30 protein-coding genes and 2 pseudogenes are annotated in these 54,810 nt (G+C 60.3%); 11 read left to right on the top strand and 21 right to left on the bottom strand.

Annotation, left to right across the window (positions count from 1 at the left end):
* Together HU767_RS22090 and HU767_RS22085 are read right to left on the bottom strand one after the other, a co-directional pair.
* Positions 1 to 4,598: filamentous hemagglutinin N-terminal domain-containing protein (locus HU767_RS22090; protein WP_186730469.1), on the bottom strand; the 4,598-nt coding region annotated here is incomplete at its 3' end.
* 24 nt (positions 4,599 to 4,622) lie between these two features.
* Positions 4,623 to 6,329: a ShlB/FhaC/HecB family hemolysin secretion/activation protein gene (locus HU767_RS22085; protein WP_186730468.1), complete on the bottom strand. Its 1,707-nt coding sequence runs from the start codon at positions 6,327 to 6,329 to the stop codon at positions 4,623 to 4,625.
* A 712-nt stretch (positions 6,330 to 7,041) separates the two neighbouring features.
* Here HU767_RS22085 and katG point away from each other — a divergent pair.
* Positions 7,042 to 9,306: a catalase/peroxidase HPI gene (gene katG, locus HU767_RS22080; protein WP_186730467.1), complete on the top strand. Its 2,265-nt coding sequence runs from the start codon at positions 7,042 to 7,044 to the stop codon at positions 9,304 to 9,306.
* Between the two features lie 97 nt (positions 9,307 to 9,403).
* On the opposite strand, the gene HU767_RS22075 is transcribed toward katG, so the two are convergent.
* A complete protein-coding gene (locus HU767_RS22075; RefSeq protein WP_186730466.1) occupies positions 9,404 to 10,264 on the bottom strand; it encodes a phosphatase PAP2 family protein in 861 nt (286 codons plus the stop codon).
* A gap of 25 nt (positions 10,265 to 10,289) precedes the next feature.
* Positions 10,290 to 10,982 carry a histidine phosphatase family protein gene (locus tag HU767_RS22070; RefSeq protein ID WP_186730465.1) on the bottom strand — a complete coding sequence of 231 codons (693 nt, stop codon included), beginning with the start codon at positions 10,980 to 10,982 and terminating at the stop codon, positions 10,290 to 10,292.
* Positions 10,983 to 11,218: 236 nt separating this feature from the next.
* Here HU767_RS22070 and HU767_RS22065 point away from each other — a divergent pair, with 236 nt between their 5' ends.
* The 5 genes from HU767_RS22065 to HU767_RS22045 all read left to right on the top strand — a co-directional run bounded on the left by HU767_RS22065 (position 11,219) and on the right by HU767_RS22045 (position 27,819).
* Positions 11,219 to 13,138 carry a methyl-accepting chemotaxis protein gene (locus HU767_RS22065; protein WP_186705947.1) on the top strand — a complete coding sequence of 640 codons (1,920 nt, stop codon included), beginning with the start codon at positions 11,219 to 11,221 and terminating at the stop codon, positions 13,136 to 13,138.
* A 239-nt stretch (positions 13,139 to 13,377) separates the two neighbouring features.
* On the top strand, positions 13,378 to 15,912 hold the full coding sequence (locus HU767_RS22060; protein WP_186730464.1) for a Tc toxin subunit A: 2,535 nt from the start codon (positions 13,378 to 13,380) through the stop codon (positions 15,910 to 15,912).
* A 29-nt stretch (positions 15,913 to 15,941) separates the two neighbouring features.
* Positions 15,942 to 20,525: a neuraminidase-like domain-containing protein gene (locus HU767_RS22055; protein WP_186730463.1), complete on the top strand. Its 4,584-nt coding sequence runs from the start codon at positions 15,942 to 15,944 to the stop codon at positions 20,523 to 20,525.
* Positions 20,522 to 24,988, top strand: coding sequence for a SpvB/TcaC N-terminal domain-containing protein (locus tag HU767_RS22050; RefSeq protein ID WP_186730462.1), 4,467 nt, complete (start codon positions 20,522 to 20,524; stop codon positions 24,986 to 24,988). The genes HU767_RS22055 and HU767_RS22050 overlap by 4 nt, the downstream gene beginning before the upstream one ends.
* Positions 24,985 to 27,819: an RHS repeat-associated core domain-containing protein gene (locus HU767_RS22045; RefSeq protein ID WP_186730461.1), complete on the top strand. Its 2,835-nt coding sequence runs from the start codon at positions 24,985 to 24,987 to the stop codon at positions 27,817 to 27,819. The genes HU767_RS22050 and HU767_RS22045 overlap by 4 nt, the downstream gene beginning before the upstream one ends.
* Positions 27,820 to 27,825: 6 nt before the next feature.
* Here HU767_RS22045 and HU767_RS22040 read toward each other — a convergent pair.
* From HU767_RS22040 to HU767_RS22015, 6 genes and pseudogenes are all read right to left on the bottom strand, one after another.
* Positions 27,826 to 27,912: pseudogene (locus HU767_RS22040) on the bottom strand (VOC family protein); the annotation flags it as partial.
* Between the two features lie 23 nt (positions 27,913 to 27,935).
* Positions 27,936 to 28,177, bottom strand: a pseudogene (locus tag HU767_RS22035) (VapC toxin family PIN domain ribonuclease); the annotation flags it as partial.
* 143 nt (positions 28,178 to 28,320) lie between these two features.
* A complete protein-coding gene (locus HU767_RS22030; protein WP_186730460.1) occupies positions 28,321 to 28,689 on the bottom strand; it encodes a glyoxalase superfamily protein in 369 nt (122 codons plus the stop codon).
* Positions 28,690 to 28,813: 124 nt separating this feature from the next.
* Positions 28,814 to 30,286 (bottom strand): D-aminoacylase, encoded by a 1,473-nt coding sequence (locus HU767_RS22025; RefSeq protein ID WP_186730459.1) that lies wholly within the window; start codon positions 30,284 to 30,286, stop codon positions 28,814 to 28,816.
* A gap of 1 nt (position 30,287) precedes the next feature.
* Positions 30,288 to 31,148: a MurR/RpiR family transcriptional regulator gene (locus HU767_RS22020; RefSeq protein ID WP_186730458.1), complete on the bottom strand. Its 861-nt coding sequence runs from the start codon at positions 31,146 to 31,148 to the stop codon at positions 30,288 to 30,290.
* Between the two features lie 21 nt (positions 31,149 to 31,169).
* Positions 31,170 to 32,519: a gluconate:H+ symporter gene (locus HU767_RS22015; RefSeq protein ID WP_186705939.1), complete on the bottom strand. Its 1,350-nt coding sequence runs from the start codon at positions 32,517 to 32,519 to the stop codon at positions 31,170 to 31,172.
* Positions 32,520 to 32,921: 402 nt separating this feature from the next.
* Between HU767_RS22015 and HU767_RS22010 the strand changes: the two genes are divergently transcribed.
* The gene (locus HU767_RS22010; RefSeq protein ID WP_186705938.1) at positions 32,922 to 34,367 is read left to right on the top strand and encodes a SulP family inorganic anion transporter; all 1,446 of its coding nucleotides are present in this window, start codon (positions 32,922 to 32,924) and stop codon (positions 34,365 to 34,367) included.
* Between the two features lie 296 nt (positions 34,368 to 34,663).
* Here HU767_RS22010 and HU767_RS22005 read toward each other — a convergent pair whose 3' ends face one another.
* Together HU767_RS22005 and HU767_RS22000 are read right to left on the bottom strand one after the other, a co-directional pair.
* Complete coding sequence (locus HU767_RS22005) at positions 34,664 to 35,575, bottom strand: LysR family transcriptional regulator (RefSeq protein WP_186705937.1); 912 nt, start codon at positions 35,573 to 35,575, stop codon at positions 34,664 to 34,666.
* Positions 35,576 to 35,805: 230 nt separating this feature from the next.
* A complete protein-coding gene (locus tag HU767_RS22000; protein ID WP_186705936.1) occupies positions 35,806 to 36,396 on the bottom strand; it encodes an NAD(P)H-dependent oxidoreductase in 591 nt (196 codons plus the stop codon).
* A 201-nt stretch (positions 36,397 to 36,597) separates the two neighbouring features.
* Here HU767_RS22000 and HU767_RS21995 point away from each other — a divergent pair, with 201 nt between their 5' ends.
* Positions 36,598 to 36,912: a putative quinol monooxygenase gene (locus HU767_RS21995; RefSeq protein ID WP_186705935.1), complete on the top strand. Its 315-nt coding sequence runs from the start codon at positions 36,598 to 36,600 to the stop codon at positions 36,910 to 36,912.
* On the opposite strand, the gene HU767_RS21990 is transcribed toward HU767_RS21995, so the two are convergent.
* Positions 36,902 to 37,666: a sulfite exporter TauE/SafE family protein gene (locus HU767_RS21990; protein ID WP_186730457.1), complete on the bottom strand. Its 765-nt coding sequence runs from the start codon at positions 37,664 to 37,666 to the stop codon at positions 36,902 to 36,904. The genes HU767_RS21995 and HU767_RS21990 overlap by 11 nt on opposite strands.
* Positions 37,667 to 37,882: 216 nt before the next feature.
* Between HU767_RS21990 and HU767_RS21985 the strand changes: the two genes are divergently transcribed.
* Both HU767_RS21985 and HU767_RS21980 read left to right on the top strand, forming a co-directional pair.
* Complete coding sequence (locus HU767_RS21985; RefSeq protein ID WP_186730456.1) at positions 37,883 to 38,764, top strand: LysR substrate-binding domain-containing protein; 882 nt, start codon at positions 37,883 to 37,885, stop codon at positions 38,762 to 38,764.
* A gap of 97 nt (positions 38,765 to 38,861) precedes the next feature.
* Positions 38,862 to 39,206 carry a cupin domain-containing protein gene (locus tag HU767_RS21980; protein ID WP_060739285.1) on the top strand — a complete coding sequence of 115 codons (345 nt, stop codon included), beginning with the start codon at positions 38,862 to 38,864 and terminating at the stop codon, positions 39,204 to 39,206.
* A 191-nt stretch (positions 39,207 to 39,397) separates the two neighbouring features.
* On the opposite strand, the gene mmsB is transcribed toward HU767_RS21980, so the two are convergent.
* Together mmsB and HU767_RS21970 are read right to left on the bottom strand one after the other, a co-directional pair.
* On the bottom strand, positions 39,398 to 40,285 hold the full coding sequence (mmsB, locus tag HU767_RS21975) for a 3-hydroxyisobutyrate dehydrogenase (protein ID WP_053118202.1): 888 nt from the start codon (positions 40,283 to 40,285) through the stop codon (positions 39,398 to 39,400).
* 10 nt (positions 40,286 to 40,295) lie between these two features.
* Positions 40,296 to 41,822 (bottom strand): CoA-acylating methylmalonate-semialdehyde dehydrogenase, encoded by a 1,527-nt coding sequence (locus HU767_RS21970; RefSeq protein WP_186705932.1) that lies wholly within the window; start codon positions 41,820 to 41,822, stop codon positions 40,296 to 40,298.
* Between the two features lie 140 nt (positions 41,823 to 41,962).
* On the opposite strand from HU767_RS21970, the gene HU767_RS21965 reads away from it, so the two are divergent.
* A complete protein-coding gene (locus tag HU767_RS21965) occupies positions 41,963 to 42,910 on the top strand; it encodes a LysR family transcriptional regulator (RefSeq protein ID WP_186730455.1) in 948 nt (315 codons plus the stop codon).
* Here HU767_RS21965 and HU767_RS21960 read toward each other — a convergent pair.
* From HU767_RS21960 to recC, 6 genes are all read right to left on the bottom strand, one after another.
* The gene (locus HU767_RS21960) at positions 42,907 to 43,410 is read right to left on the bottom strand and encodes an OmpA family protein (protein ID WP_186705930.1); all 504 of its coding nucleotides are present in this window, start codon (positions 43,408 to 43,410) and stop codon (positions 42,907 to 42,909) included. The genes HU767_RS21965 and HU767_RS21960 overlap by 4 nt on opposite strands.
* Before the next feature lie 3 nt (positions 43,411 to 43,413).
* Positions 43,414 to 44,682 carry a diguanylate cyclase gene (locus tag HU767_RS21955; RefSeq protein WP_186730454.1) on the bottom strand — a complete coding sequence of 423 codons (1,269 nt, stop codon included), beginning with the start codon at positions 44,680 to 44,682 and terminating at the stop codon, positions 43,414 to 43,416.
* Entirely contained in the window at positions 44,679 to 45,254 is a 576-nt protein-coding gene (locus HU767_RS21950) for a YfiR family protein (RefSeq protein ID WP_186730453.1), read from the bottom strand. Before HU767_RS21950 ends, HU767_RS21955 begins: the two co-directional genes overlap by 4 nt.
* Before the next feature lie 138 nt (positions 45,255 to 45,392).
* Entirely contained in the window at positions 45,393 to 47,483 is a 2,091-nt protein-coding gene (recD, locus tag HU767_RS21945; RefSeq protein WP_186730452.1) for an exodeoxyribonuclease V subunit alpha, read from the bottom strand.
* Positions 47,480 to 51,169, bottom strand: coding sequence for an exodeoxyribonuclease V subunit beta (gene recB / locus HU767_RS21940; RefSeq protein ID WP_186730451.1), 3,690 nt, complete (start codon positions 51,167 to 51,169; stop codon positions 47,480 to 47,482). Before recB ends, recD begins: the two co-directional genes overlap by 4 nt.
* Positions 51,166 to 54,618 (bottom strand): exodeoxyribonuclease V subunit gamma, encoded by a 3,453-nt coding sequence (gene recC / locus HU767_RS21935; protein WP_186730450.1) that lies wholly within the window; start codon positions 54,616 to 54,618, stop codon positions 51,166 to 51,168. Before recC ends, recB begins: the two co-directional genes overlap by 4 nt.
* Between the last annotated feature and the right edge of the window lie 192 nt (positions 54,619 to 54,810).

The raw sequence follows: 54,810 nt of genomic DNA, 5'->3' as shown, positions 1-54,810 counted from the left end.
GCAATAACCCCACCCGCCCTGTTAGTCAGATTATTACTCGCCAACGCATCCAGCCGACCACCCGCTTCCATCAACCCACTGTTGACCAAGCTGTCGCCCGCCGTCGCCCTCAGGTTGCTGGACGCACGCAAGGTGCCCGCATTGTTCAGGTTCTTACCCGCAATCAGGCTGACGTCTGAGCCCTGAATCAGCGCACCATTCGGCGCCAGACGATGGTTGGCCTGGGCCAGATAAAGCACCGGCACCAGCACCTGTTGATTATTCACCGTCCGGTTTTCCATCCAGACGATGTCATGGGTCAGGGCCGCAACCTGTTCGGCGGTCAGGCTGACGCCCAGGGACAGGTTGAGACTGTCCTTGCTGGCGATGGCGTTGTTCATCAGGTACTTGAACATGCCGTCGTCGGAGTTCTGGCCGTCGAGGAAGCGTTGGCCGGTGCGGGCGATCACCGCCTGTTGGATCAAGCGTTGTTCGTAGAAGCCGTCGCCCAGGCGCTTGGCGGCGGTGTCCGGCTCGTAGCCCAGGTTTGTCAGCAGGTAATCGGAGCTCATGAACCGGCGCATGTCGGTCAGCGCCGGGTTGGTCTCGATCAGGTATTTTTGCGGGTTGGCCTGGAACGAACGGTCCGGCAGGCCACGCACTTGCGTCAGGCCCGTGCTCTGGGTCGGCGTGGTGGAGCCGTCGCCGCTCATGCGGAACAGACCGTTTTGCCCGGTGGGCAAGTCAAAACCCGGCAAGGTCAGCGGATCGACTTGTTGCTGGGTCAGGTTCGGGGGTAGCTGTCGATTGACGCTGATGCGGGTCGAGAAGGCGTTGTCAGCCTGGGTGTCGGTGCGCGGGCCAGCGCCAACGTAGTTGTAGCCGCCACGCACGACGCCGCTGTTGAGGTCGCCCTGGGTTGGAATGTCGAGGGCACCACCGGCCTGGATAATCGCGGCATAGGTTTGGCTGTCGGTGGTGGCTGTCTGAGTACGGAACCGCGTCAGCTCACGTTCGGTTCTGCCGATAAAATGGCTCATCGCCGCTTCAAGACCGCTCAGGTCATTGGCGTTGTAGCCTGGGCTCTGCAACCAGTATTTGTTGGTGAAGTCATTGGCCTCTGCGCGCCAGCTACCCGGGCGGCGCGTGCGTTGGGACCTGAAGGTGCGCGAGGTTTCAATCTCGCCGGTCTCGATGCCGATGTTGTTCAGGCTGACGAGGTTGGCGGTCAATGCACCGCCGACGCCGATGCTGCTGCTCCGGTTGGTCAGAGTGTCGCCCTGGATATTCAGGTTGCCGCCGGTGGTGATGCTGGAGGCGGCGCTGGCCGCGGTGACTTCGAACTTATCGCGCTGGACGATCTGCCAGACGTGGTTTTGCTTGGGGCCGTCGCAATCACCTGGTACGCAGGCCACTTCCCTGATCGAGGCGGTGTAGATGCCAGAATCGTTGGTGGCCAAGACCTCACGGACGTTGTCGATGGTGCTGGCCGCCAAGCGCATGTTGCCGTCGCTTTGCAGCGTGCCGGAGCTGTTGAGAATGCGGTTGGCACGGGTGCCGAGGCCGTCGCGATCGATGCTCAGATCACCCAGGCTGTAGATGTCGGCATAGCGGTTGGTCAGGTTGTTTACGCGCAGGCTGGTGTTGCCGCCGCTGAAGATCAATCCGTGTTCGTTGAGCAGGTCGCCGGTCGATACGCCAAGCGCTGCGGCACTGCCCAGCGTGCCGTAGTTGTTGAGCGTGGCGGCCGTGACGCTCAGGTCCGCCGCCGAGGTCAGGCGACCGTAACTGTTGAGGACGCCATCGACCACGACGGTTGTGTTGCCACCGCCAGCGATGCTGCCGTTTTGCTCCAGATTGATCAGCGCGGCCTTGAGGCCCAGGGTACCGAGACTGCTCAAGCGACCGTTGCCGGTATAGGCGCCGGTCAGTTGCAGGTCGATGGCTCCATCACTGCCGATCAGGCCGTCGACGCGCCAGTTGCTGCCTCGGCCCACCATACTATTGGTGCTGAGCAACTGGCCGGTGGCGGTCTGGGTCAACTGGTCGACATCCACGACCAGGTGCCCGGCCTGGATCGCCGTGTTGTTGGTCCAGCGATCAGCCGTCACCGTCAGGTTGCCGTAGGTCACCAGCTGACCGCCTGCCTGCCCCAGGTTGGCTTGGCTGATGCCGAACAATCCCAGGCCAGTGTGCAGCAGCTTGCCGCCCACGTTCTGGACGCTGCCGGTGTTGAAGCCCACATCATTACTGGCGGTTTCCAGGGTGCCGTCGTTGTTATCGAACAGACCACCGATCTTGAACACCGTGGTGCTGTTCTGGCCCAGGGTGCGCAGTTGGCCTTTCTGGTTGCTCAGGCTGGCGGCCAGAATATCCAGGCTGTCCTGGCTTTCGATGATGCCGGCGTTGTTGTTCAGCGCCCCCGAAAGATCGAAGTCGATGCGATTGGCGCTGACCTGCCCGCCGCCGCTGTTGTCCATGCCCCGGCCAGTGACCCAGACCTTGCCCGTGGCGTATATCCCGCCGTTGCGATTGTTGATATTCGCCGCTGCGTTGGTGACCACGACATCGCCGGCTTGCGCAGCGATGCGTCCGCCGTCGTTGAACAGCCCAGCCAAGGCTTGGATGCTGAGTCCTTGGGCCTGGATCGTGCCGCCCTGGCGGTTCACGTCATAGCCGTTTTTCAGCACGCCGGTGGTGCGTGCCTCCAGCGCGGCCTTGACGCTGGACAGCACGCCGCCACGGTTGTCCAGGTTGGCCGCTTCGATGTTCAGGTCGGCGTCTTGAGCGATGATCGTGCCGCCCTGGTTATCAATATCGCCCGTCACAACCACGGTCACCGGGCCCGTGCCTTGCAGCATGCCCTTGGCGTTGTCCAGGCGGGCGGCCTTGAGCTCGACGCCGGCACTGCGGCTGGCGATCAGGCCTTGATCAGCGTTGTTGACCTTGCCGGTCGCCGTGACCAGCAGCTTGCCATCGGCGGCGACGGTGCCTTTATTGCGGTTGTCCAGGCTGGCGGTGCGCACGGTCACGCTGCCTTGGCTGGACAACTCGCCGCCCTGGTTGTTGATCGCGCCCGCGTTGGTGATGTCGAGGTTCTTGCCGGCCATGACCAGGCCGGTCAGGTTGTCCAGGCTGCCGAGGATCAGGGTCGCGCTGTTCAGGCTGGACAGTTCGCCTGCGCTGTTGTCCAGATAGCCCAGGTTGGCAGTTAAAATGCCTTGGCTATTGATCAGGCCGCCCTGGGCGTTCAGCACCTGATTGGCCTTCAGGTGCAGTTCGCTGTTGCCAAGGATTCGGCCTTTGTTGCGGTTATCCACAGTATCGGCTGTGACCGTGGCCTTGCGCTGCCCGCTGAGCGTACCGCCCTGGTTGTTCAGCGCTGCGGTGGTCGTGACATTCAGGTCGCGACTGGCAATGACGGTTTTGCCGCCATTGTTCAGCTGTTTTGCCGTGAGGGTGACATCGCCCGCCGTGTTGCGGCTGTTGTCGGGATTGACCCCGGCTTCGATGATCGCGTTGTTGCTCAGCGTACCGCCGCTGTCGAGATGAATGCTGTCGCGCGCCACCAGGTTTTTCTGGTTGCTCAGGTCGCCCTGGGTCTTCACGTCCAGGCGGCTACCGGCGTACACCTGGCCACGGGTTTCCAGACTTTTGGCTTCGACGTCGATGGCTCCGGCGGCGGCCGTCTGCGCCAAACTCAGATGCCCATTGGCATCGAGCTGAATATCCCCGCCACTGGCAACCATCTTGCCGTCCAGCTTCACCCCGACACCCGCTTCGGTGCCCACCAACTTGATCGCCCCGGCATACATGCCGCCCAACGCCGAGGAGTCGATCGCCAGTTCGGGTTTGGCGCTGCCGTCATCGGCGCGGGCGGTGGCATTCAGGGTGTTGGCGTTGACATCATTGCGCCCGGCCACGATGGTCAGGTTCTTGGCCTGGATCTCGGCGTTGATCTTGGCGCTGCGAGTAATGATTTCGAAGCGGTCAACGTTGTTGGCGTTCAGGCCCGCGCCTTCAATGGCGACGCTGCCCTGGTCCACCTGATAGCGACCCACCTGGCCGTTTTCGATGATCGGCTTGCCCGTGGTCAGGGTCGCCTTGGGCGTATTGATAAACCCGCAACCGTTACAGGTAATGCCATAGGGGTTGGCGACGATGACATGGGCCGACTGCCCCGCCACTTCGGTGTAGCCACGCAGCTGGCTCGGGTTGCCGCCGTTGACTTCGTTGAGGATGACCTTCGCGGCCGTACCCTTGAGGTTCGGGTTGCCAAGGATAATCCCGCCCAGTTGCGTGGACTGGGCGGGATTGGTGGCGTTGTTGAGGATCACGCCGTTGCTGCCGACGTTGTAGTCCTTGAACTGGTTGTGGGACAGGCCACTGCCATTGGGTTTGGCGATGTTGACCACCGGCACGCCATTGCCGGCCTGGCCGAGGCTGGTGCCCGGCGCGCTGACCACGATGCCGCCCGCCTGGGCCCACATCGGTTGCCAGAACATGACGTTGGCCAATAGGAACGCCAGGCCACGCTTGGGCATGCCCCAGAAGGCGTCGCGGGTTTTCAGGGCAGCAGAAGGCTGGCGGGCCAGGAAGGCGTATTGGCGGTCGTCCATGATCAGGTCTCGTTGCAGCAAAAATTAGATGGATACATCCAAGCGGAAGTAGATCGGCGCTTCGCGCTCGGCCAGGGCATCCGGGCGTTCCAGGGAATGGGCGAAGGTGACGCTGGCGTTCAGGTGTTCACCACGGGCGAACAACTCCAGCGAATTGCTCGACATGCGCCCGTGCTCGTCGCCGTTGTAGCGATTACCGCGAATCACGCCCTGGTCATAACCGAGGCTGGTGCCGTATTCAGCGAACACCGGGCGCATCCACTCCAGTGTCACCGGACGACTCCAACGCAAGTCGTTGCGCCAGTAGCCGCCGCTGTCGCCGGACAATGTCTGGTCCTTGTAGCCACGAATCGACGACAGGCCGCCCAGACTCATGCGCTGCGGGCTGAACAGCACGTCCTCGCTGCGCTGGCCGGTCATCAGGCTGCTGAAGCTGAAGGACTCGCCACCCAGCTCAAAAGGTTGCAGGTAGCTGAGGGTGGCGGTGTATTTGCGGTAGCGTGCATCCGGCAGCCCAGGCCCCGGCTCGTGATCGCCCTGGGCATCGAGGGCGCCAATACCTTGTTGCAGGCCCAGGTCGAGGTTGACGAAGGCATTGCCAATCCGCCGTCCATGGTTGATGCCGAACTGCGCCTCGCTGATGCGATTGCTGCTCTCGGCGAGCTTGCTGTCTTCAATGAAGTTGTTGGTACGCAGGTACGCCAGGCCCGTGTTGAGGGAGGTCTTGCTCACCGCGTCGCGATGGACCACCCGTTCCAGGCGCACCTGGTGGTTCTGGCTGTCGCCGCTCTGCTTGAAGTTGAAGCCGTTGGCCTGGCCCACGGCGCGGTACTCGCTCTGGCTGTAGGTGTAGCTCAGGTTCCACCAGCCAAACGGCAGGTTGTAATAGAGCATGCCATTGCGTGAGGTTTTCTGGTGATCGCTGACGGCATCGTGGCCGCCGCGCAAGGCCAGTTGGTCAGCCAGGCCCAGGGGACTGTCCCAGTCCAGAGAGGCGCCCCATTGCTGCTCGCCGGTGCTTTTCTGCCCATCGTTATGCCGTGACAGGCCGGCGCGCCAAGGTTTTTGCGGGGTGTTATTGACCCGCACTTCGCTGCCGCCGATGTTCTGCCCCGGCGTCAGTTCCATTTGCGCACGGTTGGACGGCAAGCGGTTCAGTTGATCGACCATCTGCTCCATCTCACGCAGGTTGAGCAGTTCGCCGGTCTTGCCGGGAAACGCCATCGCCAACTCGCGCTCCGACAGCTTACTGTTCTCGGCACCTTTCAATCCTTCCAGGCGCCCCTCGACCACCAGCACTTGCAGGTGACCGCTGGACAGGTCCTGTTGCGGCAAGTAGGCGCGACTGGTGACCAGGCCTTTTTCCAGGTAGTAATCGGTGATGACTTTGAGCAACTGGTTAAGCTGCGGCACGCCCAGGCACTGGTTGAGAAAGGGCTTGAGCAGGCGCTGGCGCTCGCTTTCGGAGAGGGCGTCGGCGCCCTTGAGCTCTATGGTCTTGATCGGGAAACAACGGGTATCGACAGGTGCCGTGGGCTGGGCCGGCTTCGCCTCCTTGCCAGGCAGGTCCTTGAGTTCTTCAAGACGTCGGCGCTGCTCTTCGAGCAGCCGGTCCTGACGCTCACGGATCAGGTCCGTATCGCCGGGGGTTGGCGCGGCGACGGCAATGTTCATCGCTAGAAAACACAGCGACGCGACGACTAGCCTCGTCCCTAAGGCAAATACGGACATGTTCGATCCCTCGATACAGAAATGACAGCAGGCATGCACAGCCATGCGCGCACACCAGACCCTGCATATCGCCTTCGGTTCAAGAGAGCGGAAACTTTCTACGCAAAAAAGAGACGCGTCTCACAGACAGCGTCGACAATCACAGGGGAAAAAGACTTCTGTAAGGCACGAGCAGGTTCGCAACACTGTTCATTTAAAGCAGTGAAAATCCGTGGTGAGGGAGCTTGCTCCCGCTCGGTTGCGCAGCGACCGCAACATTGTGGGGCCCCTTCGCGGCCCAGCGGGAGCAAGCTCCCTCGCCACGGGTTCATCACTTTCTTAAGTGAATGGCTTCGACCTTGGTACGCACAGTGATGCGTTTTATCGGTTGACCGTTCCCATCATCTGCCTCACCGCTTGGCCTCGTTAAAAGATTGACCCTATCGAGCGTTAATACTGCGCCTATTAGCTATCTGGCAAAGGGGAACTAGCCTGAATTCAGGCTGGTGCAATCCGGCCGGTGAAACCTGACAAAGAGATACGAAGCGCTCAGAAACGTATTGGGCTTGCCGTGGGCCATTGCACTGGCAACTAGCGCACGTAGCCGTGTCGCCACACACAATCAGTTGAGCGAACTGTGAGCCCTGCGCCCTGTGTCATTTATTTCGCCTGTCGCTATCCGAAGCCCGGCCGGGCTGGATAGCTGGATGAATACGACCAAAGGTAGCTTCCCATGGCAAACGAATCGAAATGCCCGTTCAATCACGCCGCTGGCGGTGGCACGACGAACCGCGACTGGTGGCCGAACCAACTGAATCTGAAGATCCTGCACCAGCATTCCTCGCTGTCCGACCCCATGGGCGAGGATTTCAACTATGCCCAAGCGTTCAAGCGCCTGGACTTCCAGGCCTTGAAACAAGACCTCAATGCACTGATGACCGACTCCCAAGACTGGTGGCCGGCGGACTTCGGCCACTATGGGCCGCTGTTTGTCCGCATGGCCTGGCACAGTGCAGGCACCTACCGCACCGGTGACGGGCGCGGTGGGGCGGGTTCCGGCCAGCAGCGGTTTGCGCCGCTCAACAGCTGGCCCGACAACGTCAGCCTCGACAAGGCACGCCGGCTGCTGTGGCCGATCAAGCAGAAGTATGGTCGCAACATTTCCTGGGCCGACCTGATCGTCCTCACCGGTAACGTCGCGCTGGAGTCCATGGGCTTCAAGACCTTCGGTTTTTCCGGTGGCCGCGCCGATGTCTGGGAGCCCGATGAAGACGTCTACTGGGGTTCCGAAAACAAATGGCTGGGGGGCGATGTTCGCTACGGCAAGCCCGACAAAGCCGCCATGCAGGATCCCGGCGAAGGCCAATTGGTCGCCGAGCCTGGCAACGAAGAAAGCCGCACTGACGACGGACGCAATCTGGAGAACCCGCTGGCCGCCGTGCAGATGGGGCTGATCTACGTCAACCCGGAGGGCCCCGAGGGCCAGCCGGACCCGGTCGCCGCCGGGCTGGACATCCGCGAAACCTTCGGCCGCATGGCGATGAACGACGAAGAAACCGTGGCACTGATTGCCGGCGGCCACGCCTTCGGCAAGACCCACGGCGCGGGACCTGCGGACAATGTCGGTGCCGAGCCCGAAGCCGCCGGCCTGGAGCTGCAAGGCCTGGGCTGGAAGAGCACCTTCGGCACCGGCAAGGGCGCCGACACCATCACCAGTGGCCTGGAAGTCACCTGGACCACCACGCCTACCCGCTGGAGCAACAACTACCTGGAGAACCTGTTCGGCTTCGAGTGGGAACTGACCAAGAGCCCGGCCGGCGCGCACCAATGGACGCCGAAAAACGGTGCGGGCGCGGGGATCATTCCCGATGCCCACGACCCGGCCAAACGGCGCAACCCAACGATGCTGACCACCGACCTGGCACTGCGCTTCGACCCGATCTACGAAAAAATCTCCCGGCGCTTCCTGGAAAACCCGGAGCAACTGTCCGACGCCTTTGCCCGCGCCTGGTTCAAGCTGATCCACCGCGACATGGGCCCGCTCTCACGCTACCTCGGCCCGGAACTGCCCAACGAAGAACTGCTATGGCAAGACCCTATTCCAGCGGTCAACCATCCGCTGGTCGACGACAGCGACGTCGCCGCCCTGAAAGGCAAGCTGTTGGCCTCGGGTCTCACGGTTTCACAGCTGGTGTCTACGGCATGGGCCGCGGCCTCCACCTTCCGCGGCTCCGACAAACGCGGCGGCGCCAATGGTGGCCGCCTACGCCTGGCCCCGCAGAAGGATTGGCCGGTCAACCAGCCTGAGCAACTGGCTCAAGTGCTGGCGATCCTCGACAAGGTCCGGAGCGCGTTCAACGCCGCTCAATCCGACGGAAAGAAAATCTCCCTGGCGGACCTGATCGTGCTGGCCGGCAGCGCCGGTATTGAACAGGCGGCGAAAAATGCCGGGCTCAGCGTGACGGTTCCGTTCGCACCGGGGCGCATGGACGCGAGCCAGGAGCAGACGGACGTCGAGTCGTTCGGTTTTCTCGAGCCCATCGCCGATGGTTTTCGCAACTACCTCAAGGGGCGGTACCGCGTGTCTGCCGAGGCGCTGCTGATCGACAAGGCACAACTGCTGACCCTCAGCGCCCCGCAAATGACGGCGCTGATCGGCGGTCTGCGGGTACTGGATACTAACGTCGGCCATACGGCGCACGGTGTCTTTACCCAACGGCCAGGGACGTTGAGCAATGACTTTTTCGTCAACCTGCTGGACATGGGGGTGGAATGGAAACCACTCTCCGACACTCAGGAAACCTTTGAGGCCCGCGACCGCAAGACCGGCCAGGTCAAATGGACCGGCACCCGTGTCGACCTGGTCTTCGGCTCCAACGCCCAGCTACGGGCCTTGGCCGAAGTCTATGCCAGCGCGGATGCGCAAGAGCAGTTCGTCAACGACTTCATCGCGGCGTGGGTCAAGGTGATGAACCTGGATCGGTTTGATCTCCGGTGAAAAGTGTCCGAGGACATGGGGTCGTGCAAGGCGCCGGCCCCATGAACTTTTCTTCACCCCACGCCCCCGCGTGATTCGGTAAAGTCGCCTCGCTCATTCAAGAAACTAAGGTTTTAGCCCGCGCTCCCAGCGGGCTTTTTTTTGCCTGGCGTTCAGGCTGACGAAGGGCGTTGCCCGACACCGGTTGTTCCAAGGCCGCTCGCCCATAAAACAGCAACGCCATCAGCCAACAGCTCAACCAGACAAAGATCCCCGCCCAGAAGGTGTGGGACATGTAGTGCCAGCCCTGTAGGACTCGCGTCGTGCCATAGACAAACCCCAAGGCCAGCGCCCCATACATCACGGCTTTGGAGTGCCGCCAGCGGTAGCGCCGGGCGATGAAATACAGCGCCAACATCGTGAAGCCGCCGGATGCATGACCGCCGGGCCAGCAGCGACCGCCGCCGGCGACCTTCAGCAGGTCGAAATTCTGGAACCATTCCCTGTGCTCGATCTTGCCGGCGTATTGGGTGGTTTCCACCGGGCAATACACGCTGGTGTGGCCCTTGAGGTAATGGATGACACCGGTGCTGAGGGAAAAGGCGAAGACCACATAGAGAAAATCGCGACGGTGCCTGTGGGCAAAACGCAGCGGTTTGGTCAACCTGGCCTTGTCCAGCACACGAAGCACTGCGGGGTGTTTCTCCGGCTTGAACAACGGCCAGATAAACGACAGCAGTGCACCGACAATCGCCGCCTCGCCCGTCCAGTTCGGAATGATCCTCGCCCACTTGTGGGTGATTTGCTCGAACAGGCGCTCGTGCTGCAACGCAAAGACCTGGTGCAACGGGTCGTAGAAAAGATCGCTGATGGCGATGTCGATACGCGTCAGGTCGAACAGCAGGAACACCACGGCGGCACAGGCCAGGGGAATTCCGAGGTTGAGCCCGTAGAAACGGGCGCGAGCAGACGTCAGCATGAGCGGTCCTGATCGAGGGGAAAATTTATCGGAATGTCACCGAGCGCCAATCGGAGGCTTCGATAAAACCGAGCAATCGTGGTGCTTGTGGCTGGGCGCTGGAAACGAACAACGAAGCCCCATAGCCGAACGAGGAAGTCGGGCGCTGGAGCGCGGTTTCCATCGCCTGCATGCATTCGCTGTGGGTGACCAGGATCAGGTTGCGCCCGGCCACCTTGTGGGCCAAGGCGTTGCGCAGCAGATCATGTCGGCAGTTGAACAGCCAATCGTCACCGGCACTCACCTTGTTGAACATGTACCCCGCCGTCTGCGCCGTGCGCACCCGTGGGCTGTTGTAGAGGTCGACGTTGTCCAGGCCCAGTTGTTCGAAGCGGGCACCGAGGCCCACCGCAACGGCGCGGGCGCGGTCGGTGATGCCTTCGCGGTCATTCAGGCACGCAGCCTTGGAGTGGTCGCAGCGCTCGACATGGCGCACCAGCACAATCATCTCGCCCTTGGCCCAGCCCTCGGCCAAGGCCCGGGCGCCAGCGACGTTGCCATGGGCCAGGTCCGGCACCGCCGCCGGGCTGAGTAGCCAGAAGACCAGCGGGATGACCAGCAGCGCCGATGCCAGCACGACCATCGTGTTTTGGTAACGGGCGAAGCGACTCGTATCGATCGAGCGCGTCAGGCCGAAAAAACTCAGTCTCAGTTCCACATCAAGCCGCCCCGACGGCATCCACCCAGTGATTCGATGGCGCGACAGTAGAGAGGCCGACGTAGGCAGGCAGTGAAAGCGATGTGAAAAAAAACTTGGCGTGGGAGCAAAGCTTGCTCCCACAGATACTCGGAAAAAAACTTTCAGATCCAGGACCAGCGGCCGATACAGGCCTGCACACGTTTTTGCTGGCTCTTAACAACAACAATCTTCCAGCGTACCGACGATCAAGCAGCACAACGTTCCTGGAGGAATTGATGAACAGCTGGTTTGGCAACATTAGCGTCAACATGAAATTGGGCCTGGGCTTTGGCCTGGTGCTGGTACTGACCTGCCTGCTGGCCCTGACCAGCTGGACCAGCCTCGGCGGGCTGATCGATCGCAGTAACTGGATGAGCGACATTACCCAGCTCAACGCCGGCCTGACCAAGCTGCGCGTCGTTCGCCTGCAATACATGCTGGCCAACGGTGACGAGACCGTCGCACAAAATGTGCAGACCACCCTCGATGGTTTCGTGGCGCAACAGAACGCCTTGCTCAGCAGCTTCAAGAGCCCGGCAAACGTCAAGCTGCTCAAGGAGCAGAGCGCAGTCATCGGCGCCTATCAGGTGTCCCTGAATAAAATGCGCAGCGCCTACCGCACCGGCAACAGCGCCCGCGATGTCATGGGCACCAACGCCGAGGTCGCCCACAAGCTGATCGAGACCATCGACGCCGACGTGCGCCAGATGGCCCTCAGCGATGAACGTTTCGCCCAGTTCCAGGCCATCACCGAGGCCAAGCAGGCCTTCATGCTGGCCCGCTATGAAGTGCGCGGCTACACCGCCAACAGCAACGCCGACACTGAACGCAAGGCCGTCGCCCAACTGGACGCCGCCATCGCTTCGCTCAAGCCACTGAATGAACTTTTCTCCAGCACCCGCCAGGATGAACTGCGCCAGCTGGAAAACGCCCTGACCCAATACCGTAGCGCCGTGCAGGCTTTCAAAGCGGCCACCGCCGATGTGGTGCAGGCCCGCAAGGAAATGACCGACCAGGGCGCGACCATCGTGGCCCTGAGCGAGCAGCTGTACCAGATCCAACTCGACCGCCGCGACGCCGAAAGCGCCGAGGCCCGTACCCTGCAATTGATCAGCACCCTCCTGGCGTTGCTGGTCGGCGTCATCGCAGCCGTGATCATCACGCGTCAGATCACCGGCCCGCTGCGCGAAACCCTGGCCGTGGTCGAACGCATTGCCAGCGGCGACCTGTCGCAGAACGTCAACGTCACCCGCCGCGATGAATTGGGTGTGCTGCAACAAGGCATCGCCCGCATGGGCGTGACCCTGCGTGACCTGATCAGCGGCATCCGCGATGGCGTGACCCAGATCGCCAGCGCCGCCGAAGAACTGTCCGCCGTGACCGAGCAGACCAGCGCCGGGGTCAACAGCCAGAAAGTCGAGACCGACCAGGTCGCGACCGCCATGCACGAGATGACCGCTACCGTCCAGGAAGTGGCGCGCAACGCCGAGGAAGCCTCCCAAGCCGCGGCCGCCGCCGACGGTGAAGCCCGCGCCGGCGATCAGGTGGTCAGCGAAGCCATCGCCCAGATCGAGCGCCTGGCCAGCGAGGTGGTGCGTTCTACCGATGCGATGACCGTGTTGCAACAGGAAAGCGACAAAATCGGCGCGGTGATGGACGTGATCAAGGCCGTGGCCGAACAGACCAACCTGCTGGCGCTCAACGCCGCCATCGAAGCCGCCCGCGCCGGTGAAGCAGGCCGTGGCTTCGCGGTCGTCGCCGACGAAGTCCGTGGCCTGGCCCAGCGCACGCAGAAATCCACCGAGGAAATCGAAGGCCTGGTGGCCGGCCTGCAGAACGGCACCCAGCAAGTGGCTGCGGTGATGAACAACAGCCGCAACCTCACCGACAGCAGCGTAGCGCTGACTCGCAAGGCCGGTGTGTCACTGGAGAACATCACCCGCACGGTGTCGAACATCCAGTCGATGAACCAGCAGATCGCGGCCGCCGCCGAGCAGCAAAGCGCCGTGGCTGAAGAGATCAGCCGCAGCATCATCAACGTGCGCGACGTCTCCGAACAGACCGCCGCCGCCAGCGAAGAGACCGCTGCCTCCAGTGTGGAACTGGCGCGGTTGGGCAATCAGCTGCAGATGATGGTGAGCCACTTCCGGGTCTAACACCCTACGCACTGTGGGAGCGGGCTTGCTCGCGAAAGCGGTGGGTCAGTCAACTTCAATGCTGGCTGCCCCACCGCTTTCGCGAGCAAGCCCGCTCCCACAGGGTTTGCATCAGCACGCCCCACGAATCGCTCTTTCGTACAAATCTCCCGCCCCCGGTCCTACCGCCTTTTTTTGCCCGCTCCTGTACGGTTTTCGCTTGGACAAGCACATTCCGTTCGCACAGGAGATGGCAATACATGGACGTAAGCAACAACTTACTGTTGCATAGGCTCGTTGGCTCCCACGACGGTGAGGACGCCACAAAAACCGCTTTGAAAACCGCCCTGGAACAAATGGGCGTGACATCGGTGTTCGACATTGTGCGCATGACCAAGGCGCAGTTCGTCCAGGAAGTCGCCAGGTACTGCGATGCGAATGCCGAGCAGGCCTACGACAACGCGCAGAGCCATGCCCGAAGGATCAGTCGCTTGTACCTGGAGCATCAACTCTCCTCCAGCGACGCCAAGCCCCGTGTCCGACGCAGCCTGGATTCAGACCCAACATCAGAGCCGATCAGCTATCAAGGGCTGTTCCAGGAAAACTGGGATCAATTCTGCAAGGACGGTGACATCGCCGCGATCGACTCGCCCGTGGCCTACCTGCGTGCACTGTACCTGTTCGCCAGGCGGCTGGAAGGCGGCTCCACGGATGGCCGCAAGATATCCCTGGCATCACGTCGAGCGGATCTCGACATACTGATGCTCGATCCACAGAGTGCCTTGGTTCCACGCCCCATGCTCAACATTGTCAACGACACGTTGCGCAGCCATATCGAGGCCAGTCTCGATAAGGGGACGACAGTCCATCAGGCATTGGCCAGCGCGCACTATCCCTTTTCATTGCCCTATGACCTGCACCATCATCAATGCCTGCTTGGGTTGGGCTCAGGCAAACCAACCTTGGGCGAAGTGGATTACCGGATCAGTCTCAAGCTTCCGTTTTGCCAGGACGGCTCAACGTACGGGGAAGTTTCGCAATCACGTATCGAAGCTCAAAAACTGCTTTCAGGGCTCAGTCCGCAGCAGCAGAAAATCTTGCTCGCACCGCTCGCTTCGCAAACCGATTTCGAAGTCCTGGAAATATCCTACGGCACTGAAGAAGTTGGGCGCCTGGGCGATCTCGAATTCTTCAAGGAACGCACCGGGCTTACGACGGAACAGGTCGAGCAACTACTGGGGCATGGCCGGTACAGCCCTCATGTCTCGTCCAACAGCCCGCCCTCGACTCGTAGCCGCCAGGACGCTACTTACATCAATGGCCCCTACTCGTCCCCGGCCCTACAGCTTGAAACCCAAACGACCCGACAAGGGTTCAGTCACAAGTCCTTCGAACGTTTCGACCGCATGCAGCGAATGATCCGCCTGCAGCAATGGACGGGTATTTCCTTTGCCGAACTGGATACTTTGCTCATCAATATCATGTATTCGGAAGGCAACACCGCGATGACACTCAGCGCCAATACCTTGCGAGCGCTTGGGGTCTATCAGTACATGACGCGGCGCCATGGCATCACAGCAGACGAGTTTGCCTCGCTCATCAGCGAAATGCCGGCTCGCGCTAGCGCAGAGCGTATTTCGTTGTTTGACCAGGTATTCAATCGCACCCGCCTGCTCGAAAGCCCTGCGTGGGAAGGGCAGGCGACGGATCTCGAAACCACCGACCTAAAGATGCTCAGCTATCTCGGCGCGGGCCTGGGACTTGCCATCACTGAAGATGCGTTGTTGCTGCTTGTGAAACAGACTGAAAAATACCTGCCATTGAAACAGGATTTGCCGACGATCTCCTCGCTCTACCGTCAGGCCCGTATCGCACGGATGTTCGGACTATCGCCTCTTGAGTGCACGGAACTGGCTCGGTTACTCGGTGGGGATAAGTTCTGTCGGGCGTTGGTGACGGGGGCACTGGACACTACGTCCCCCGACATTCTCGACGTACTGATGGCGATGGATTGGGCAGTGGACTGGCTCAAGCAAAACCATCTCGATGTGCTGGCGTGGTGTCGCCTGTTCGACACTTCCCGAGATGACTTACCGTTGAATCAAAATCTGCAAAACCGACTGGCCGCACTTCGAGAGCACGCCAAGCTCACCAGAGACGACCAACGCCTGGTAGAAACACTGCTGCACGATAGCGATGACTTGTCCGCCGAGTATTCCCCCTTCGTGATGAAAATGGCCGAGACGAATGCCGAGGAAATTGTCGAGGCCATCATCGCACCTGACGGCGAAGTCTCCCCGTTGCTGGCACGCGTGCTTCGCACCGCGCAAGCCTGCCAGAACTTACATCTGAGCAGCGGCACGCTACAGACATTGATGGACCACCCCACGTGGTTAGCCTCGAACAGTTCGGGAACGCTTAAACCCCAAACGTTGTATTTACTCGAACGGTTCAGTCATTGCGCAAGACATCAGGCGCAGTCAGAAGAAAACCTGTTGCATTACTTCCAACTCGCCAATCAAGACCTGTCACAACATTCAGCGGAGATAGCCAACGGACTGTTGGCCCACCTGCTGGGCTGGAACGTTGAGCAAGTGAGTTGTCTGACAGCCCAACTGCCTTCAGGACGCGCCACCACCATGCAAGATGTGGATTGGGTCATGCGCTGCCAGGCGTGTTGCATGAGTACTGGCCTGTCGGCAAGCCTGCTGCTCAAGACCGCCGCACTCAATAACGACAGCCTAGTGCAGGACTGGAAAATAGTCGGTGAAGGCCTGATCGCTGCGAGCCATTGAAGTGCACATTTTTTATTCAAGGATTGAATATGACCGTTGCCATGAAAAAGCAGCTGGATGAAAGCCTGCGCGATGCGCAGTTGGCGTTCTACCTACACAAAATCGCGCCGGGCAAAAGCTTGCCAGGAACAGTGCGACTCAAGACTGCCCGAGACCTTTATGAATACTGGCTGCTGGACGTGCTGGTCAGTCAGGATGTGCCCACCACGCCTGTGGCCTGCGCCATTGCCAGCCTTCAGCAATACATCAATCGCATCCTGATGAATATGGAGCCTGGCTACGACCAGGCAAACATCACGCCCGAGCAGATGCAAACGTGGCGCAACGAGATGCATCAATATCCCGTTTGGGCGGCTCATCAAAAGCTGCTCTATTTCCCTGCAAGTTACCTGGACCCTGTCCTGAGAAATAACAAGAGCGACAATTTCCAGCAGTTGGAAAACGAGCTCAACCAGAACCGGATCCAGGCTGAAGCGGTTCAATCGGCGGTCATGGCCTACCTGACCCGATTCGAAGAAATCGCCAACCTGAATATTCTCAATGGCTACATCGACGGTGCAGATTTTGCCAACAGCACCTATTACTTTATCGCCAAGTCCCGCACTGAAAGCACCTACTTCTGGCGCTCGTTGAACATGGGGCAACGTCCGCTGGACGGTACGTTACCGCCGCCCCCTGCCGTCGCCACCAAACTGGACCAGCCGGATCCGAACGCTTGGTCGGACTGGGAAAAAACCGATGTGCCCATTTCCGAAAGCGCCGTCGAACACTCGATTCGTCCTGTTTGGTTCAACAATCGTCTGTTCGTTATCTGGGCGGAATGTATCCACCAGGATCAGTCGGCTTCCAACGCCTCTTCAGACGCCGAAGCCACGCCCCACCATGTGAGTCATCCGCTACTGCGCTTGTGCTATTGCTTTAAAAAACAAGATGGAAGTTGGAGTACACCGCGCGTAGGCCTGCAAGGTTATGGCAACGACGATACGCTTGCAGACAAGGACATGGATACGATCAAGTCGTTGGTAAATACTGTTGCGGTACCGCATCGCAAAGACGCGAGCGACGTGCTCTTTCTCTCCTTGTGTGCCTATGAGCCAAAAGCCGAAACACAATCTTCTCACACCGATAATTTAATTTTTATTGGCACAACCTGTATCTGCAGAAACTTGCTGAGCCTTCCCGTTCGTTTAGCCACGACAAAGGGAACAGCCCAAGATAAATACAACGCCTACTCTACTGAGGAAAAATCCCATATCGACTCCAGCACCCGTCGATTCCAAACAAGAGCAGCCTCACAAGAAAAAATTATAATTTCGGATGCTGCCCAACCCAGGAACATGAAGCTTTCCAAGTCGGATATTTTTTCTTACCAGAAGCAAATAACCTTCACGACTCCTTCTTTTCGAACGCTACGTATAGCTACAAATCGTCGCCTTACCCCCCCCGTCCATAATGAGTCTTATGGTAAAACGATCACTTTCTCTATTACTTCATCGGTTCTTCGTACTCCCAGAGTTACGCTTGAACTGAAAATCCCTGCCGACCGCCTTGCCGAAACACCTTATATAAGGCTTAGTCTGGGTTCGAGACTCCATATAGTCCACAATAATTTGCTCGATGAGCGAACCCATACATTGTCGCTCGGGGACCTAACCGACGTTCTCAAAGATAATCAAAACTCACCAGGCTTCAAATTATCCAACAGCAATAAAAGTCTTTATGGGCGATTCATTTCGACAGCCGCGTTACGATACTTGATGAACTTGGTCGACAGCGGCGTTGATGATCGCCAGGGCAGCACACATATAGAAGGCATCAAATTACAGGAAAAAACATCCAAACCTTACGATTTTGGCAAAATATCCCTATCACTCTCTGAGCAGCTACTGATTCAATATGTAATTCTTCGTCCCGACTCTACGCCTGAAACAACGCATACGAAGCTAACCGTGAAAGCGGAGTCTTCCGCAGGCCGAGAGCTGCCGAATGCTTTCGAATACACTTGGAACGAAGGAGACATTTCGGATAATGATATTGTCTATTGCGGAATAGCACTGATTCGCCCAAGCGAACCCGAAAAAAAAATCTACTCCGCCCTTAAAGCTATCAAAATCAATCTGGCCCCTACGACCTCTAAATCTCCGGATATCAAATCGACCTCCAGCCTAGGGACTATCCAGTACATTGACTTTGCCAACTCTAGCATTGAAAAAAACGACACAGAAAAACAAAAGCGTCAGCCGATCAGGTTGAACACCGTGTTCGTCACGGAACTGATCAGTCGCACCGAAAGCAGCCTGAACGAATTGTTCGACTACACAACACAACTCCTGCCTGAACCTGCCATACCCGACGGAACCAACAACGAAATGGACTTCCACGGCCCTTACGGCCGTTACTTCACCGAACTTTTCCTCTACTTGCCATGGCTGGTCGCCCATCGCTTGAACGCCGAACAGCGCTACGAGGAGGCTGAGCGCTGGTTGCGCCGCATCTTCGATCCAGGTCTCGGCCAAGAACGCTGCTGGAGGGCCGTTCCATTAATCAATAGCAGTACTCCTTCATATGTAGACCAGGCGCCCCATGACCCTCATCAGATCGCGCTCAGTCATCCAGCGCACTTTCGCAAGGCGCTGTACTTCCTGTACCTCGACATCCTGATCAACCGAGGCGACGCCGCCTACCGCGAACTGACCCCTGACAGCCTCAGCGAGGCAAAGCTGTGGTACGTGCGGGTGCTGGATCTGTTGGGACCACGCCCAATCGTTCAAACGGTCGATCATTGGACTTTCCTCAGCCTACAAGCGTTGAGCGAAGAGACCAGTGGCGACTTACGTGACTTTGAAAAATCATCTGCCCATTCTCAACCGTCAGGGTCGGTTCATGAGGGCACTTCACACCCGCCCTTGCCAACCATCGACAGCCCGCATTTGCGCCTGCCGTTTCACCCGCAGTTGCTCCGGTGCTGGGACATTGCAGAAAGCCGCCTGTACAACCTGCGGCACAACCTCGACATTGCTGGCAAACCGCTGCATCTGCCGATATTCGCAGCGCCTCTGGACCCTCGCGAATTGCTCAGCCCCGCGGTCTTGAATACTTTGAACAATACGGTTCGACGGTTGCCGGGCACAGCTATCCCGCACTATCGGTTCTCGGTCATGCACAACCAGGCCTTGAGCGCAGTAGAAAGCCTCAGCCAATTTGGCGCCACGCTGCTGTCGCTGATCGAGCGCAAGGAGCAGGCACAGCTACAAGAGCTACAGCAGCAGCAAGCCTGGAACCTGGCGAAAATTTCGGTCGACCTGCAACGCCAAGCAGTGAATATCGATCGTCAAAATCGCCAGGCGCTGCTCGCCAGCCAGGCAATTGCTCAAAACCGCTTAACCCATTACAAAAAACTGCTGGACGATGGCCTAAGTCGCAAGGAAATGGACGTCAGTGTGTACTCCATATCCAGCGGTTCGTTTGAGGCTGCTGCATTGGCCTTCCAAGTCGCGGCGGGGTATACGATGCTGGCTCCAAACATGGTGGGGATTTGTTGTGTTGGCGGCAGCCGTTGGGAGGGGCCGTTGCTCTCCGCCTCTGCGGCCGCCCATAGCGCCGCGATCATAAACCGCACGATCGCGGCCGACCTCGACCGTCAGGCCATATTCGATCGCCGCCGGGAGGATTGGAGTCACGCCTATGATCAATCACAGCTCGAACTGGCCCAGATTGACGCACAACTGGCGCAATTCACCGAGCAGGAAACCGCCACTCGCCTGCAACTGCGCCTGGCCGAAACAACCCTGAGCCAAACCAAGGCCAACTACGACTTTCTAAGCAAGCGCTTTACCAAAGCACAGTTGTACCAATGGCTGAACAGCCAGTTTGCCGCCCTCTATCGCCTGGCCTACGACACCACGCTGGCCCTGTGCTTCGCCGCCGAGAATTGCTGGCAATACGAAATTGCCGATTTCACCAGGCGATTCATCCAACCCGACACATGGAATACCACCTATCGAGGACTTGGAGCAGGCGAGCAACTGAAACTCAGCCTGTTGAACATGCAGGTCGAATATTTGCGCCGCAGCGAGCGAGAGTTGGAGATCCGCAAGACGATTTCACTGCGTCAATTGCAGAGCCAGAGCACGGATTCGGCGATAAACAAACAGTGGGCAGACATTCAAGCCAATCTGCTGAAGACCGGTAAATGCGATTTCGAGCTGACCCACAAGCTATTCGAAGACGATTACAAAGAACAGAAACATTATCTACGTCGCATCAAAACCATCAGCGTTTCCTTGCCAGCCGTGGTCGGTCCGTACGAAAACATCCGGGCCACGCTGACCCAGGTCTCCAGCAAAGTATTCATGTCCCCTGATGACTCGAGCAAGGTCATGAAGGACCTACGCGCCAACCAACAGATCGCCCTTTCCACCGGTGTCGACGACAACGGCCTGTTCACCCTGAACTTCAACGATGAACGCTACCTGCCGTTCGAATACACCGGCGCGATCTCCAAGTGGCAACTGACCTTCCCCAATCCTGAAGCACAAAAAGACCTGCTGGAATCATTGACCGACATCATCGTGCACGTGAGCTATACGGCCAGGGCCGGGGGTGCGCAATGAACGAGCAACCCGCATTGCCGGTTACCGCGCCGGCCCTGCCCAAAGGCGGCGGTGCCATCCACAGCATTGGCAGGGGGTGGGGAAACGTCGGCGCCCACGGCACCGCGTCCTATGAGATTGCATTGCCGATTTCGCCAGGACGAGGCTTTGCTCCGTCCTTGTCCTTAAGTTACGGCAGCTCGGCCGGCAACGGCGTGTTCGGTATCGGCTGGGGACTGTCGCTGCCCAGCGTGGCGCGACGCACCAGCAAGGGCGTGCCCACCTATAGCGATGATGACGAGATCGTCGGTCCCAGCGGCGTGGTCTGGTTGCCCGAACACGGCATCAGTCCAATCCAAGTCAATCGCTACAAGGGTCTGAATTTGGGCATGAGCTTTACGGTGACGCGTCACCTGCCAAGAATAGAAAGCAGTTTCGACCGGATTGAACATTGGGCATCGGAGGGGGATAAACCAGGGTTCTGGCTTGTGCACGGGGCCGATGGCAGTCTCCATGTCTACGGGAAAACTCCGCAGTCGCGACGGACCGATCCCCAGGACGCAAGCCGCGTAGGCGAGTGGCTGCTGGAGGAAAGCCTGAATACACATGGCGAGCACATTCAATATGTGTACGCGGGAAATGGCGGGAGCCAACGCTATTTGAGCCATGTGCGCTATGGCAATGTGAAGGCCGACGCCAGCCTTTATGCTTGGAAAACAGATCCGCCCACACAGGAGCAATGGCACTTCGAGTTGGTGTTCGACTACGGTGAGCGAAACACCGAATACAAGACAAAACCACGCTATGAAGCACTGCAACCGCAAAAACGTAGCGATGCGTTTTCCATCTTTGCCTACGGTTTCGAACTACGTACCGATCGCCTATGTCGCCAGGTATTGATGTTTCATCGCTTCCCCAAGTTGAGCGCTGATCCTGTTCTCGTACGGCGTGTGCTGCTTGAGTACCGCCAGACCTCCCTCGGATATAACCTCCTGAGTGCAGCGCACGACCAAGCGTTCGGCGACGGAGCAGTGCCTCAAAGTCGTCCTCCCTTGGAATTTCGCTACAGCGAGTTCAACGGCCTGACCGATGGTGGCGCCTGGAAACGTTTTGAGGGCGTGCCAGGGCTCGACGGCGAACAGGGTTTTCAACTGGTGGATTTGTACGGTGAAGGGTTGCCCGGCGTGCTCCATCGACGCGCGGCAGGCTGGTATTACCGTGAACCCATGCGCGCTAAAGCCAAGACTGATGAAGTGGCTTACGGTCAGTGGCAAGAGCTGCCCAAGACGCCTGTCACCGACACAGCGAAAACGCTGCACCAAACATTGAGTGACCTCACAGGCGACGGCCGCCTGGACTGGATCATTGCCCAACCGGGGCTCAGCGGTTTCTTTTCGCTCGGAGCGGATCGCAAGTGGTCGAACTTCGCGACCTTCCAGGCGTTTCCTAGCGAATTCTTCAGTCCGAAAGGGAATCTGGCCGACCTGATGGGTGAAGGGCTCAGCGACCTTGCCCTAATAGGCCCACGCAGCGTTCGCTTGTATGCCAACCAGCGCGAGGGTGGTTTCGCCGCGGCGCGTGAAGTTCATCGCGACGACGATGACGATGCCCTGCCGGTATTCAACGGGTCGCCTTGCGAGCTGGTGGCGTTCAGTGACCTGCTCGGCAGTGGCCAGCAACACCTGGTGCGCATTCGCCACGACGAAGTGAAGTGCTGGCCAAACCTGGGCCATGGGCGATTCGGCAAAGGCATCGTGTTGGATTTTCCGGGCCTCGCCTACTCCACCTTCGATGCCTCGCGCATCCGTCTCGCGGACCTGGATGGTTCCGGTGCCGCCGACCTGATCTATCTGCAAGCGGATCGAATGCTGATCTTCATGAACCGCTGTGGCAATGGCTTCGCTCCCGCAGTTGAGCTGCCCTGGCCGGCCGGCCTGCGCTACGACAATTTATGCCAGGTAAGCGTCGTCGACCTGCAAGGGCTGGGTTGCTCCAGCTTGGTGTTGAGCATGCCGCATCTGACCCCTGCGCAACATTGGCACTACGGTTTTGTCGACGAAAAACCCTATCTGTTGACCGTCACTTACAACAACATGGGCGCCGCCAACCGCATCACTTATCGCAGCTCGGCCCAGGAATGGCTGGACGAGAAAGCCTCGAGGGTCATAGCCAAAAAGTCACTGGCCTGCCATGTACCGATGCCCCTGCATCTGGTATCGCGCCTGGTCCAGAGGGACGAGATCACCGGTAATCGCCTGACCCAGCGCTTTGCCTATCGCCAAGGTTATTACGATGGCGCCGAACGGGAGTTCCGCGGCTTCGGCTTGCTGATACAAACCGACAATGAAACCTATCCCAACGATGCCGATTCGCCAGGTTTCACAGAGCCTTGCTTGAAAAAAAGCTGGTTTCATACCGGCCAGGCATTGGACATGGACCGACGCGACTATCACGGTGCCGATTCGCAAGCCAAGGCGTTAGGTAAAGCGTTACTGTGCCGATACAAAGATGAAGAAAATGCCGACGCATTGGTTGACGCGCCGGACGAAGCGACCAGGCTTGAGATGTGCCGCGCCCTGAGCGGTCATTTACTGCGCAGCGAGACATACGCAGGGAGCGATCCCAAGACGCTGTACTCGATTCAGGAAAATCGTTATCGGGTTCGCCTGCAACAGCCCCCCCAAGGCCCGCGGCGCTATGCTTCCCTGTTGCCACTGCTGCTGGAATCCATCAGCTACCAATACGAAGGCCAGAGCGACGATCCACAATGCCAGCACCTGATCAATTTGCAGCATGACCCGTACGGTGCGGTCACTCACAGCGTGAACGTCCACTACGCCCGACGCAAAACGGCTGATGATGCCGCACCATTCAGCGACCCGGACCAGCAACAATGGTGGCAGGACGCTCATGACCCCGCGCAACAGTTCTACTACCTGACGCAAACTCGCGCCGAATTCATCAACCTGCAAGCACCTCAAGGATGGCGCCTGGGTTTGCCTTATCACCAGCGGACCAACGCGTTGAAACTATCCAAGACACCTGATGACGGAGGGCGGGCATCGAAGGATATTACTTATGAGAGACTTATCGAATGCGTCAGGAAACGAAGCTGGGCTGCCCAGGCCGTTCTCACCGGTCTGTCCGTAACACGCTACAAAAAGACATCTGCCAACGAAACACTGCCGGACGGCAACGCCAGCTTCGAAGCCCTGGTCGACCATCTGGAAACCGCCGAGCTGGACGAAACCGCCCTACAAGCCTTCCATCTAGAACCGCCCGTATCTCAACCCGACGACAAAATGCTCACGGAGCTTGGCTATCAATCCATGGCTGAGTTCCTGGCCACAGCCAGACCAGTTGGCAAGCTCTGGTCAGTCAAAAGTGGCTTCTCGACCTACGCCGGCTTGGAAGGTTTCTACAAAACCAAGACCGTGCAGTCGAGCAACAGCCACGGCGTGACCAAGATCAGCTACGACCCATACACTTGCTTTGTGACCGGGTTCGAACTGCCCGATGGCTGCACGACCAAGGCGCAATACGATTACCGTAGTCTCCTGCCCCAATGGGTCAAAGACCCCAACGGTAACGTGCAGGAATGCCTTGCCGATGCCTTCGGCCAGATACTGGCCAGTACCTTTTACGGCGACGAGAACAACAACCCCGTTGGTTTCAAACCGATCGCGGCGTTCAAGCATTCGCCTAAAAGCCCGGCAGAAGCGATCACGCAGAGCAAGGACCCGTTGCTGGACGCCGCCACCGCTATCTATTACGCACCATTCAGTTGGATGGGAAACCTATCGGCGACAGCCCTGAAAGACACCGACTGGCTAGCGCGATGTGTGACCAAAGGCGACGTACTACCAACCGGGCAAATCCGCGCTTCGGCTCGCGCGCGGCTGTCGAAACTCAAGGTACTTTCTGCCGACGATAAAAAACTGAAACACGAAATTCGCACTTCGAAACGTGAGCCGATCCACATCGCCACACTCGTTGCCGATCGTTACCCCGATGACGACCAGAAACAAATCCGTATCGCCATGACGTGCTTCGATGGCTTTGGTCGCCTGTTGCAAAGTAAGCAGCGGGTCGAACCAGGCATCGCTTACATCGTGGATGCCAAGGGCGAACTGACACTCAACGAGGACGGCAAACCTCTGGAACAGATCACCGCAACGCGCTGGCACGTCAGCGAACGGGTGGAATACAACAGCAAGGGCTTGGCGATCCGGGTTTACCGCCCCTATTTTGCTGACCAGCATCGCTACATCAACGACAAATCCTTTCGGCAGTTCGGCCATTGCGACCAGCAGTTCTACGATGCACTGGGCCGCCCTACCCACACCCGTCTCGCCAAACAGAATGGACTTTCCTGGATGCGCCGGCAGACCCGTCATCCGTGGTACACCGTGGACGAGGACGAAAACGACACGCTGGAAGAAGTCATGGCCGAACATGCCCCGACAGCTGGAGGTGAGGCATGAGCCCACGACTTCATTACAAGACTCCCGCCATCAACGCCGTCGATGGTCGCGGCCTGCCGGTGCGCCATGTCGCTTACTGCCGAAGCAAGGAAGGCGAAAAACCCCAGATGCGCGCCAGCCGGCAAGAGTACGACGTCGCCGGGCGGCTGATTACCCAGCGCGACCCTCGGCTTGCCAACGCAACTGACGCCAACCTTGCGACCGTCTACAGCCTGTCCGGCAAACCATTGCGAGTAAACAGCGTCGACGCCGGATGGCACCTGAACTTGCCCGGCGACGCCGGACAGATTTTGCGCAGTTGGGATCAGCGAGGAAACCACTGGCAATCGACTTACGACAACCAACTGAGACTGATCACAGTCGAGGAGCAAGCTGCGGGAAAAGAGCTGCGTAAAGTCGAGTGCTTGAGCTATGGCGACAGCTCGCAGGAATCGGCGGCGCTCAATCAATGCGGCGCGCTCATTCGCCACGACGACAGCGCGGGCACGTTGATCGTCGACGAATATGCGTTATGCGGTAAACCGCTTGGCCAGACAAGGCACATGCTGATCGAGGCTGCACAACCTGACTGGCCAACCGACTTGAACGATCGTGATGGTCTTCTCGAAAAGGGCGAAGGCTACAAAACGAGTTGGTCCTATGACGCACTGGGACACATCATCCAGCAGACCGATGCCGCTCGACACGAACAGCACTACACCTTCGATGTCGCGGGCCAACTCAAATCCGCGAGCCTGAAAATAAAAGGCACCGAGGCTAAAAAAAAGATCGTCGAGAACCTCGTCTACAACGCATTCGGCCAAGTCGAATCGCAAACCGCCGGCAATGGTGTAACGAGTCGCGCGATGTTCGATCCAGCCAGCGGGCGACTTACGTCGCTCAGCGCATCGATGCCTGGCAAAACCTTGCAAGAACTCCACTACACCTACGACGCCGTGGGGAACGTGCTGCAAATTACCGACAACGTCCAACCGGAGCGTTTCAACAGCAATCAACGGGTAAAACCCGTCAGCACCTTCACCTACGACAGCCTCTACCAGTTGACCAGCGCCACGGGGCGTGAGGCCGCCGGATTGACCGCGCCCCCCGGTCTTCCAGGCACCGGTAGGATTTCATTCGACCCTACGCAACTGTTCAACTTTACCGAGCAATACACCTACGACGACGGCGGCAACCTGACCGAGCTGCGTCATGTACGCGACGGGAATAATTACACCCGCACATTGAACGTCGCCGCCGCCAGCAATCGCCTCGCGTCTTGGAGCCAGGGCGACGACACAACAACCAGAATAACGATGGACTTCGATGCCAACGGCAACCTGCAGGCCCTATGCCCAGGCCAGCCATTGGCGTGGAATAGCCGCAACCAACTAGATTGCGTGGTGCTGGTCAAGCGTGAAAACCGTGCCGACGACACCGAGCATTATGCCTATGACAGCAGCGGCCAACGCGTGCGCAAGATCAAGACAACCCATACCGCGGCGATGTCCCACACAGAGGAAGCCCGTTATCTGCCGGGCCTCGAAATCCGTACCCGTCATAACGAGCGCCTGGAGGTCATCACCCTGCAAGCCGGGCGCTGCAGCGTGCGTTACCTGCATTGGACCGAAGGCCGACCGTCCGGGATCGCGGCCAATCAACTGCGCTATAGCCTCGATGATCATCTGGGTTCCAGCTCACTGGAACTCGACGACAAGGCCGACCTGATCAGCCAGGAAAGTTACCTGCCCTATGGAGGAACCGCTTGGGTGGCATCCCGTTCGGCCGTGGAAGCCGATTACCGGACCATTCGTTATTCCGGCAAGGAGCGCGATGCCAGCGGGTTGTATTACTACGGGCATCGGTACTATGCGCCTTGGTTGCAACGCTGGATCAGTCCCGATCCGGCCGGGGCGGTGGATGGATTGAACCTGTACTGCATGGTGGGAAACAATCCCGTGAGATTCAGCGATCATCAGGGCTTGATCAAAGTTGAGAAAACGCTCGATAAAAAAGGCAAGCCTCGACCGATGGAAAAGTTCAGGCAATCAGGTAGGGAGCACTCTGAAGAAATATTGCGTAGCGTCTCACTGAACAGCAAACCCAAGGCAGGAGGGCTAAGCAGAAAGAGCGAGCTGAAGAACGCCAAATCCGAGAGCAATCTAGTCGCACATTCTTATGGCTTTATCAAAAGCGATAACATTGCAATCAGCGAAGCTTATAACCTACCGAAACCTTCGGGCAGCATCAGGGGTTATAGCAGCGCGACGGTGGAACTTCGAGGATCCAGTTTGGCTAACGATGAAGATCGCAAGTACTACTTGGACTATGGAACTTTCTCAATCAAAGACACGCAGGCATACCTAAACGAAATAGCAATTCAATACGACGGCGCATCAAGCCCTCACAACGTGACAGTCTCCGACCATTTGCTGATGGACTCCCCCCTCCTGAGCAGAACCGCCGAAAACGCCCACCAGCTACAGGTTCGCACGAAAGAGATGATCGCAAGCCATATCGACAACATGGGCGGAATCCTGCCAGCACGTGCGAGTGCGCCCGGGACCCATGCCGAGGTTCGAGTAGTCAACACGATCGTCGCACTCTGGCCGGACCGCGCTGAACGGATGCTTTCTGAGACCGTGATATACACCGATAAATTGAGAGGCACCGCAGAAGACTTCATAGCCTGCATCAACTGCTCCGGCATCATTCCCAGTGAGGTGTCGATACCCAGTAAGCGGATGGTTTTCGAATACGATCAATACAAAACGCAGCTCAGAAGTTACCTTGACCGAAATCCGCACCCGTCAACAGCCCCACGGCCAGGAAGTAGTCAAGCCAGAAAATAGCGCGACTCAGACACTGATGCCGTTGGTATGCACCAACCGATTCCCAAACGGATCACTGATCGCCATGTCCTGGCTACCCCAGGGCATGGCCTGCCTAAGCGATCAGATCAAACCCTCTACTCGGCCTGCCAGGGATCAATCACCTCAACCCCGGAAAACTCAAAATCCCGCAGATCGAAGCGCCATGAGCTCGGCAAATAGCGGCGATCTGCGCATCGGCCATCGACACGCCTCGCCTCCTTGCTTCGCAGTTCGCCACCAGCGTCGCGTACTCAACAGCGGCATGGGCGTCAAACGGAAATATTCGCCCAACGAAGTCTTCTTCGAACATCGCCATCGCATGGGCTTCAAGTTTTCGAATGGTGATGCTGGCCATGATGCCCCCTGCAATCCATGAAATCATTGAAATCATTGAAATCATTGAAATCATTGAAATCATTGAAATCATTGATTGAGGCTAACACACCTTGGGTCAGCAGGATCCAGAGAGTCGCTAACGGCTCAGACGTTAATCGCATTGGTAAACACCAACCGATTCCCGAACGGATCACTGATCGCCATGTCCTGGCTGCCCCAGGGCATGGCCTGGATCTGTGGGTGGGCGTAGCGGTATTGCTTGGCGAGCAATTGCTGCTGGAAGGCTTCCAGCTCATCGGTCTCGATCCGCAGCGCCGAGCCCGGCGTGCAATCGCCATGGTGCTCGGACAGGTGCAGCACGCAGTCCCCGCGGGAGACTTGCAGGTAGAGGGGAAAGTTGTCACCGAAGCGGTGTTGCCAGTCAACGGTAAAGCCCAGGAAGTCGACATAGAACGCCAACGCCTTGGCTTCATCGAAGATCCGCAGGATCGGGGTGGTTTTACCGAAGCTCATGGGGTGCTCCCTGGCTGAAAAGACCCAGTGTAGATGGGTTGACTCCAATGCTTCGGCTTTAAACCCGGCTTCTTTAGTGTCGCAATGCCATTATTGTGGCGCCAATTAACACACTATCAGCCACTTACACGCCATTCGATGGACCAAAGCCTCGACGCAGATCGCCTTCGCGCGCCAGGAAGCGCCCTTCCCGGCGGCCATTCGCCTGGCCGTCGCGATAGCTCAGGGCACCGTTGACCCACACACCCTCAATGCCTTCGGCCGCCCGCTGAGGCTCATTAAAATCGGCGACGTCGCGAATAGTGTGGGGATTGAACAACACCAGGTCCGCCCAATGGCCCTCACGGATTTCTCCTCGTTGCTTGAGGCCGAAACGCGCGGCGGAAAGGCCAGTCATTTTGTGCACGGCGGTGTGCAACGGAAAAAGCCCAATGTCTCGACTGAAATATCCCAGCACCCGTGGGAAAGCGCCCCACAAGCGAGGATGGGGAAACGGATCTTCGGGCAAACCGTCAGAGCCGACCATGGACAACGGGTGGGCGAGGATCCGTCGTACGTCGCCTTCATCCATGCCGTAGTACACCGCGCCAGCCGGTTGCAGGCGCCGCGCCGCCTCCAACAGCGACACCTCCCAATCGCGTGCGATGTCGATAAGGTCACGTCCGCCCATCGACGGGTGCGGTGTCGACCAGGTGATGGTGATGCGATGGGCATCGGTCACTTGCTTGAGGTCCAAGGTCGAGGAGCTGGCCGCGTAGGGGTAGCAGTCGCAACCGACCGGATGGGTTTTCGCCGCGTTTTCCAACGCCGCGAGCACCTGCGGGCTTCGTCCCCAATTGCCGGCGCCCGCGCATTTGAGGTGGGAAATGATCACCGGACTCTGCGCATGACGGCCGATCTGGAACGCCTCGTCCATGGCCTCGAGCACCGGTTCGAATTCGCTGCGCAGGTGGGTGGTGTAGACAGCGCCGAATGCGCTCAATTCTTCGGTCAGTTGCATGACTTCGTCGGTGGACGCTTCAAAGGCGTTGGCGTAGGCCAGGCCGGTGGACAACCCCAAGGCACCGGCCTCCAGACTTTCGCGCAATTGCCGACGCATGGCGGCGATTTCTCCTACCGAGGCCGTGCGCAACAAATCGTCCATGTGGTTGCTGCGCAACGCTGTGTGCCCGACCAACGCAGCCACGTTGACCGCTGGTGTCGCCGCTTCCACCGCTACGCGATAATCGGCAAAGCCTGGGTAGGCAAACGCCTGGGCCGTGCCGAGCAGGTTCATCGGGTCTGGCGGATCGCCCCGCAGGCTCACCGGCGCGGCGCTGATGCCGCAGTTGCCGACGATCACGGTGGTCACGCCCTGGCTGAGCTTGGGCAGCATCTGCGGTTGGCGAATGACCACTGTGTCGTCGTGGGTGTGCACATCGATGAAGCCTGGCGCCAGCACGCGGCCGGCGGCGTCGATGTCTTCCACGGCCTGGGCATCGCGCAGCTCGCCGATGCGTTCGATGCGACCGCCGTGGATCGCTACGTCGGCGTGGTAGCCGGGCGTGTCGCTGCCGTCGATGACTAGCGCATTGCGGATAAGCGTGTCGTACAGCATGTCAGTCTCCCAGCGGCAAATGATCGTCGCCACCGCGGTAATCGTCCAGGGCGAGTTTGACCCGCCGCAGGCGCTCTTGATTGTCTTCGGGATGGGCCAGCGCCAGCTCGGTGGCGAGCACGTCGATGGCCAGCAGCATCCCGTAGCGCGCCGCCGTGGGTTTGTAGATGAAGGAGGTCTCGGCGCTTTGCAGGGGCAGCACGCAATCGGCCACTTGGGCCAGTGGCGAGTCGGCGCGGGTGATGGCCAGGATCGCCGCACCGTAGCTGCGGGCCAGTTCAACCGCACTCAACAGCTCCGGCGTGATACCGGTCAGTGAGCAGGCGATGACCAGATGCTGGTCGCTCAGCGAGGTGGCGGTGATGCGCATCATCACCGGGTCGCGGGAGGCGGCAATCGGGTAGCCAAAACGCACCAGCCGCACTTGCAACTCCTCGCCGCACAGCGCCGACCAGCCACCCAGGCCGAACGCATGGATCATCCGTGCCTTGCCGATCATCCTCACGGCATCGCCAAACCGCGACTCTTCGAACCCTGACAGATGTTGGCGCAGGGTCGCTTCGATATCGCCGACGATCTGTCCATAAAACGCCGACTGCTCCGGCGCGCCGGCCGGGTCGAGGAAACGGCTGCCGACGCCGCTGGCCTGGGCCAGTTGCAGGCGTAGGTCTCGCAGGTCTCGGCAACCGACGGTGCGGGCGAAGCGCGACAAGGTGGCGCTGCTGACTTCCGCCCGTTGGGCCAGTTCATCGAGGCTGGCGGAGGCTGCGAAGCCTACGTCTTCGAGCATCAGCCGGGCGATTCTTCCTTCGCCGGCGCTGAAGGAATCCTGACGGGCACGGATCTGGTAGAGGATGTCCATGACGGCTCCTTGCAGTGGCGGTCAAAGCACGCGCGCAAGCCCGAGGGTCAGGGCGAACGCGACCAGGGATATCAGTGTTTCAAGCACCGTCCAGGTCTTGAAGGTCTGCGTGACGGTCATATTGAAGTATTCCTTGATCAGCCAGAAGCCGCCGTCGTTGACGTGGGAAAAGATAACCGACCCGGCGCCGGTCGCCAGCACCAGCAGCTCGGGATGGGGATAACCCAGGCCAATCGCCACCGGCGCGACGATGCCCGAGGCCGTGGTCATCGCCACCGTGGCCGAACCCGTGGCAACCCGCATTAGCGCAGCGAACAGCCAACCCATGACCAGCGGTGACAACTGGAATTCCTCGGCCAGGCCGACGATCTGCTGCGTGACCCCGGCGTCCACCAGGATCCGGTTCAAACCACCACCGGCGCCCACCAGCAAGGTGATGCTGGCGGTCGGCGCCAGGCATTCGTTGGTGAACTTGAGGATCGATTCGCGGTTGAATCCCTGGGCCAGGCCGAGGGTCCAGAAACTGAGGATGGTCGCCAACAGCAAGGCGATCACCGAGTTGCCGATGAACAGCAGGAACTGGTTGAAACCGCTGCCCGGCGTGGAGATGAGGTTGGCCCAGCCGCCGATCAACATCAGGATCACCGGCAGCAGGATGGTCCCCAATGTCACGCCGAAACCCGGCAGCTTGGCCCGCGGTTCACGGTCGAGGAATTGTCGCTCCAGCGGATTTTCGGCCGGCAGCTGGATGCGCGGCACGATGAATTTGGCGTACAGCGGGCCGGCGATAATCGCGGTGGGAATGCCGATCAGGATCGCGTACAGCAAGGTCTGCCCCACCGAAGCCTGGAACGCCTGCACCGCCAGCATCGCCGCCGGATGCGGCGGCACTAGCGCATGGACCACCGAAAGCCCGGCGACCATCGGCAGCCCCACCATCAGGATCGACACGCCCACACGCCGGGCGATAGTGAACGCGATGGGCACCAGCAGCACAAAACCGACCTCGAAGAACAACGGCAACCCCACGAGGAAGGCAATGCACACCATCGCCCAGTGGGCGTTGCGCTCGCCGAAACGTTCGATCAACGTCTGCGCCATGCGCTCGGCCCCGCCGGACTCGGCCATCATCTTGCCGAGCATGGTGCCCAGGGCCACCACCAGCGCGATGTGCCCCAGCGTCTTGCCGACACCCGCCTCGTACGCCCCCACCACACCCGACGGCGGCATCCCGGCCAGCAACGCCAGGCCAATGGAGACCAGGGTAATCACGATGAACGGATTGAGCCGGTAGCGCGCGATCAGGACGATCAGCGCGATGATAGCGATGGCCGCGTAGACCAATAGCCAATAACCGAAAGCAGGTGCCATGCGTTACTCCTCGAATGGGGTCACGTCGATGTGTTGTGAAACTCATAAATCATTTCGACGACGAATCTTCAAACCCGTTGAAAGTAATTTTCGCGCAGAGGTAAAACTTGTCGCTGACGGACAACGCGACACGGCGTTGATGAAAATTCAGCGCAAGATTTTCATCGTCCCTGTGGCGAGGGGATTTATCCCCGCTGGGCTGCGAAGCGGCCCTAAACCAACAGGCTCAGTTTTACTGACACAACGAGTTGCCTGGTTTGGGGCTGCTGCACAGCCCAACGGGGATAAATCCCCTCGCCACAGACGGCTGGCCGCCCCGCATTCAATTCCGTACCATCCGCACCTGCTTTTTGCACCACTCCCCGGCAGCCGACGGTCCACCGGCGCCCAGTCAGGTACATCATGAAACCAGCACGTCTTCGCGCCGACGCCCTCGCCGGCCTCACCACCTCTTTCGCCTTGCTCCCCGAGTGCATCGCCTTCGCCCTGGTGGCCCACCTCAATCCGCTGATGGGGCTGTACGGCGCGTTCATCCTCTGTACGCTGACCGCGTTATTCGGCGGTCGCCCCGGGATGGTGTCAGGCGCGGCGGGGTCGATGGCCGTGGTGATCGTCGCGCTGGTGGTGCAGCACGGGGTGCAGTACCTGTTGGCGACCGTGCTGCTGGGCGGGTTGATCATGATGGCGTTCGGGCTGTTGCGGCTGGGCAAGCTGGTGCGCATGGTGCCGCACCCGGTGATGCTTGGTTTCGTCAATGGCTTGGCCATTGTGATTGCGCTGGCGCAACTGGAGCATTTCAAGAATGACGGCGTCTGGCTGAGCGGCACCCCGCTCTATCTGATGGCCGGGCTGGTGGCGTTGACCATGGCCATCGTCTACCTGTTGCCGCGCCTGACCCGCAGCGTACCGCCGGCCTTGGTGGCGATCCTCGGCGTTGGCCTGGCGGTTTATCTGCTCGGTCTGCCGACCCGGACCCTGGGTGACATGGCCCACATTGCCGGCGGCTTGCCGACGTTTGCCCTGCCGGACATTCCCTGGAACCTGGAAACCCTGCAAATCGTCGCGCCCTATGCGGTGATCATGGCGATGGTCGGTTTGCTGGAAACCCTGCTGACCCTGAACCTGACCGATGAAATCACCGAGAGCCGCGGCTACCCGGATCGTGAGTGCGTGGCATTGGGCGCGGCCAACATGGCCTCTGGATTGCTGGGCGGCATGGGCGGTTGCGCCATGATCGGCCAGACGATGATCAACCTCAGTTCCGGCGGACGCGGGCGGTTATCGGGCGTGGTGGCCGGGGTGATGGTGTTGCTGTTCGTGTTGTTCCTGTCGCCGTTGATCGAGCGCATTCCGCTGGCGGCGTTGGTGGGCGTGATGTTCGTGGTGGCGCAGCAGACGTTCGCCTGGGCCTCGTTGCGGGTGGTCAACAAAGTGCCCGCCAACGATGTGCTGGTCATCATCGCAGTGACGGTCATCACGGTGTTCACCGACCTGGCCGTGGCCGTGCTCTGCGGGATCATCATCGCGGCGCTCAACTTCGCCTGGCAACAGGCCCGGGAGCTGTATGCCGACACCCATGAGGAGTCCGACGGCAGCAAGCTGTATCGCCTGCACGGCACGCTGTTTTTCGCCTCGTCGACGCCGTTTCTCAACCAGTTCGACCCGGCCAACGACCCGGCCCTGGTGACCCTCGATTGCCGTCACTTGCGCTTCGTCGACTACTCGGCCGTCGCCGCGCTCAAGACCTTGCGTGAGCGCTACAGCAAAGCGGGCAAGCACCTGCGCGTGTATCACCTGTCCGAGCGCTGCAAACAAATGCTCAAGCGCGCGGGCGTGCAGCACGACTGAAGCAACACCCACAGGGGGTTATAGGACTGATGAAGATAGAGTGATCACTGGCGATCAAATGTGGGAGCGGGCTTGCTCGCGAAAGCGGTGTGTCAGGCAACATTGGCGCAGACTGACACACCGCATTCGCGAGCAAGCCCGCTCCCACAGGTCCGATGTTTTACTGACGGATCACACCATTTCTTCAAGAATCCATTCCACCACCGACGTCCGCTTCGGTGCCCACCCCAGCCGCTCACGGGCGTTGTTGCCGCGCACACTCATTGCCCAAATCACTCATGCCTTGAAGTCACGAATCAACCCTTGAACTCCCGCGAGGCGTAGTCGGCGAGCTTGCCCTGGATGAAGTCCAGGAAACACTGGATCCGCAGGGCCAGTTGCGAATTGCGGTAGTACACCGCGTTGATCGGCTGGCGGTAGCCGCTGTTGGCATCGGCCAGCAGCACCTTCAGCCGGCCGGCGTGAATGTCGTCGCGGGTCATGAAGTCTGACAGGCAGGCAATGCCCTGTCCTTGCAGCGCCAAGTGACGCACGGTCTCGCCGCTGGACGCGCTGATGGCTGGCTGGATCGCCCAGCGATCACCGTGCGGGTGACGCAGCGGCCACTGGTTGAGGCCATCGTTCTGGGCAAACCCCAGCAGCGCATGCTCCGACAGTTCGGCAACGCTTGTGGGAGTGCCGTGCTGCTTCAAATAGGCCGGGCTGGCGAGGATGTGCAACGGGCTGCAACCCAGGGAGCGGGCGTGGAGCGTCGAGTCGATAAGGGTGCCGATGCGGATGGCGATGTCAGTGCTTTGCTCCAACAGGTCGATGATCAGGTCGTTGCTGTTGAGTTCGAGCTGGATGCCTGGGTAAAGGCGGCGGAATTCTTCGATGTGCGGCACGATGGCGTGCAGCATGAACGGCGAGGCCGCGTTGATCCGCAAGCGTCCTGAAGGATTTTTCTGGCGAGACGACAGGCGCTCTTCCAGCTCATCCATCTGGTCGAGGATGCCTTTGGCCTGTTCGAAGAAATACTTGCCCTCTTCGGTGAGGTCCATGCGCCGCGTGGTGCGGTTGATCAGCGTGGTATCGAGCTTGGCCTCCAGCCGCGACAACGTGCGGCTGACCGCCGACGGCGTCTGCCCGACTTGCTCGGCGGCGGCGGAGATGGATCCGCATTCAATCACGCAGACGAAAATCTGCAACTCGTCGGATCTGGCTTTCACAGACATCCTCTCGTGGAATGCACATCCGGTGTGAAGGATGCTTTTGTGGCGAGGGAGCTTGCTCCCGCTCGGCCGGGCCGGCGCTCCAGCGCGCAGCGGCCGCTTTTTGGGGGGGCTGCTGCGCAGCCCAGCGGGAGCAAGCTCACTCGCCACAGCAAGCTCACTCGCCACAGAAGCCCGCTCGCCTTGGGTGCAGGATTGCGTTCGGGTAAGTCCCGATAGTATCTGGATTACCGCGAAAGGCCGAACACCTCGATCAAATGCCGCTCATACCGCGCCACATCTTCTTCGATGTTCGGGCGCTTCATCACATCCACGCACAGGAAGGTCGGCAGGCCGGTCATGCCGAGGAATTGATTGGCCTTGTGGAACGGGAAGTACACCGCGTCCACACCCTTGGCTTCGAAGAAATCGCTCGGGTCGTCGAAGGCTTGCTGCGGGGCGTTCCAGGTCAGCGACAACATGTACTGCTTGCCTTGGATCAGGCCGCCGCTGCCGTATTTCTGTGAGGCATCGGAACGGGTCCGACCGTCACTGGCGTAGAGGCTGCCGTGGCCTTCGGTGAAGACTTCGTCGATGTACTTCTTCACGGTCCACGGCGCGCCCATCCACCAACCTGGCATCTGGTAAATGATCACGTCGGCCCAGAGGAACTTGGCGACTTCCTCCTGGAGGTCGTAGCCGCCATCGATGAAAGTGGTTTTCACATCAAACCCGCCACGGTCCAGCACGCTGAGCGCCGTCTCGTGGAGGGTGGCGTTGTAGCGACCGTCGGAATGGGCGAATTGTTTGCCGCCGTTGAGCAACAGGATTTTTTTCATGGTGAGCCTCATCGGGTTCCACGGCGGGGGCCGTTGGCTGGCCGCCGCATGGAAAGATTGAAATTGATGGCGGCAGAGTACCGACGAGCTTCGCGCGGAATAAGCACCGCAACGGCAAAAGTGATTTGACCTATACGCAAGAATGAACGGTCGATTGTTGCCGTAAGCTTCGGCACTTCTTTTATTTCAGGAGCCCTCTCCATGAGCGAACTGCACGGTTTCATCCTGCACGCCAAGACCCGCCCGGAAAAAGCCGAGGCCTTCGAGGCGCTGTTCCGCGCCTACGTCGAACCAAGCCGTGCCGAGCCCGGCTGCATCGAATATCACATGCTGCGGGACCAACAGGATCCAACGCTGTTTATCTTCTATGAGATCTGGGCATCCCAGGCACACCTGGAGGTGCATTCGAACCTGCCGCATATGAAGCAGTTCTTCGAGCGACGCATGGACTATCTGGAGCGCGACTTCGACATCCGTCGCGTCGACATGCTCAGCCCGTCCTCGGCTAGCCGCTGACCAGCAGATGGCCGCCGAGCACACCGAGGCCGATGAAAAATACCCGTTTGAACAACACGGCGCTGATCCGCTGGCGCAGCCATTGCCCCAGCCACATCCCCAGCAGCGCCGGGGCCAGCGCCAGCAACGAAGCGCTCAATTCGCCCCCGCCCAGCTCGCCGCGCCACAACAGGCCGGCGGCCAGGGCCAGGGTCGAAACGGTGAATGACAGGCCCAGGGCCTGCACCAGTTCATCCTTGCTCAAGCCCAGCGCTTGCAGATAAGGCACTGCCGGAATGACGAACACACCGGTAGCGGAAGTGACGAGGCCAGTCAGCAACCCGCAGAGCGGAGCGATCCACGGCTCGGCATCGGGACCGACCCGCAACGTTGGCAGCCACAGGCCGCTCAGCGCATACAGCAACAACGCCCCGCCCAAGGCCCGCACCACCCAGGCCCCGCCTGTCATGCCGATCCACAGCGTACCCAGCCCGGTGCCAATAAAAATCGCGAGTAACAGCGGCCACAAGCGCCGGATCAATGTTTGCAGATGGCCGCCGAACGCCAGTTGCCAAAGATTGGTCAGGGTCGCCGGAATGATCAGCAGCGCCGCAGCCTGCGCCGGCGCCATAGCCAGACCGAGCAAGCCCATGGAGATGGTCGGCAGGCCGAGGCCGATCACGCCCTTGATGGTGCCGGCCAGCAGGAAGGTGCCGATGACCAGTAAGGAAAGGGCCAGGCCTAGGTTTTGATAGAAAGCGATGAGTGTGTTCATGGGACTATCGTGCGCCCCGGGGCTTGGCTTGAAAATCTGCCATATACTGAGGGTGCCTCTCTTTCAGCAAGAGGCTGGAAATTTTGTGCATGCTACTGGCGCCTTCGCGAGCAAGCCCGCTCCCACAGTTTGAAATGCATTCTCCCTGTGGGAGCGGGCTTGCTCGCGAAGGCGGCACACCAAACACCGCAACACTTGAGACAGGATCACCAGCCCATGCACTTCGACCTCACCGACCTGCGCCTCTACCTGCACATCCTCGACACCGGCAACATCACCGCCGGTGCGGCCCGCAGCCACTTGTCCCTGGCCGCGGCCAGTGCGCGAGTCCGGGCCATGGAAGGGTCCCTGGGCATCGACCTGCTTGAACGCGGACGACGTGGCGTATCGCCCACGCCGGCTGGCAAGGCGTTGGCCGAACACGCCCGGCTCCTGCTGCAACAGGCCGAACGCCTGCAACAGGACCTGGCCGAATACGCCAAGGGGGTCAAAGGCCGGGTACGGCTGCTGTGCAACACCAGCGCCATGACCGAATACCTGCCCGAACTGCTGGCCGGCTTTCTCAAGACCCATCCCAACCTCGACATCGACTTGCAGGAGTTGCCCAGCTCACGGATCACCCATGCGCTGCGCGAGGGCGCGGCGGACCTGGGGATCGTTTCCGACGCGGTGGACACCGATGGCCTTCAGGCCTGGCCGTTTCGCGACGATCCGCTGGTATTGATCCTACCGAACGGACATCCCCTGGCTGACGGTCGAACCGTGCGTTTCAGCGAAACCCTCAGCCACGACTACGTCGGCCTGAACGCCGCCAGCGCCCTGGCGATCCACCTGGAAGAACAGGCCCTGCACATCGGCTCGCGCATGCAAATCCGCATTCGCGCCGAGGGTTTCGACGGGATGATTCGCATGGTGACCCATGGCGCAGGCATTGCCATCGTGCCGAAGGCGGCCGTCGATCGGCGACCGACCGAGCCATCGTATCAATGCGTCCCACTGCAAGAGGCCTGGACCCACCGGGCGCTGCTGCTGTGCGCCCGCAACTTCGAAGGTTTGCCCACCTACGCCAAGGCCCTGGCTCGGCATCTGGCCGATTGATGCGCGTTTCTGGATAGCCCGATGTCGACTACAGACATCTATCCGCCCATGCCGCGCGTTAGGGTGCCTGTTCTCTTCCGCCCCTTTCGGAGCTCACATGACTGCCCCCATCACCGTCCTGCGCGACACCCATCCGCTGCCCGTACTCGATGCCTGCAAATGGGAAAAACTCGAAGGCGACCCGCACACCGTCAACCTCAACGCCTACACCAGCGAAGACGGCAGCAAGATCATGGGCACCTGGATCTGCACACCGGGCAAATGGTATGTGGAATATGTGAAGTGGGAGTACTGCCATTTCCAGGAAGGCTACTGCATCATCACCCCAGAAGGTCTGGAGCCGATTCATCTGCGCGCCGGTGATATTTTCGTCATCGAACCCGGCATGAAAGGCACCTGGGAAGTGGTCGAGACCGTGCGTAAATATTTCGTCTTCGCCTGAAACAAAAAACCGAGAGACCACCCGACGTGGTCTCTCGGAAAACAACCGTGAAAACTTCACCGCTTCAGCACTGCCCTGTGGCGAGGGAGCTTGCTCCCGCTCGGTTGCGCAGCAACCGCCAACAAACAGGGCTGCTACGCAGCCCAGCGGGAGCAAGCTCCCTCGCCACAAAAGCCTCTCGATTCACAGGTTTATTGCGGCTTGCGATAGCTGTTCACAATCGCCGAAAAGTCCTTGCCGCCCTCGCCCCGCTGGCTCATCGCCTGGTACAACTGTTGCGCCACAGCCCCCAGCACCACCGGCTGATGGGCCTGCCGCGCGGCTTCGGTCGCCAGGCCCAGGTCCTTGAGCATCAGGTCGGCGCCAAAGCCACCCGTATAGCCTCGGGACGCCGGGGCCGTTTCGATCACACCCGGCCATGGGTTATAGGTGTCCGAACTCCAGCAGCGGCCCGTTGAGCTATTGATGATGCCGGCCAGCACTTGGGTGTCGATCCCCAAGGCATCGCCCAGGGCCATGGCTTCGCTGACGCCCACCATGGAAATTCCCAGCAGCAGGTTGTTGCAGATCTTGGCGATCTGCCCGGTACCGACTTCACCACAATGCACAATGTTACGACCCATTTGCGCCAGCACCGGCTGCAAGGTGGCAAACAACTCAGCCGTGGCGCCGACCATGAAGGTCAACGTGCCCGCCGCCGCGCCGCCAGTGCCGCCCGAGACCGGCGCGTCGGCCATCGCCACGCCTTGTTTCGCCGCGGCAGCCGCTACGTCACGGGCGGTTTGCGGATCGATGGTGCTGCAATCCACTGCCGGCGTGCCGGCGGCGATGCCGGCCAGCACACCGTCTTCACCCAGCCAGACACTGCGCACATGGGCGGCGGCCGGCAGCATGGTGATGACCAGTGCCGCGCCCTGGGCCGCGTCGCGCGGCGAGGCGCTGATGGTACCGCCCAATGCTGCCAGTTCGGCCAGTACCGCTTGGTTCAGGTCAAACAGGTTCAGCGAATGGCCGGCCTTGAGCAGGTTGCGCGCCATGGGGGCACCCATGTTGCCCAGGCCGATAAATGCGATGTTCATGTCCGGCTCCTTAACGCAAATTGATCGTGGTGTTCACACCGTCATTGACGCTGTCGTCATCGAACCAGCGCGCGGTCACGGTCTTGGTCTGAGTGTAGAACTGCACCACTTGTTTGCCGTACGGGCCGAGGTCGCCGAGTTTCGAACCGCGGGAACCGGTGAAGCTGAAGAACGGCACCGGCACCGGAATCGGGATGTTGATGCCCACCTGGCCGACGTCGATTTCGCTCTGGAATTTGCGCGCCGCCGCACCGCTCTGGGTGAACAGGCCCGTGCCGTTGCCGAATGGGTTGGCGTTGACCAGGGCAATCGCCTGGTCGAGGGTGTCGACTTCCAACACCACCAGCACCGGCCCGAAGATTTCTTCGGTGTAGATGCGCATGTCGGTGGTCACGCCGGAAAACAGGGTCGGACCGACAAAGTTGCCCTGCTCGAAGCCCGGCACGCTGATGCCACGGCCATCGAGCTCCAGCTTCGCCCCTTCCTTCACGCCACTCTCGATCAACTCGAGGATCCGCGCCTTGGCCCGCTTGGAAATCACCGGGCCGACATCCGTGCCCGGCTCGCTGCCGGCGTTGACCTTGAGCTTCTGCGCCAAGGCCTTGAGCTCCGGCAACCACTGCTTGGCCGCGCCCACCATCACCACCACGGAGGTGGCCATGCAACGTTGGCCCGCCGCGCCGAAACCAGCTCCCACCAAAGCATTGAGGGTTTGTTCACGATTGGCATCGGGCAGCACCACGGCGTGGTTCTTGGCGCCCATCATCGACTGCACGCGCTTGCCGTGGCGACCCGCCAGGTCATACACGTGGGTACCGACCGCCGTCGAGCCGACGAACGAAACCGCCTTGATGTCCTTGTGGGTGCAGAGCGCATCCACCACATCCTTGCCGCCGTGCACCACGTTGAGCACACCCGCCGGTACACCGGCCTCGATGGCCAGCTCCACCAGCAGCATGGTCGACAGCGGATCCTGTTCCGACGGCTTGAGCACGAACGTGTTGCCGCAGGCGATGGCCATCGGGAACATCCACAGCGGAATCATCGCCGGGAAGTTGAACGGCGTAATGCCCGCACACACGCCGATCGGCTGGCGCAGCGTGTAGGTGTCCACGCCACCGGCGACGTTCTCGGCGAACTCGCCCATTTGCAGGGTACCGATGGAGCAGGCGTGCTCGACCACTTCCAGGCCGCGGAAAATATCGCCCTCGGCGTCAGCGATGGTCTTGCCCTGTTCGGCGCTGAGCACTGCGGCGATGCGCTTGGAATGCTCGCGAATCAATGCCTGGAGCTTGAGCATGATGCGCATCCGCGCGCCGATGGGCGTCAGTTTCCAGGTCTGGAACGCACGCTGGGCAGCGGCAATGGCGGCATCGACTTCCGCGGCCGTGGCGAACGGAACCTTCGCCAACACCTGCTGGGTGGCCGGGTTGACGATGTCGTGCCATTCGCTGGATTGGGATTCGACCCACTCGCCATCGATCAGCAGTCTGACGGTTTGCAGGGTGGTATCGCTGGGCGTAAGGGAAACGTTCATGCTGGCCTCCGGGATTGTTCTTATGAGAGAGCGCTGGTTCAGCAAAGACCAAGGTGCGCGAGCACGGTTGGTGATGAGACGGTTTTTGGAGTATAGATGTGCAAACTTCTAATAAGAATGCACATAAAAGCCGGTCCATCATGCAAAAAAACATCACCTCCCTGGGGTCGCTGAATTGGGACGACCTCAAGTTTTTCCTCGAAGTGGCCCGCACCCGCAAGGCCAGCACGGCCGCCAAGCGCCTGGCCGTCGACTACACCACGGTGTCGCGACGCATCAGCTCGCTGGAAGCCTCGTTGGGCACGCTGCTGTTCGAGAAATCGCGGACCAACGGCTTTGTCCTGACGGCCGAAGGCCAGCGCCTGCTGGGTTATGCCGAATCGATCGAAAGCACTTTGCACATGGCCTGCGAGCAGGTCTCGGGCTCTGGCGTCGCGTTGTCCGGCCACGTGCGCATGGGCTGCACCGAAGGCTTTGGCAGCTTCTTCATCACCCCGCAGTTGAGCCACTTCGTCGATGCCTACCCAGCCATCTCGGTGGACATCCTGCCGCTGCCACACTTCATCAGCCTGTCCAAGCGCGAAGCCGACATCGTCATCGCCCTCGAACGTCCCGAACACGGCCCGTATGTATGCTGCAAATTGTGCGACTACCGGCTGCAGCTCTACGCCACCCAGTCTTACCTGGACAATCATCCACCGATCCAGCGCCCGGCCGACCTGGCCAGGCACTCATTCATCAGCTACGTGGATGACCTGGCGTTCAGTTCCGAGTTGCTCTACCTGGCCAACGTCCTGCCCGGCGCCAATGCCCACCTGCGCAGCACCAGCGTGATCGCGCAATTCGTGGCAGCGCAGCAAGGCCGCTCGCTCGCGATCCTGCCCTGCTTCCTCGCCGCCCAGGATCCACGGCTGTTGCCGGTGCTGCCGGAGGAAATCAACGTCACCCGGCAGTTCTGGATGTACTGCCGGGAGGACCTGCGCAAGCTCAAGCGAATTACGCTGTTGTGGGATTACATCCGCGAGGTGACTGAACAGAACCGGCCATTGCTGATGGGTGAGAGTCGGGAGATGGTATTCGCCGACTAGTCGGCGATGACCACGATGGCGACGCGGCGGTTTTCGGTGCGGCCGCTGGCGGTGTCGTTGGAGGCGACCGGTTTGCTGCTGCCCAGGCCACGCAATTGAACATTCTCTTCGCGCATGCCAACGCTGGTCAGCACCTTGCTCACGCTCGCGGCCCGACGCTTCGACAGTTCTTCGTTGTAGGCCTGTGAGCCCGATGCGTCGGTATGACCATCGACGCGTACCCGCTCGATGCCCGCCCCCAGCAGCGCCTTGCCGATGCGCTCGACGATTTCGGTACTGGCCGGATTGAGGTTTTCCACATCGCTGCCAAACAGCACCTTGCCCGACAAACCGAAGGCCCAGCCATCGTCGGTCAATTCGAAACCTTGCTGCTTGAGTACGGCAATCTGCGCCGGGGTCAGGCCTTTCGGCGGTGCCGTCTGGCAACCGCTCAGGGCCACGACGGCAAGCAGGAAAAGCGCCGCGAACCAGCGCAGGGAAAATGAGGGATATGAACGCACGAGTCAGCTCCTGGTTTGAAGATCAGCGACGGAGTGATCCGACCCCGCCGTATGTTGACCGCCTCGGGCGAGGCGTTTGGCTTGATACATGGCCGCATCGGCGGCGTGGAGCAGGGTGCCCGGTGTGGCACCATCATCGGGGTAAACGGCAATGCCAATACTGAGGGAGGTCAACACGGAGGCGTTGCCGGGCAATTGAATCGGCATTTCCATGCTGGCGATGATCTTTTCAGCGATCCGCTCGGCGTCCTCGGCCTTGTGCAAGGGCGCCAGCAGCACGGCGAATTCGTCGCCCCCCAAGCGCGCGACCAAGTCATCCTCGCGCAACTGCGCCCGGACCCGGGTCGCCACGGCCGTCAGCACCGCGTCGCCGGCGGCGTGGCCGAAATTGTCATTGATGCCCTTGAACCGATCACTGTCCAGGTACAGCACGGCCACTTGTTCATTGAGCTTGCTGGCATTGCGCAAGGCGCGAATCAGCCGGCCCTCGAAAAATGCCCGGTTCGGCAAGCCGGTCAAGCTGTCGTGGCTGGCCTGGTGGGCCAGGGTTTCGTTTTCGCTTTGCAGGTGGGTCTGCCAGGATTCCAGTTCATCGAGCAGTGCGTTGAAGTCATTGGCCAGATTATCCAGTTCGGCGATGGCGGCCGGCGGCACGCGTCGGTCCAAGGCTCGTTCACTGCGGGCCGCATGGGCCACCTCGGCCAGGCTGCGCAGCGGCCCGGTGATCGCCCGCAACTGCCGCCGCGCCAGGTAAAGCGCCACCCAGGCGCTCACCGCCGTGCACAGGATGATCCCCGCCAAACCGCTGAGCAAAAAGCGCAACAGGCTGCCGCCATGTCCCGCCAACACGATGCGACCGATGTTCTGCCCTTGGTGAACGATCGGCAGGCTGATGGGCTTTTCCAGGAATGCCTTGGCAATGTGCACTTCCAGTTCCGACAACAGGCCGGTTTGCGGGCGTTGCCAGCGCGCCAACAGACGGCCATGTTCATTGAACACCTCGGCATCGGCGACCTCCTCGGTGGAGGCGATCAAGGCCAGTGCCTCGGTGGCCGCGGCCGAATCATCGAAGACCACGGCGGCTTCCACGGTGTAGTTGATCGAACGAGCGATCAAGTGCAGGTTGTGATCCGCATAGACTCGCAGCGCCAACAACCCGAGCAAGGTCAGGGACACACTGGCCATGGAAATAGCCACCAATGCGACGATCAGATGACCGCGACCGATGACCGAGCCCAGGGTGGGACGGACCCTTGGTTTGCTCTGCTTCATGGGGTTGCGGACCTGCGGCGGGAAAGTTGCAGCACACTCGGATGGATGCGCACGCCACTGCGTGCCACGGAATCGAGGTTGACCTCGAAAGACACTTGTTCATCACCTACCCGCAGGCAGAACAGGCTACCCACGGTGCACTGGTCGCCGCCCTCACTGATGCTCAACACGGGCTTGCCGATCAAGGACGCAAACAGACGGGTGTGCTCATCGTTGGTCAGCCTGCCGACGTAGACCGCGTTGCACTCAATGGCGATATTGGGATGATCGGCCAACAACCGCTGCACAATTACCGGCCGCCCCGTGGCCTGGGTGGTGCCCTTGACCAGATCGTCGGTGTATTGGGTCGGCCCGACGATGCACAGTTGCAACTGGGTGGGTTCCACAGGCCAGCGGGCATAGCTGAGAATGCCCAAGACCACTTGGGTCACCGCTTCGGCCCGCTGTTCGGCCTGGGTCGTGGTGGCCTGCTCCTGGGCAACCGCGACAGGCAACAGCAGACACAAAAGGCCGGCAAGCAGAATATGCCCCCAGCCCTTGCTGCGCACTGCCTCCCCTACAGGCACTTCCATGGAAATCTCTTGATCCAGACGATAAGTGCCGGAACGATAGCACAGTGCCAAAAAGCCAGCGAGACAGCGTGTTACGTAGGCTGGGGAGCGGAACAGGCCAAGTTGCCACAAGGGCATGAATCCTTGAAAGCTGATGGTTCAGTCAGCCTGCTCCAACGCCAGCATCAAACCGCTCAAGCGCTTGACCTTGCGCCCGACCGCCTCTTCGAAGACCCCCGCCCGCGGTTCGATCAGGCTGAACCATTGCTTGCCCCGGGTAATGGCGGTGTACACCAATTCCTTGGTCAAGACCGGGTTGAGCGCATCTGGAAGGATCAACGCGGTATGGGTGAATTCCGAGCCCTGGGATTTGTGCACCGTCATGGCATACACGGTTTCCACGTCATTCAGGCGGCTGGGCAGGACGAAACGTACGCCGCCCTGGCCGTCATTGCGCGGGAAAGCGACCCGCAGGACCTGCTTGCCGGCATCCGGCCCGTCACGCTCGGGGAGCTTGAGGGCAATGCCGATATCACCGTTCATCAACCCCAGCCCATAGTCGTTACGGGTCATCAGTACCGGACGGCCTTCGTACCACTGGTGATCGCTATCGATAAGGCGGGCCTTGAGCAATGCGGCGGTGATTCGCTGGTTCAGTCCTTCGACGCCCCACGGGCCTTTGCGCACCGCGCAAAGCAATTGGAATTCGTCGAAGGCCGCCAGGACCTCACGGGCCCAATCGGCCCAGCAACGATCTTCCAATGGCTGAGAAATGGCCGGACGGCGCTGCCGCAGCAGGCTCAGGTAATGCCGATAACCCTTGGGTCCTTCTGGCTTGCCGTCGAGTAACAGTTTTTCCAGCTTCGTGTCGTGTTCACCCGCCAATTTCAAGGAAAACAAATCGACGTACTGCCCGTTATCCAATAATTGGCGGGCTTTCTCCGGCTGTTGCTGGTTGACCGAACGAGCGAGCTGACCGATCCCACTGCCTTCGCCGAAGCGCCGGGAATGCCTGAGCATGACCACTTGCTGTGCCAGGGGATGAGTGCCGTCGAGGTCTTGCAGCAGGTCACTGGCCGCCAGGTTTTCCCCACTGACCGACTCCAGCCAGGCACGGGTCTGGGGGCTGTACCAGCCGTCCTCGGCGTCTCGACACAAATCCCCCAGCACCGCACCGGCTTCCACCGAGGCCAACTGGTCCTTGTCCCCCAGCAATACCAACCGTGCATGGGCCGGCAGTGCATCCAGCAGATTGGCCATCATCTCCAGGTCGATCATCGACGCTTCATCGACCACCAGCACATCCAGCGGCAAGCGATTGCCTGCATGGTGACGAAAATGCCGAGTGCCGGGACGACTGCCCAGCAATCGATGGACCGTCGTGACGTCGCAGGGAATGCAGCCGCGCACAGCCTCATCCAGGGTTCGGACCTGCTGGCTGATGGACTCGGTCAGGCGCGCCGCCGCCTTGCCCGTGGGCGCAGCCAGGCGAATCCGCAGCGGCTTCCCGGCCTCGACGGCCGGAGCCTGCAACAGGGCCAGCAGACGCACAACGGTGGTGGTCTTGCCGGTGCCCGGGCCGCCGGTCACGATGCTGAAGGCTCCGCGGGTCGCTAGCGCGCAGGCCAGTTTCTGCCAATCGATCGGGCCGCTGGCGTTGGCCGGCCCGAACAGCCCGTCCAAACGCTCGCGCAGGTCACCGGGCGCCGCTTCCTGCTCGATCAACCGTTGGCGCAACGCCTCGTCGATCCGCCGTTCATACCCCCAGTAGCGACGCAGATAAAGACGTTTGCCAGACAGTACCAAGGGACGTTGCTGCGCCTCTTCGCTCTCGTCCACAGCCAAGGCCACCAGCCGACTGGACGCCAGGGCCTTGCACCAATGGGCGCCGTCGAGCGTCTGCAATATTTGCGAGGGCAGCAACATCGCGCCTGTCTGCGGATCACCCTCGGGGGGCAGCGACAGGGCAAAGTCCGGTTCCTTGAGGGTCTCGAATATATCCAAGCAAACGTGCCCGTGGCCCAACTGATGGCTGGTCAGCGCAGCGGCGAGCAGGACCAATGGATCATCGTCGGGCGCCAGTTCATGGAGGAACGCCACGAAGGCCTTGTCCAGGGCACGCAGCCAGCCGCGCTCGACCCAGCGCGTCAGCAACAACAGCAGGTCCTGTGCCCGGCTCAAGGGGGCCAGGTCAACCAGGCTTTCATCGTCGGACGCCTTGGGCAGCAGGTCGGCAAAGGAACGACTCATAGCAATTCTCCCTGTACCCACGCCGGCTCAGCCTTGGGCTCTGGCGCGCCCTGGAACAGCCGATCCAGCTGTTCGATCAAGGCCCGTGGCGGCTTGGTGAAATACACGCCCTGGCTTGTCGAGCGGGTCCCACGAAGGAACAGGTACAGCGCGCCGCCGACGTGCCGGTCGTAGTCATAATCGGGAAGCCGAGCCTTGAGCTGGCGATGCAGGGCCAACAGGTACAGCACGTATTGCAGGTCGTAGCGATGCTCCAGGATCGACTGTTCCATGGCCTGTACGGTGTAGGCCATGTCATCGACACCCAGCCAGTTGGACTTGTAATCGGCCACGTAATACCGGCCGTCGTGCTCGAACGTCAAATCGATGAACCCCTTGAACATGCCGTTGAGCAGCACCGGCTCCGCCGCGACGCGGGCGACACCGCCATGGGTGAACCGGCAAACCAGTTGATCGAGCTTTTGCACATCGACCTTGTGGCTGGCGAACCAGAACTCCATCTCGACCTGGAACCGGGTCAATTGTTCGAGCACCACCGGCGCCTGGTCGCTGCCGACGGGCATGGGCATTTTGATCAAGTGCTGCAGCCAGTCGCTCAGCGTGGAGATCCAGCCTTTCCAACCTCGGCGATTGCAGCGTCGGGCAATGGCATCCTCGATATCTGCCGGCGCGGATGAAAATCCTTCCCCGGCAGCCCACTCCAGCAAGCCATGGAGGAAAGTGCCGGGACCGGGGCCGCGGGGAAAACGGTGTATGTCGCCACCGACGGCGATGGTCTCCCTGGGCGCGTCCGGGTCAAGACGCTCATCGTCGAACAGTTTCTGGGCCTGTGGATTCTCCGGCGCGGTATCGCTGCCTTCGCTCAGGCTTTCGCCGATGCGCAAGGCGCTGTAGGAGGCGATCCACCAATTTTCGCTGGCTTTTCGCAAGGGCACCAAGGGCTCGAGTAACACCGCGTCGTTGCGTGGCGGTCGATAGTGCTCGTCAGTAGCTTCGGGCATGGGCTGGCAGTTCACCGCGACGCTGCCGTGTTGCAGGTCTTCCAGCCAACGCCTCAGCTCCACCGAATCGGTCAACGGCGCACCACCGCCCAATAGATAACCCAGCGCGGACACATGCAGGATCGAGCTGTTGTTATTGCCCCGCTTGAGGTCCGCGACACCCAGCCAGCAGGCATGTTGTGCGCGGGTCAGTGCCACGTAGAGCAGCCGCAGATCCTCCGCCAGTCGCTCGTCATCGGCCTTGGCGATCAATTCGGCGGTGGGCTTGAGGCTGATCTGCGCCTTGTTGGCCTCGTCGTGGTAATGCAACGGCAATCGACTGCCATCCACCGGTTTCGTCGAGCAGATGAAGGGCAGGAAAACCAACGGATATTCAAGCCCCTTGGACTTGTGGATCGTGACCACCTTGACCAACTGCTCATCGCTTTCCAGGCGCAGGATCTGCTCTTCTCCCGCCTGTCCGGACAAGGCCAGGTGCTCGGACAAATGCCGGATCAAGGCTTGTTCGCCATCCAGCTCGCCAGCGGCCTGCTGCAACAGTTCGCAAAGGTGCAGCAAGTTGGTCAGCACCCGCTCGCCATCGCTGCGCGTCATCAGGGCCTGGGGCAATTCGAAATCATGCAGCAAGCGCCGCAACATCGGCAGCACGCCCTGGCTGCGCCAGACTGTGCGATAACCGCGAAACTGCATGACCCGGGCTTCCCAGGCCAGTTCATCCTGATTGAGACGCTCCAGCTCCGTCAGCGGCAGGTTCAACGTGATGCTGGCCAGCGCTGCCCGTAGCGGTCGCTCCACATCCGGCTCGGCGCAGGCCTTGAGCCAGGTCAGCAAATCCCGCGCCTCTTGCGAAGCAAAGACCGAATCCTTGTCGGAGAGATAGACACTGCGCACGCCCCGCGTGGACAACTCGTCGCGCACGGCCTGCGCCTCTTTACCGTCGCGCACCAGGATAGCGATATCCGCCGGGCGCAACCCGCGCAGCGTTTCGCCATCGACGGTGAAGCCGTCGCGCCCCGACTGCCCACCGTTGAGCAATGCCGTGATTTCACTGGCGCAGGCGGCTGCCATGGATTGCCGATACACCGCACCGGAGAGCGGCTGGTCCGACGACAGGTGCCAGATGTTCAGTGCCGCAACGGTGTGTCCTGCCATCTGCAGGGACTCGTTGCGCCCCTGGGACTCAACGGACAGGAACGGCACCGGGTTCTCGCCCGAAGGCTCACGGAACAGAAAAGCCCCACGCCCCTTCGGGCGGGACTCGGCCTTCTGGAAAATATGGTTGACCGCCCCCACCATGGCATGGCTGGAACGGAAGTTCGTGCCCAGCGTATGCAACCTGCCGGCCGTGGCCTCGCGAGCACGCAGGTAGGTGTAGATGTCGGCACCGCGAAAGGCGTAGATCGCTTGCTTCGGATCGCCGATCAGGAAAAGTCCGGTCCCGGGGTCGTTGTCTTCAATACGGTAGATACTTTCGAAGATCCGGTACTGAACCGGGTCGGTATCCTGGAACTCATCGATCAGCGCCACCGGAAACTGCTCGCGGATCAGGCTCGCCAGGCGCTCGCCCCCGTCGGCCTGCAACGCCGCGTCGAGACGCAGCAGCATATCGTCGAAACCCATTTCGGCGCGGCGACGTTTCTCCGCTTCGAAACGCGCCCCGACCCATTGCGCGGCATGCTGCAGCACGGCGGCATCAGGTGTGGGCAACGCATCCAGGCTGGCCTTGAGACCGGCCATGGCCTCCAGCCCGGGATGGTTGGGCACTTCGCCTTTCCAGGCTTCGGCCATGCCCTCGGGCGTCAGGCGCGTGAACCCGGTGCCGATATCCAGCAGCTCATGGCTTTCGTCATCGACCCAGGCGGTGATTTTCTGAAACCACGGCTCGAAGTAACGCGCCTGCATCTTGCGTCCATCAACAGACTTGCTGGCGACGCCTTGCTGGCAGATCTCCAACAGCTCCACTGCCCATTGCCGCCACGGCGCCTTGAGATCGAGCAAGGCGGCACTACGCTCCTGCAACGAGGCGGCGATTAGCTCGGCAGGCTCAAGCCCGTCAGCGTTGCCAGGCTCGCTGGAAAACAACCCCCTCACCCGTGGCAACAGCGCCGCTGGACCTCCCCAATGGGTACGCACCCAATTCAGCGCCTCGCCTTGCATCGAATAGCAGAACAACCGCCAATAATCGCGCAATACCTCGCCCAGCAATTCGCTGTGGTCGGTTTCCAGGGTCTGGGTGAACAGGCTGCCGCTGTCGAAGGCATGCTCACGCAACATGCGCTGGCACCAGCTATGGATGGTCGAGACGGCCGCTTCGTCCATCCACTGCGCGGCGATGTCCAGTCGATTCGCACAGCCAGGCCATTGCTCAGCACTGAATTCATCGCGCAATGCGCCGATCAGTAAATCCGGAGCTGGAATCTCATCGCGAAAGAAACGTGCGGCTTCGGCCAGACGGGTGCGAATTCGTTCACGCAACTCCTTGGTGGCGGCGTCCGTAAAGGTCACGACCAGGATTTGCGGCGGAAGCAGTTCGCGGCCAAAACCGGACGCCGAACCGCCGTGCCCTAACACCAGGCGCAGGTACAGCGCCGAAATGGTGAAGGTCTTGCCGGTACCGGCGCTGGCCTCGATCAGTTGGCTACCCCGCAGCGGGAAAGCCAGGGCCAATGGTGCCTGCTGACTCATGAACGGGCCTCCTCGCTGACCAATGAACGCCACGGGGCTTCGAGCAATGGTCGGTAAAGCGCATCGCACCAGTCGGGGAATGTTTCGTCAGCCATCAAGCCTGCGAAATCAGGAAACTGTCGAGCCAAGGCCGGGTTTTCCCGCCGCTCGCCCTCGAACGTCTGTCCGTCGCCCTCATAGGCTTTGCGCGCCGCGGCTTCGGCCTTGAGCAGATCACTCTGGCCGAGCCAGGCGAACGCCGTCTTCACCGCGATCGGTAGCGGCTGGCGCATACCGGCCTGCCAAGCCTGCAATAGGTCGCCAAGCATTTTTTGTGCGACGGGCTCTTCAAAAGGTGACAACAGCAAGCTGTCATCACTGGCCACCAGCGCCGTGGTCAACGACAAGCCGTTAGCGCAGGCCACGAGATGATTGACCCAGGGCCGTATCAGGCGATGCCACTTGCGGGTCTTGGTGGAGCCGATGCTGTTGGGTATGGCGGTGATGGCGAGAACCGAACCGTCGGAGCGTTGGTGCAGGCCACTGAGCCACCCTTCGACACTCACTCCCTGCAATTGCAGGCTGACCGGCACAGCACTGGTCAGCGGTGTGGGCCACAACGCCAGAAGCTGTTGGTAGCGCTGGAGCAGATCCGGCAAGGGTTCGATCAATTCGCGCTGCATGCACTCACCGAACCCGGCCATCGGCAACAGCCCGCTGTTCTGGAGCCTCTGGGCATGGGCGGCCAAGGCCAGGTCCGGCTGGTCCAGGCGTATCAGGGCGGCCTCGAGCAGGCTGTCGCTCAGGGTGTAGCGTTGCAGCGCGTCGAGCACGAAAGGTTCGTCATCGGCCAGGGGGGCCTCGATGGCGTCGAAGAACACTTTCAGCCGCTGGCTGAAGAAATGGCGGACGGGGTTGCGCAGGAAGTCCTGCAACTGACCGAGGCCCAAGGGCTCCTCCTGGACGTAGGGTTCCAGCACCTGGGTTTTGTCAGTGTCATCGGAGATGTCGTGGAGCATTCGCCATTCGCTCGCGTAACTGAACAGCTCGTCTCCTTGATGGAAATAACGAGCGCTGAACGGTTGCAGCGGATGCTCCTGAGTCAGGGCATCGAGGAGAGGCTTGCTGTCATCGGCCAACCGCCAGCCATTGGCGAGGTGATCGCGCAGTTGGCCGATCAATACCGATGCCGGCCGCTCGCTGTTATCGCGGATACTGCGTCCCACCCAACTGATATAGAGCTTTTCCCGGGCCGAGAGCAGCGCTTCCAACAACAGGTAACGGTCGTCCTCACGGCGAGAACGATCGCCCGGGCGATAATCGCCGCCCATCAGATCGAAATCCAAAGGCGGTTGGGCTCTTGGGTAATCACCATCATTCATCCCCAGCAGGCACACCAGCTTGAAGGGGATCGCACGCATTGGCATCAAGGTGCAGAAATTGACGGCTCCGGCCAGGAAGCGTTGGGACAGTCGCCCTTGATCCAGCCCGGCCAACCACGCTTCACGTACCACCGTCAGCGGCAGTTCATCGTGCAGCCCTACCGACTCACAGGTTTCCAGCCAGGTTTCACGCAAGTCCTCGAGTTGCGCCAGCAGATAGTCGTCATGCTCGTTACTCGCCTGGAAGAATAACTGCATCAGATCGTGCAGACGCGAACCCCATTGCTGCGGCGAGGCTGGCTGGGTGAGTTCCTGGTGGGCGACTTCCAAGGCATCCAGCAAAGCAACCAGCGGACCGATCAGCGCCGCGTCCAGGCCACCGATCTCGTCATAGGGCTCGATGCCGTCATAGGCCTGCGAGCTGCCGACAGCGTACCCCAGCAACATGCGCCGCAAGCCGAAATGCCAGCTGTTCTGCTCAAGCTCAGCGGGCAAGCCCAACCCGGCGCGGTGTTCGGCACTCATTCCCCAGCGAATTCCCGCCCCTTCGATCCAGCGATGCAATGTCGGCAGGTCGGCCTCATCAATACCAAACCGTTCGCGCAACGCCGGGACATCCAGCAGATCGAGGATTTCGCTGACTGGGAAACGACTGTCCGGCAGCTTGAGCAAATGCTCGACGGCGATCAGCAGTGGATCACGTCCGCGCTGGCCCTGGTCGGTCAGCGTGAATGGAATGAAACGCGGGTCACTTCTGTCGAGCTGGCCGAACACCGCGCGAATGTGTGGCGCATAGCTGTCGATGTCCGGGACCATGACGATGATATCCCGTGGGCGCAATGTCGGATCCGCACTGAAATGGGCCAGCAACTGGTCATGGAGAATTTCCACTTCACGCTGGGCGCCGTGGGCCACATGAAAACGGATCGAGCCGTCTCGTTCCGTGTCGACGACGGGCCAGTGCTCCCGTGTTTCATTCAAGGGGCGGAGTTCCAGGATGTCATCCTGCAACTGGCTGAGAAGGGTCGTCGCGGTCCCGTCAGTGAACAGGTCGATGCGCCCATCGCGAAATACCGCGCGATAGCTGTTGGGGTCATCGTAGCTGTCGAGCAGGTTGATATAGTCGCGCCCCTGCTTGCCCCAGGCGGCCAATAACGGATGGGCATGTTGATGCAGGATTTGTGGATCGAGGACGGCGGGCATGCCGGTCTTGCGTGCTTGGCGCTTGTATTGATGACGTAGCAAGTCCTTGTCGGCAACGATGTCCGCCCAATGGTGGCGACACGGGTTATGCACGCAGAGTAGAACCTGGCTGAACCGGGAAAGACCGGCGAGCGCCTCGAGGACTTGGGCAGGCAACGAGGAAATACCGAACACGATGACTCGCGCGGGCAAGCCTTTCGGAGCTGCTTCCAGGTTGGTGATACGTTCGATATAGCGCTGGTGGACGCCTGCGCGGCTTTGCGCCATGCCTTGTTCCCCCACATCCAGCAACAAGGCTCGCCACAGTTCCGCTTGCCAGCAATTCGCCGGCGCGAGCGGCTTGATTTCACCTCGGACATTTCGAGTCTGGTGTCGACCCTCAGCCCAGTCCTCAAGCCAGTCGGCCCGGTACACCTGGTATTGGTCGAACAGATCGGCAAGGCGCTCGGACAGTTGATAGCGCTTGCGCAAGTCGGTGTCGTGGGTAAGGAATCGTCGTAGAGGTTCGAAATGCGGCTGCTCGATCAGCTGCGGCAGCAGGCGCATCAGGCGCCAGGTTAGCGGAGCCTTGTCCAGCAGCGACTTGGCCGGAATCTCATCACGCCCCAGGACCATTCGATAGAGCTGCCACATGAAGCTGCCTGGCAGTTGCACATCAATAGCCGCCGCGATACCGCAGCCGCCAGAATCATCATCTTCCGGGTCTTCAGCCAGTGCGAGCTTGAGCCATTGGGCAATACCATTGCTCTGTACCAGCGCGATTTCATTTTCAAGGGGAGCCAGCGGATAGCGCCGCATCAGGCTGATCACCAGGCTGCGCAATTCATCAAGGCGATTCCCGTGAACCACCATGAAAGCAGGGCTGAGGGACGTTGCGTCCGGCATGAAAGGCATCCTTGAAAATGCAAAAGCTAGGGCAGAACCTTAGCACTGTCGGGGGACTGTGACAGCCGGGAGCAGTCCGAGCTTGTCGTAAGAACTTTCCTGCGGGCAAAACAAAACCCCTACCTGCATCAGCAGATAGGGGTTTCGGAATTTAATCTTGACGATGACCTACTCTCACATGGGGAAACCCCA

It is taken from the genome of Pseudomonas sp. SWRI179 (genome assembly GCF_014268705.1).
Lineage (GTDB): Bacteria > Pseudomonadota > Gammaproteobacteria > Pseudomonadales > Pseudomonadaceae > Aquipseudomonas > Aquipseudomonas zanjanensis.
Note: the sequence above shows the minus strand (reverse complement) of the source record. Positions and strands in the feature narration are given on the sequence as shown.

Bases quoted from the DNA above. Each gene is read 5' to 3' on its own strand.
- HU767_RS22065 (WP_186705947.1), top strand. From the start codon at position 11,219: ATGAACAGCTGGTTTGGCAACATTAGCGTCAACATGAAATTGGGCCTG.
- HU767_RS22000 (WP_186705936.1), bottom strand. From the start codon at position 36,396: ATGAAAAAAATCCTGTTGCTCAACGGCGGCAAACAATTCGCCCATTCC.
- HU767_RS21955 (WP_186730454.1), bottom strand. From the start codon at position 44,682: ATGAAGCAGAGCAAACCAAGGGTCCGTCCCACCCTGGGCTCGGTCATC.
- recC (WP_186730450.1), bottom strand. From the start codon at position 54,618: ATGCCGGACGCAACGTCCCTCAGCCCTGCTTTCATGGTGGTTCACGGG.
- HU767_RS22015 (WP_186705939.1), bottom strand. From the start codon at position 32,519: ATGGCACCTGCTTTCGGTTATTGGCTATTGGTCTACGCGGCCATCGCT.
- HU767_RS22020 (WP_186730458.1), bottom strand. From the start codon at position 31,148: ATGGACATCCTCTACCAGATCCGTGCCCGTCAGGATTCCTTCAGCGCC.
- HU767_RS21985 (WP_186730456.1), top strand. From the start codon at position 37,883: ATGCACTTCGACCTCACCGACCTGCGCCTCTACCTGCACATCCTCGAC.
- HU767_RS22070 (WP_186730465.1), bottom strand. From the start codon at position 10,982: ATGCCGTCGGGGCGGCTTGATGTGGAACTGAGACTGAGTTTTTTCGGC.
- HU767_RS22045 (WP_186730461.1), top strand. From the start codon at position 24,985: ATGAGCCCACGACTTCATTACAAGACTCCCGCCATCAACGCCGTCGAT.
- HU767_RS22030 (WP_186730460.1), bottom strand. From the start codon at position 28,689: ATGAGCTTCGGTAAAACCACCCCGATCCTGCGGATCTTCGATGAAGCC.
- mmsB (WP_053118202.1), bottom strand. From the start codon at position 40,285: ATGAACATCGCATTTATCGGCCTGGGCAACATGGGTGCCCCCATGGCG.
- HU767_RS22010 (WP_186705938.1), top strand. From the start codon at position 32,922: ATGAAACCAGCACGTCTTCGCGCCGACGCCCTCGCCGGCCTCACCACC.
- recB (WP_186730451.1), bottom strand. From the start codon at position 51,169: ATGAGTCAGCAGGCACCATTGGCCCTGGCTTTCCCGCTGCGGGGTAGC.
- HU767_RS21980 (WP_060739285.1), top strand. From the start codon at position 38,862: ATGACTGCCCCCATCACCGTCCTGCGCGACACCCATCCGCTGCCCGTA.
- HU767_RS22025 (WP_186730459.1), bottom strand. From the start codon at position 30,286: ATGCTGTACGACACGCTTATCCGCAATGCGCTAGTCATCGACGGCAGC.
- HU767_RS22050 (WP_186730462.1), top strand. From the start codon at position 20,522: ATGAACGAGCAACCCGCATTGCCGGTTACCGCGCCGGCCCTGCCCAAA.
- HU767_RS22075 (WP_186730466.1), bottom strand. From the start codon at position 10,264: ATGCTGACGTCTGCTCGCGCCCGTTTCTACGGGCTCAACCTCGGAATT.
- HU767_RS21990 (WP_186730457.1), bottom strand. From the start codon at position 37,666: ATGAACACACTCATCGCTTTCTATCAAAACCTAGGCCTGGCCCTTTCC.
- HU767_RS21950 (WP_186730453.1), bottom strand. From the start codon at position 45,254: ATGGAAGTGCCTGTAGGGGAGGCAGTGCGCAGCAAGGGCTGGGGGCAT.
- HU767_RS21970 (WP_186705932.1), bottom strand. From the start codon at position 41,822: ATGAACGTTTCCCTTACGCCCAGCGATACCACCCTGCAAACCGTCAGA.
- HU767_RS21965 (WP_186730455.1), top strand. From the start codon at position 41,963: ATGCAAAAAAACATCACCTCCCTGGGGTCGCTGAATTGGGACGACCTC.
- HU767_RS22060 (WP_186730464.1), top strand. From the start codon at position 13,378: ATGGACGTAAGCAACAACTTACTGTTGCATAGGCTCGTTGGCTCCCAC.
- HU767_RS22055 (WP_186730463.1), top strand. From the start codon at position 15,942: ATGACCGTTGCCATGAAAAAGCAGCTGGATGAAAGCCTGCGCGATGCG.
- katG (WP_186730467.1), top strand. From the start codon at position 7,042: ATGGCAAACGAATCGAAATGCCCGTTCAATCACGCCGCTGGCGGTGGC.
- HU767_RS21995 (WP_186705935.1), top strand. From the start codon at position 36,598: ATGAGCGAACTGCACGGTTTCATCCTGCACGCCAAGACCCGCCCGGAA.
- recD (WP_186730452.1), bottom strand. From the start codon at position 47,483: ATGAGTCGTTCCTTTGCCGACCTGCTGCCCAAGGCGTCCGACGATGAA.
- HU767_RS22085 (WP_186730468.1), bottom strand. From the start codon at position 6,329: ATGTCCGTATTTGCCTTAGGGACGAGGCTAGTCGTCGCGTCGCTGTGT.